The organism is Morganella psychrotolerans (assembly GCF_001676055.1).
Classification (GTDB): Bacteria; Pseudomonadota; Gammaproteobacteria; order Enterobacterales; family Enterobacteriaceae; genus Morganella; species Morganella psychrotolerans_B.
On the sequence record NZ_LZEX01000023.1, the window covers coordinates 288,357 to 346,027 of the forward strand.

General features: G+C 47.5%; 50 protein-coding genes, 1 tRNA gene and 5 pseudogenes (2 of these 56 cut by a window edge). 20 read left to right on the forward strand and 36 right to left on the reverse strand.

The genetic code is table 11. The features are described from left to right. The 3 genes from dtpB to AYY17_RS13270 form a co-directional block, all read right to left on the reverse strand. On the reverse strand, window positions 1-568 hold the 5' portion of the coding sequence (gene dtpB / locus AYY17_RS13260; RefSeq protein WP_067424336.1) for a dipeptide/tripeptide permease DtpB. 914 nt of this gene lie to the left of the window's left edge; 568 of the gene's 1,482 nt are visible here — the first part of the coding sequence; the start codon lies at window positions 566-568; the stop codon falls past the left edge of the window. 405 nt (window positions 569-973) lie between these two features. After that, window positions 974-1,498, reverse strand: coding sequence for a 4-hydroxyphenylacetate 3-monooxygenase, reductase component (gene hpaC / locus AYY17_RS13265; RefSeq protein WP_067424338.1), 525 nt, complete (start codon window positions 1,496-1,498; stop codon window positions 974-976). A gap of 148 nt (window positions 1,499-1,646) precedes the next feature. Next, entirely contained in the window at window positions 1,647-3,119 is a 1,473-nt protein-coding gene (locus AYY17_RS13270; RefSeq protein ID WP_067424340.1) for an NAD-dependent succinate-semialdehyde dehydrogenase, read from the reverse strand. Between the two features lie 240 nt (window positions 3,120-3,359). On the opposite strand from AYY17_RS13270, the gene hpaR reads away from it, so the two are divergent. Further along, the gene (gene hpaR / locus AYY17_RS13275; protein WP_067424342.1) at window positions 3,360-3,794 is read left to right on the forward strand and encodes a homoprotocatechuate degradation operon regulator HpaR; all 435 of its coding nucleotides are present in this window, start codon (window positions 3,360-3,362) and stop codon (window positions 3,792-3,794) included. Between the two features lie 47 nt (window positions 3,795-3,841). Here the strand turns inward: hpaR and AYY17_RS13280 are convergent, their stop codons facing one another. Together AYY17_RS13280 and AYY17_RS13290 are read right to left on the reverse strand one after the other, a co-directional pair. Further along, window positions 3,842-5,842: a BCCT family transporter gene (locus tag AYY17_RS13280; RefSeq protein WP_067424344.1), complete on the reverse strand. Its 2,001-nt coding sequence runs from the start codon at window positions 5,840-5,842 to the stop codon at window positions 3,842-3,844. A 407-nt stretch (window positions 5,843-6,249) separates the two neighbouring features. Then, window positions 6,250-6,732: a hypothetical protein gene (locus AYY17_RS13290; RefSeq protein ID WP_067424348.1), complete on the reverse strand. Its 483-nt coding sequence runs from the start codon at window positions 6,730-6,732 to the stop codon at window positions 6,250-6,252. A gap of 269 nt (window positions 6,733-7,001) precedes the next feature. Between AYY17_RS13290 and AYY17_RS13295 the strand changes: the two genes are divergently transcribed. Next, window positions 7,002-7,679 carry a DUF421 domain-containing protein gene (locus tag AYY17_RS13295; protein ID WP_067424351.1) on the forward strand — a complete coding sequence of 226 codons (678 nt, stop codon included), beginning with the start codon at window positions 7,002-7,004 and terminating at the stop codon, window positions 7,677-7,679. Window positions 7,680-7,691: 12 nt separating this feature from the next. On the opposite strand, the gene AYY17_RS13300 is transcribed toward AYY17_RS13295, so the two are convergent. The 10 genes and pseudogenes from AYY17_RS13300 to AYY17_RS13345 all read right to left on the reverse strand — a co-directional run bounded on the left by AYY17_RS13300 (window position 7,692) and on the right by AYY17_RS13345 (window position 18,605). Beyond that, the gene (locus AYY17_RS13300; RefSeq protein WP_235845383.1) at window positions 7,692-8,579 is read right to left on the reverse strand and encodes a DeoR/GlpR family DNA-binding transcription regulator; all 888 of its coding nucleotides are present in this window, start codon (window positions 8,577-8,579) and stop codon (window positions 7,692-7,694) included. Beyond that, a complete protein-coding gene (locus AYY17_RS13305; RefSeq protein WP_067424355.1) occupies window positions 8,491-9,309 on the reverse strand; it encodes a Cof-type HAD-IIB family hydrolase in 819 nt (272 codons plus the stop codon). The genes AYY17_RS13300 and AYY17_RS13305 overlap by 89 nt, the downstream gene beginning before the upstream one ends. A 42-nt stretch (window positions 9,310-9,351) precedes the next feature. Continuing rightward, window positions 9,352-10,194 carry a histidine biosynthesis protein gene (locus AYY17_RS13310; protein ID WP_067403974.1) on the reverse strand — a complete coding sequence of 281 codons (843 nt, stop codon included), beginning with the start codon at window positions 10,192-10,194 and terminating at the stop codon, window positions 9,352-9,354. A gap of 128 nt (window positions 10,195-10,322) precedes the next feature. Next, window positions 10,323-11,897: a PTS sugar transporter gene (locus tag AYY17_RS13315; protein ID WP_067424357.1), complete on the reverse strand. Its 1,575-nt coding sequence runs from the start codon at window positions 11,895-11,897 to the stop codon at window positions 10,323-10,325. Window positions 11,898-12,258: 361 nt separating this feature from the next. Next, window positions 12,259-13,401 (reverse strand): FMN-dependent L-lactate dehydrogenase LldD, encoded by a 1,143-nt coding sequence (lldD, locus tag AYY17_RS13320; RefSeq protein WP_067424359.1) that lies wholly within the window; start codon window positions 13,399-13,401, stop codon window positions 12,259-12,261. A 168-nt stretch (window positions 13,402-13,569) separates the two neighbouring features. Further along, window positions 13,570-15,149 (reverse strand): annotated as a pseudogene (locus AYY17_RS13325) (L-lactate permease). A gap of 523 nt (window positions 15,150-15,672) precedes the next feature. Then, the gene (locus AYY17_RS13330; RefSeq protein WP_067424360.1) at window positions 15,673-16,596 is read right to left on the reverse strand and encodes a LysR family transcriptional regulator; all 924 of its coding nucleotides are present in this window, start codon (window positions 16,594-16,596) and stop codon (window positions 15,673-15,675) included. Window positions 16,597-16,677: 81 nt separating this feature from the next. Beyond that, on the reverse strand, window positions 16,678-17,595 hold the full coding sequence (gene rnz, locus AYY17_RS13335) for a ribonuclease Z (protein ID WP_067424362.1): 918 nt from the start codon (window positions 17,593-17,595) through the stop codon (window positions 16,678-16,680). 42 nt (window positions 17,596-17,637) lie between these two features. Further along, window positions 17,638-18,204, reverse strand: coding sequence for a YiiX/YebB-like N1pC/P60 family cysteine hydrolase (locus tag AYY17_RS13340; protein WP_067424364.1), 567 nt, complete (start codon window positions 18,202-18,204; stop codon window positions 17,638-17,640). Further along, entirely contained in the window at window positions 18,204-18,605 is a 402-nt protein-coding gene (locus tag AYY17_RS13345) for a DUF4878 domain-containing protein (protein ID WP_067424366.1), read from the reverse strand. Before AYY17_RS13345 ends, AYY17_RS13340 begins: the two co-directional genes overlap by 1 nt. Window positions 18,606-18,678: 73 nt before the next feature. Between AYY17_RS13345 and AYY17_RS21605 the strand changes: the two genes are divergently transcribed. Next, entirely contained in the window at window positions 18,679-18,852 is a 174-nt protein-coding gene (locus tag AYY17_RS21605) for a hypothetical protein (protein WP_156656706.1), read from the forward strand. Window positions 18,853-18,883: 31 nt separating this feature from the next. Here the strand turns inward: AYY17_RS21605 and AYY17_RS13350 are convergent, their stop codons facing one another. Further along, entirely contained in the window at window positions 18,884-20,008 is a 1,125-nt protein-coding gene (locus AYY17_RS13350; protein WP_235845386.1) for an ROK family protein, read from the reverse strand. Between the two features lie 166 nt (window positions 20,009-20,174). On the opposite strand from AYY17_RS13350, the gene AYY17_RS13355 reads away from it, so the two are divergent. Together AYY17_RS13355 and AYY17_RS13360 are read left to right on the forward strand one after the other, a co-directional pair. Next, on the forward strand, window positions 20,175-20,993 hold the full coding sequence (locus AYY17_RS13355) for a purine-nucleoside phosphorylase (RefSeq protein ID WP_067424368.1): 819 nt from the start codon (window positions 20,175-20,177) through the stop codon (window positions 20,991-20,993). A gap of 74 nt (window positions 20,994-21,067) precedes the next feature. Further along, on the forward strand, window positions 21,068-22,312 hold the full coding sequence (locus AYY17_RS13360) for a nucleoside permease (protein WP_067424370.1): 1,245 nt from the start codon (window positions 21,068-21,070) through the stop codon (window positions 22,310-22,312). Between the two features lie 39 nt (window positions 22,313-22,351). Here AYY17_RS13360 and AYY17_RS13365 read toward each other — a convergent pair whose 3' ends face one another. Continuing rightward, entirely contained in the window at window positions 22,352-23,989 is a 1,638-nt protein-coding gene (locus AYY17_RS13365) for a Na+/H+ antiporter (protein WP_067424372.1), read from the reverse strand. Between the two features lie 902 nt (window positions 23,990-24,891). Between AYY17_RS13365 and AYY17_RS13370 the strand changes: the two genes are divergently transcribed. From AYY17_RS13370 to AYY17_RS13390, 5 genes are all read left to right on the forward strand, one after another. Further along, window positions 24,892-25,428 carry a fimbrial protein gene (locus AYY17_RS13370; RefSeq protein WP_067424373.1) on the forward strand — a complete coding sequence of 179 codons (537 nt, stop codon included), beginning with the start codon at window positions 24,892-24,894 and terminating at the stop codon, window positions 25,426-25,428. A gap of 126 nt (window positions 25,429-25,554) precedes the next feature. Further along, window positions 25,555-26,286 carry a fimbrial biogenesis chaperone gene (locus AYY17_RS13375; protein ID WP_162271117.1) on the forward strand — a complete coding sequence of 244 codons (732 nt, stop codon included), beginning with the start codon at window positions 25,555-25,557 and terminating at the stop codon, window positions 26,284-26,286. An 18-nt stretch (window positions 26,287-26,304) separates the two neighbouring features. Beyond that, the gene (locus AYY17_RS13380; RefSeq protein WP_067424378.1) at window positions 26,305-28,818 is read left to right on the forward strand and encodes a fimbria/pilus outer membrane usher protein; all 2,514 of its coding nucleotides are present in this window, start codon (window positions 26,305-26,307) and stop codon (window positions 28,816-28,818) included. Further along, on the forward strand, window positions 28,808-29,989 hold the full coding sequence (locus AYY17_RS13385) for a fimbrial protein (RefSeq protein WP_067424380.1): 1,182 nt from the start codon (window positions 28,808-28,810) through the stop codon (window positions 29,987-29,989). Before AYY17_RS13380 ends, AYY17_RS13385 begins: the two co-directional genes overlap by 11 nt. A gap of 108 nt (window positions 29,990-30,097) precedes the next feature. Further along, entirely contained in the window at window positions 30,098-30,637 is a 540-nt protein-coding gene (locus AYY17_RS13390; protein WP_067424382.1) for a DUF2058 domain-containing protein, read from the forward strand. A gap of 32 nt (window positions 30,638-30,669) precedes the next feature. Here the strand turns inward: AYY17_RS13390 and AYY17_RS13395 are convergent, their stop codons facing one another. Beyond that, entirely contained in the window at window positions 30,670-31,368 is a 699-nt protein-coding gene (locus AYY17_RS13395) for an RluA family pseudouridine synthase (protein WP_067424384.1), read from the reverse strand. Window positions 31,369-31,520: 152 nt separating this feature from the next. On the opposite strand from AYY17_RS13395, the pseudogene AYY17_RS13400 reads away from it, so the two are divergent. Then, window positions 31,521-32,004, forward strand: a pseudogene (locus AYY17_RS13400) (cold-shock protein). A 58-nt stretch (window positions 32,005-32,062) separates the two neighbouring features. Here the strand turns inward: AYY17_RS13400 and AYY17_RS13405 are convergent. From AYY17_RS13405 to AYY17_RS13425, 5 genes and pseudogenes are all read right to left on the reverse strand, one after another. Then, window positions 32,063-32,958, reverse strand: a pseudogene (locus AYY17_RS13405) (helix-turn-helix domain-containing protein). 107 nt (window positions 32,959-33,065) lie between these two features. Continuing rightward, a complete protein-coding gene (locus tag AYY17_RS13410) occupies window positions 33,066-37,220 on the reverse strand; it encodes an RHS repeat-associated core domain-containing protein (protein WP_067424386.1) in 4,155 nt (1,384 codons plus the stop codon). Next, complete coding sequence (locus AYY17_RS13415; protein ID WP_067424388.1) at window positions 37,213-37,575, reverse strand: DUF4150 domain-containing protein; 363 nt, start codon at window positions 37,573-37,575, stop codon at window positions 37,213-37,215. Before AYY17_RS13415 ends, AYY17_RS13410 begins: the two co-directional genes overlap by 8 nt. Beyond that, window positions 37,568-38,761, reverse strand: a complete 1,194-nt coding sequence (locus tag AYY17_RS13420; RefSeq protein WP_082981392.1) for a DUF2169 family type VI secretion system accessory protein — start codon at window positions 38,759-38,761, stop codon at window positions 37,568-37,570. Before AYY17_RS13420 ends, AYY17_RS13415 begins: the two co-directional genes overlap by 8 nt. Beyond that, a complete protein-coding gene (locus tag AYY17_RS13425; protein ID WP_067424390.1) occupies window positions 38,748-40,958 on the reverse strand; it encodes a type VI secretion system Vgr family protein in 2,211 nt (736 codons plus the stop codon). Before AYY17_RS13425 ends, AYY17_RS13420 begins: the two co-directional genes overlap by 14 nt. A gap of 399 nt (window positions 40,959-41,357) precedes the next feature. Between AYY17_RS13425 and AYY17_RS13430 the strand changes: the two are divergent. Continuing rightward, window positions 41,358-41,591 (forward strand): annotated as a pseudogene (locus tag AYY17_RS13430) (PAAR domain-containing protein). Window positions 41,592-41,824: 233 nt separating this feature from the next. Then, window positions 41,825-42,370, forward strand: coding sequence for a site-specific integrase (locus tag AYY17_RS13435; protein WP_082981393.1), 546 nt, complete (start codon window positions 41,825-41,827; stop codon window positions 42,368-42,370). 213 nt (window positions 42,371-42,583) lie between these two features. On the opposite strand, the gene AYY17_RS13440 is transcribed toward AYY17_RS13435, so the two are convergent. From AYY17_RS13440 to mutY, 4 genes are all read right to left on the reverse strand, one after another. After that, window positions 42,584-42,659: transfer RNA gene (locus AYY17_RS13440), tRNA-Phe, on the reverse strand. 151 nt (window positions 42,660-42,810) lie between these two features. Beyond that, complete coding sequence (gene mltC, locus AYY17_RS13445; protein WP_067424392.1) at window positions 42,811-43,887, reverse strand: membrane-bound lytic murein transglycosylase MltC; 1,077 nt, start codon at window positions 43,885-43,887, stop codon at window positions 42,811-42,813. Window positions 43,888-43,955: 68 nt separating this feature from the next. Beyond that, a complete protein-coding gene (locus AYY17_RS13450) occupies window positions 43,956-44,228 on the reverse strand; it encodes an oxidative damage protection protein (protein ID WP_067367570.1) in 273 nt (90 codons plus the stop codon). 24 nt (window positions 44,229-44,252) lie between these two features. Further along, window positions 44,253-45,290, reverse strand: a complete 1,038-nt coding sequence (gene mutY, locus AYY17_RS13455) for an A/G-specific adenine glycosylase (protein WP_067424498.1) — start codon at window positions 45,288-45,290, stop codon at window positions 44,253-44,255. Window positions 45,291-45,516: 226 nt separating this feature from the next. Here mutY and trmB point away from each other — a divergent pair, with 226 nt between their 5' ends. The 5 genes from trmB (at window position 45,517) to AYY17_RS13480 (ending at window position 49,486) form a co-directional block, all read left to right on the forward strand. Beyond that, window positions 45,517-46,236: a tRNA (guanosine(46)-N7)-methyltransferase TrmB gene (gene trmB, locus AYY17_RS13460; RefSeq protein ID WP_067424394.1), complete on the forward strand. Its 720-nt coding sequence runs from the start codon at window positions 45,517-45,519 to the stop codon at window positions 46,234-46,236. Further along, the gene (locus tag AYY17_RS13465) at window positions 46,236-46,562 is read left to right on the forward strand and encodes a YggL family protein (RefSeq protein WP_067367567.1); all 327 of its coding nucleotides are present in this window, start codon (window positions 46,236-46,238) and stop codon (window positions 46,560-46,562) included. Before trmB ends, AYY17_RS13465 begins: the two co-directional genes overlap by 1 nt. Before the next feature lie 106 nt (window positions 46,563-46,668). Further along, a complete protein-coding gene (glsB, locus tag AYY17_RS13470; RefSeq protein WP_067424396.1) occupies window positions 46,669-47,595 on the forward strand; it encodes a glutaminase B in 927 nt (308 codons plus the stop codon). 45 nt (window positions 47,596-47,640) lie between these two features. Then, the gene (locus tag AYY17_RS13475; protein WP_067424398.1) at window positions 47,641-48,369 is read left to right on the forward strand and encodes a DUF2884 family protein; all 729 of its coding nucleotides are present in this window, start codon (window positions 47,641-47,643) and stop codon (window positions 48,367-48,369) included. Window positions 48,370-48,529: 160 nt separating this feature from the next. Then, the gene (locus tag AYY17_RS13480) at window positions 48,530-49,486 is read left to right on the forward strand and encodes a siderophore ABC transporter substrate-binding protein (protein ID WP_067424400.1); all 957 of its coding nucleotides are present in this window, start codon (window positions 48,530-48,532) and stop codon (window positions 49,484-49,486) included. 197 nt (window positions 49,487-49,683) lie between these two features. Here AYY17_RS13480 and hemW read toward each other — a convergent pair whose 3' ends face one another. The 4 genes from hemW to AYY17_RS13500 form a co-directional block, all read right to left on the reverse strand. Next, window positions 49,684-50,814 carry a radical SAM family heme chaperone HemW gene (gene hemW, locus AYY17_RS13485; RefSeq protein WP_067424402.1) on the reverse strand — a complete coding sequence of 377 codons (1,131 nt, stop codon included), beginning with the start codon at window positions 50,812-50,814 and terminating at the stop codon, window positions 49,684-49,686. Next, window positions 50,807-51,403: an RdgB/HAM1 family non-canonical purine NTP pyrophosphatase gene (gene rdgB, locus AYY17_RS13490; RefSeq protein ID WP_067424404.1), complete on the reverse strand. Its 597-nt coding sequence runs from the start codon at window positions 51,401-51,403 to the stop codon at window positions 50,807-50,809. Before rdgB ends, hemW begins: the two co-directional genes overlap by 8 nt. 12 nt (window positions 51,404-51,415) lie before the next feature. Further along, the gene (locus AYY17_RS13495; RefSeq protein ID WP_067367549.1) at window positions 51,416-51,964 is read right to left on the reverse strand and encodes a YggT family protein; all 549 of its coding nucleotides are present in this window, start codon (window positions 51,962-51,964) and stop codon (window positions 51,416-51,418) included. 81 nt (window positions 51,965-52,045) lie between these two features. Next, a complete protein-coding gene (locus AYY17_RS13500; RefSeq protein ID WP_067424406.1) occupies window positions 52,046-52,744 on the reverse strand; it encodes a YggS family pyridoxal phosphate-dependent enzyme in 699 nt (232 codons plus the stop codon). 21 nt (window positions 52,745-52,765) lie between these two features. Between AYY17_RS13500 and AYY17_RS13505 the strand changes: the two genes are divergently transcribed. Next, window positions 52,766-53,797, forward strand: a complete 1,032-nt coding sequence (locus tag AYY17_RS13505) for a type IV pilus twitching motility protein PilT (protein WP_067424408.1) — start codon at window positions 52,766-52,768, stop codon at window positions 53,795-53,797. A gap of 13 nt (window positions 53,798-53,810) precedes the next feature. On the opposite strand, the gene ruvX is transcribed toward AYY17_RS13505, so the two are convergent. From ruvX to rsmE, 4 genes and pseudogenes are all read right to left on the reverse strand, one after another. Further along, a complete protein-coding gene (ruvX, locus tag AYY17_RS13510) occupies window positions 53,811-54,236 on the reverse strand; it encodes a Holliday junction resolvase RuvX (RefSeq protein ID WP_067424410.1) in 426 nt (141 codons plus the stop codon). Next, the gene (locus AYY17_RS13515) at window positions 54,236-54,799 is read right to left on the reverse strand and encodes a YqgE/AlgH family protein (protein WP_067424412.1); all 564 of its coding nucleotides are present in this window, start codon (window positions 54,797-54,799) and stop codon (window positions 54,236-54,238) included. The genes ruvX and AYY17_RS13515 overlap by 1 nt, the downstream gene beginning before the upstream one ends. A gap of 90 nt (window positions 54,800-54,889) precedes the next feature. Then, window positions 54,890-55,840: a glutathione synthase gene (gene gshB, locus AYY17_RS13520; protein WP_067424414.1), complete on the reverse strand. Its 951-nt coding sequence runs from the start codon at window positions 55,838-55,840 to the stop codon at window positions 54,890-54,892. Between the two features lie 9 nt (window positions 55,841-55,849). After that, window positions 55,850-56,582 (reverse strand): annotated as a pseudogene (gene rsmE / locus AYY17_RS13525) (16S rRNA (uracil(1498)-N(3))-methyltransferase). Window positions 56,583-56,833: 251 nt separating this feature from the next. Here rsmE and AYY17_RS13530 point away from each other — a divergent pair. Continuing rightward, window positions 56,834-57,484: a prepilin peptidase gene (locus AYY17_RS13530; RefSeq protein ID WP_067424416.1), complete on the forward strand. Its 651-nt coding sequence runs from the start codon at window positions 56,834-56,836 to the stop codon at window positions 57,482-57,484. Here AYY17_RS13530 and AYY17_RS13535 read toward each other — a convergent pair. Beyond that, on the reverse strand, window positions 57,467-57,671 hold the end of the coding sequence (locus AYY17_RS13535; protein WP_067424417.1) for a DsbA family protein. Its footprint extends 437 nt past the window's final position; 205 of the gene's 642 nt are visible here — the last part of the coding sequence; the start codon falls outside the window, past its right edge — the gene reads right to left on this strand; its stop codon occupies window positions 57,467-57,469. The genes AYY17_RS13530 and AYY17_RS13535 overlap by 18 nt on opposite strands.

Genomic DNA, 57,671 nt, shown 5'->3' on the forward strand with positions numbered 1-57,671 from the left:
AGACTGCCAGGGCGACCAGCAGGCCGATACCGCAGATATTATAAGTGACGGTATAGCTGTACTTGTCAGCGATAACCGGTGCCAGAGACAGGGAAATCAGGGAACCGATGTTGATCGACATATAAAACAGGGTAAATGCCCCGTCCAGACGCGGATCTTTCGGCGCGTAGCATTTTGACAGCAGGCTGGCCGGGTTGGCTTTAAATAAGCCGTTACCGACAGCGATTGTCCCCAGTGCATAGAAAATCAGATCCGGGTTCATGATAGAGAGGCCGGTCATAAAATAACCGACAGCCATCACGATGGCCCCTAAAATGATGGTTCGTTTGGTACCGAGGACATGATCCCCGACGTAACCCCCGATAGAGATCAGGCCGTATACCAGCGCGGCAAATGCCCCGAAGGTGATAAATGCCTGTTCCTGACTGAATCCCAGTTTTTGAACAAAGTAGACGGCCAGGATGCCTTGCACACCGTAATAGCCGAAGCGTTCCCACAGCTCCACGATAAAAATCATGAAGAATGGCTTAGGTTGGTTAAACAATCCAACCTGCGCGGGTTTACTCATGGTTAAATGCCTCTTATTAATAATTATTCATTACACTAAATTTTTTCCGGCATTGTGGAGGCAACGCTAAAGATAAACTGTTGTGTAAAGTTGAGTGTTTGCGTATTTGTCAGGGTATTTGCCAAAGGCGTTAGGCTAATATATTGCGGCCTGTGCATCTCAAAGGCAGATCACACTTACTGCAATAATTAATATCACAATTGAAATAAAATTCATTAGATTGACATCAATAATTACATTGAGATGGTTTTGTTGACGGGTTATTGACCAGATTGATGGTAAATTATTCTGCGGGAGATAACATTACGAAATTAAATATGGTTGAATGTAACAATCATTTTTCTGTTGTATAGCGATTCGTTAACACAAAAAGTGTTAACGAATACGGATCTTGATAAGGGAGGGTCAGGCAACGGCAGAAGAGAGGGTTTCGCTGGTTTCGATCACACGGAAGTCGCGTTTAAAATAAATCAGTCCGTGTCCCCGGTCACACACATCAACATTTTCAATCTCAACCATAAAAACGTTATGTGTGCCGATTTCCTGAACCTGTGTCACCGTACCTTCCAGGCTGGCAAGTGAGTTATTCAGACAGGGCTGTCCCAGCTGACCGGATTGCCAGTTATCACCTGAAAAGCGGGCATCCATACTCAGCCCGGTCATTCCGGCGAAATCACAGGCGAGTGCCTGATGGGTATGCGTGAGTACATTCACACAGAGGCGGCCGTTGGTTTTAAAAACCTCACTGAGTGCGCTGCTCCGGTTGATACACACCAGCAGGGTCGGTGGGTTATCGGTGACGGAACAGACAGCGGTTGCTGTCAGACCGGCGCGTCCGGCTTCGCCGTCTGTGGTGACAATATTGACGGCGGCGGAGAGATTCGCCATCGCGTCGCGGAACTGAAGACACCGGGAATTATCAAAAGACATGCCAACTCCTGAAGAGCAAAATAAAATGTGACACAATTGTTGCTATATTGCGAATGATACGCAGTCTAATGATAGCCGGGCAGAAAAACAAGGGAGAGTCAGAAAATGCGGCTGCATATTCAGGCAGCCGCGCCGGTTATATCAGGATTTAGTTGATCCCGCCGAAGCAGAGATATTTTATCTCCAGATAGTCGTCGATACCGTGACGGGAGCCTTCACGGCCCAGACCGGACTGTTTTATTCCCCCGAACGGAGCGACCTCAGTGGACAGAATACCTTCATTGATGCCGACCATCCCGGCTTCCAGCGCTTCAGCCACCCGGTACACACGCCCGATATCCCGCGAATAAAAATACGCGGCAAGCCCAAACTCGCTGTTATTCGCCGCCTGTATTACTTCGGCTTCATCAGTGAACCGCACAAGAGGTGCCAGCGGACCGAATGTTTCTTCGCGGGTGACTATCATATCTGCTGTTACATTTGCCAGCACGGTCGGTTCAAAAAATAATCCACCCTGTGGTGCAGATTTTCCGCCGGTCAGCACACTAGCACCCTTGCTGACCGCATCCAGGATATGCTCACGTACTTTGCGAACAGCCGCATCGTTAATCAGCGGTCCCTGTTGCGCCTTTTCATCTGTTGCGGGAGCAATATGCAGCGTTTTTACTGCAGCGGCAAATTTTGCGGCAAATGCATCATAAACCGTATCCTGAACATAGAACCGGTTAGCGCAGACGCAGGTTTGCCCGCTGTTACGAAATTTTGCAGCCATCGCACCTGTAACCGCAGCATCCAAATCCGCATCATCAAAGACAATAAACGGTGCATTTCCGCCAAGTTCAAGAGAGAGTTTTTTAACGGTTTCCGCACTCTGTGCCATCAGCAGTTTGCCGACGCGCGTTGAGCCGGTAAACGAAATTTTTCGCACCACCGGGTTTGCTGTCAGTTCGCCGCCGATAGCTGCGGCATCAAGGCCTGTGACAATATTAAACACGCCCGCCGGAATACCGGCCTGTTCACCAAGTGCGGCGAGCGCAAGAGCTGACAGCGGCGTTTCTGCCGCCGGTTTCAGCACGATGGTACAGCCTGCCGCCAGTGCCGGTCCCACTTTGCGGGTGATCATCGCATTGGGAAAATTCCACGGTGTGACAGCCCCGACCACACCTATCGGCTGCCTGATAGTGACTATCCGCTGACCGGCCTGAGTAGCCGGTATTGTCTCGCCGTAAATGCGTTTACCTTCCTCGGCAAACCATTCGATAAAACTGGCGCCGTAGGTGATTTCACCACGGGATTCTGTCAGGGGTTTTCCCTGCTCAAGGCTCAGGATCTGCGCCAGTTCTTCCCGGTTTTCAATAATTAAATCAAACCAGTTGCGTAAAATGCGTGCACGTTCTTTACCGGTCAGGCAGCGCCAGCCGGGCAGTGCTTTTTCTGCCGCATCAACAGCCATACGGGTTTCAGCGGCACCCAGGTCACTGACCCGGGCAATTGATACACCTGTGGCAGGGTTGGTGACATCAAATGTGGCGTTATTTTGTGCGTCAATCCACTGACCATTAATATAGCCTGCGTTGCGCAGCAGGGGGAAAGAAGGATCGGTTAACGATGAGGTGAACATAGGGAGCTCCGTTGCATTTTCTCAAAAAGATGATGAGGGCACAGGGATATCAGCAGAAGACCATTGATTTATTGTTAATATAGCGTTAATAAAAGGGGGTATCCTTTGAGTCTTTACGACCGATATACTTTTTATTCTAACAGAGGATAGGCTATTACGCAGTTTCCCGGTAAAATTGCGCCTTTTTTTTGATAACGCCGGTGTTTATTATGTGGATGCATCGCGGAGACATTTACTATCATGCATGAATCATTACTTATCGCCCTTTTGCAGGCACGTGAAGTGGCTCTCGGCTACTTCCGCCCGACACTGAAAGCCCATCAGCTGACGGAGCAGCAGTGGCGGATTATCCGCATACTGGCAAAAACGCCGTCTCTGGATTTTCATATACTGGCGCAGAAAAGCTGTATTTTACGCCCGAGTCTGACCGGTATTCTGACGCGGATGGAAAAGGCCGGTATTATTCACCGGATGAAACCGCTCAGTGATCAGCGCAAACTCTATCTTTCCCTGACGGAAGAGGGAATTGCACTCTATCACCGGGTGCAGGCAGAGGTGGAAATCGGCTATCAGGCACTGGAGCAGCAGTTTACGCCGGAAAAAGTACAGCAGCTTTATGCATTGCTGGACGATCTGATTGCATTGCCGCAGCGCAATGAAAACGGACAGCCGTAAAATACCTGCGCCGCGGCCCTTTGAGAGCCGCGGCGCGTCAGTTTTGTTTATTTCTTGCCGATTAAGTGCAGGAAATGGATATGCTTTTCATATTGGTCAAGGATATCGTGAATAATCTGCTCCTTGTTCCACCCCATAATATCGTAATCCTGCCCGCCTTCTTTGAGATGAATTTCGGCACGGTAGTAACGGTGCTCGTCATCTTTTTCTTCATCACTCAGACCGGATAAGGCAAAAGAGGGCTGATTGTAATAACGCAGACGAGCCTCATAGAGGAAGTTCATATCATCGCCCAGATCCACTTCAAAGGTCAGCCGGTTATCGTGGCTGTTATCAATGTGGCTTGGTGTTCCCTGTTTATCCAGTTCTGCGGCAACGGATGACATGGATTCTGACACCACTTCATCGATAAAGCGTTTGACGAGCGAACGTTTCGGGAAATAGCCGATATTACGCAAACGGCGCTGCCACGGGATCGGTGTCCGGCTTGCGGTTGGTGCAATGGTCGCTAACTGCTGGCTGTCACGCTTATGAACATCTATCCGCAGTGCTTTGATAAGCCCGTAAATGGAGATTAACAAAATAGCGGCAAACGGCAGGGCGCTGGCAATCGTCACTGTCTGCAGGGCTGATAATCCGCCCGCCAGCAGCAGGGTAATCGCGACCACACCCATCAGTCCGGCCCAGAAAATCCGCTGCCAGACAGGGGTATTTGAATCGCCACCGGATGCGAGGGTATCAACAACCATAGCGCCGGAATCCGCCGAGGTGACAAAGAAAACGATCACCATCAGCATGGCAAAGAAAGAGAGCACGGTAGAGAACGGGAAATACTCCAGAAACTGGAACAGTGCCAGAGAAACATCCTCTTTCACCACAGTGGCAAGTTTAGTGGCGCCCTGGTTTTTAATCAGATCAATCGCGGTATTGCCAAAGAATGTCATCCACAGCAGGGTAAAACCGGCCGGTACAAATAATACCCCGGTGACAAATTCGCGGATGGTGCGCCCGCGGGAGATTCGGGCAATAAACATGCCGACAAACGGTGACCAGGACAACCACCAGCCCCAGTAGAGAAGGGTCCAGCCGCCCAGCCAACCATCTGACTTAGGTTCATAAGCGAAGAGATTAAAGGTATTGCTGACAATCTCGGAGAGATATCCCCCGGTGTTTTCCACAAAGGATTTCAGCAGCAATACAGTCGGGCCTAAAATACCGACCATTGCCAGCAGCAGAACTGCCAGCCCTAAATTAAGCTCGGAGAGTATCCGGATCCCTTTATCCAGCCCGGAAACCACCGAAAGAGTTGCCAGCGCCGTAATAACAATAATCAGGATCACCTGCACGGTCTGCGTCTGAGGCAGTCCGAAAAGATGGTTCAGCCCGGCATTGACCTGTAAAACCCCGAAGCCGAGTGACGTCGCGACACCGAACACGGTACCGACTACCGCAAAAATATCGACCGCATGACCCATCGGGCCGTAAATCCGGTCACCAATCATAGGATAAAGTGCGGAGCGTAGTGTCAGCGGCAGCCCGTGGCGGTAACTGAAGAATGCCAGGATCAGTGCCACGATGGCGTAAATCGCCCAGGCGTGCAGCCCCCAGTGGAAGAAGGTCAGGCGCATAGCCTCTTTGGCGGCCTGAACGGTTTCCGGTGTACCGACCGGCGGCGACAGGTAATGCATCACAGGCTCTGCCACACCGAAAAACATCAGCCCGATCCCCATACCGGCGGAGAACAGCATGGCAAACCAGGAGATATAACTGTATCCCGGCCGGGCATGGTCAGGACCGAGTTTAATATCCCCGAAACGGGATAATCCCAGGTAAGTGACACTCATTAAAATAAGGGCGACAGCCAGGATATAGAACCAGCTCGCATTTTTAAACAGATTTGTCTGTAGTGCTTTCAGATGGGTTTCTGCCACCTGAGGAAATAACGCGGCAAAGCCGACGATCAGAAAAATAATAAGCGCGGATGTGAAAAAAACGGGCGGATTAATCTTGATATTTTTTTTAGGTTGTTCTGTGTCCTGATGACTCATGAATTATTCCTTTTATCAGTTGCAGATAACGCCGGCAGTAAAATGGGGAATGCACTGCACTAAAGCGTCGGACTTTCCTTCTGAAAACGGTACGCGTCAGCGTAGCGATAAATTAAAAACCCCGGCACAAAGGTGTGCGGGAATATCAGAAATGACGGATATGAAAATGTATAAAAACGGATAAAACGGGCGTGATATGTTGGATGAATTTCCCCTTAATGATAAAAAAAAGAGGGTAATAGTGCCAAAAATGTCACTCTGCGGCAAGTTATCCGGCTTTTTCAGGGAAGATGATGAAAAAATTTTATCTGAATTACAGTGACGGTATTGAGGGAAGCTGATGATATAAAGCAATAAAAAAGCCGGAAACATTATTTATTTCCGGCTCGTCTTTATTTTACGGATTATTACTGGTTCAGGGCTTTTTGTGCATCACCAAGTTTGTCAGACAGGTCTTGTTTCAACTCGTCTTTTTTCTCTGTGGCTTGTGCTTTCAGTTCATCCGCTTTTTTCTCTGCGGCCTCTGTTGCATCAACTGCCTCTTTTTTCAGCTCTGCTGCTTTTTCTTCAGCGGCTTTTTTAGCGTCTTCACCTTTGTCTTTGGCGTCACTGAGGATACTGTCCGCTTCTTTCTTCAGTTCATCGGCTTTTTTATCCGCCTCATTGCGAATATCAGCGGCTTTCTCTTTGGCATCATCGATGACCGCATCCGTTTTCTCTTTGGCGTCTTGTTTCAGTTCGCCTGCTTTCTGTTCCGCTGCATCCTTAATCTGTGCAGCACCTTCCTGCGCCTTTTGTGCAGCAGGATCGGTTTTGCTGCTGTCATCGCAGCCGGTTGCAAAAATAAACACACCCGCCAGGATCAGTGAACTTAATAATGTTTTTTTCATGATTAACCCTCTTCGGAAAACGTTGAGTAAAATAACCAAGACAGATCGATATCTGTGATATATCAGTATAAAACCAAATCAATGTATCTGCTAACCAATATAATGATACGATATCATTGTATTGGTTAGCATAGAAAACTAAATTCCGCTTGTATATGATTTTTCTTATTTAATTAATAATCCTGATAAATTATACCGTATATAATAGAAATAAGTGCTGCTATTGGTTTTATGATTATATCGGGTTGCGCAGTGATTAAGGAAAATCTATGACATATTATCTGTTTGTTATTGTTAAATTTATCATTGGTTTTGTTATCGTGATTACACACATGAATATTTCCGGAAAAACACAGTTATCACAAATGACACCGGTTGATTTTATTGGTAACTTTGTACTTGGTGGTATTATCGGCGGTGTGATATACAGTGACAGCATTCCATTAACACAATATATAATTTTATTACTGATTGGCGTTAGTTTTATCAGTGCGGTCAATTGGGTTAGCAAGCATATTAATTTCTTTCGTTCTGTTGCGATAGGCAACCCGATACCCATTATAAAAAACGGGTTATTTTTCATGGATAACATCCATGAAAAAAGAAATAAAATTGATATCCTGAATACTGCGTCAAGGATGCATTCTCAGGGGATTTATTCATTCAGTGACGTTTATTATGCGCAGATAGAGCCGGATGGTCAATTGACGGTAATTTGTGACAAAAAACAAATGCCTTCCGTTATTATTATGAAGGATGGTGTGCCGCGTAAAAATGAGCTGGAGCAGATTGGATATGATGAAGCCTGGCTGGAGAGCGGGCTGAAAAAGCTTGGCGTCGACAATCCCGAAGAGGTGTTTCTTGCCGAATTTTATGACGGCAACATTAACGTAGTCATGAAGGACGGACGCATGACCGGGCATCACAGTGAGCCATTACAGCCGTAAGGGGCTAGCCCCTTACGTCACGATCACGACCTTTTCGGGGTAAATATCCCGGAATTCGTGTGCTTTTTGCCATTTATCATCACAAATTATTTTATCGATACCGGCAATTTCCGCGATTTTTAAAATACCTTGCTGACCAAATTTGCTGGAGTCCGCCAGAATAATTTTCTGCTTACTTTTTTCCAGCATTTTCTGGGCGATCATACCTTCTTCCACACTTTTAACCAGGATCCCGTCTCCGCTTATCCCGCCTGCGCCGACAAAGGCAAAATCAGCATAAATATGGTCGATTTCATTCAGGGTTTTTGCACCGAGATTGGCGCGGAATTCATGGCTGTATTCGCCGCCCAGTACATAGACTTTCGCCAGCGCATTTTGTGAGGCAATTTTGTCAGCGATCAGGGCCGAGTTGGTAAAGACGGTGAAGGCAACCACCGGCAGCTGGCCTGAAAAAAGCAGCGTCGTGGAGCAGGAATCAATATAAAGAGTGTCGTGCTCAGAGATAAGCCCGGCGGCATAACGCGCGAGGATCATTTTTTCGTCACGGTTGAGTTCAAGGCGCTGTTCAAAGCTGCCTTCGCTGACACTTTTTTTCTTCATCGCACCGCCGTGGATTTTAATGATTTCTCCCTCTTTTTCCAGAATAGAGAGGTCGCGGCGGATAGTTTCCGAGGTGACATTCAGATCATCAGCAAGATCCTGAACACTGATTTCCCCCTTCAGACTCAGCTGACTGAGAATATATTGCTTTCTTTTAACCGGATTCATGGCTGTTCTCATCGCACCCTTAAACAGTAACAATATTAGCGCATTATCCGCCGTTGCGGAATGCTGAGATAAAATGGCGGAGTGCGGCGGCAACACCGTCATCCCGGCAGGTGCCGGTGATAAAGTCTGCATGTTGCTTCAGCGCGGGAACGGCATTACCCATCGCCACCCGGATATCGGCGGCGTCAAACAAAGAGAGATCGTTTTCCTGGTCACCGACAGCCATTACCGTTGCGTGCGGGATAATGCCTTTTGCTGTCAGTTCATGCACAACGGCGCCTTTGCTGACAGATAACGGTACCAGCTCAAAATAGTGCTGATCGGTAAAAAATGACCGCAGTGCTGACGGCAGTTCCGGGCGCAGAGTCTGTACCCGCAGAGCCAGTTCCTCTGCATCACCACACAAGGTAATTTTGAGAATATCAGTGCGGCTGAATAATTCATCTGCTGTCACTGTGTTGATCGGCAAACCAAACAGGGCGGCTTCGTGTGTTGTATAGTCGGCGCGTTCGCCGGGCAGACAGAGCAGGGCATCTGTGGTAAAGGCATGCCAGCCGCAGGGAATGGATTGCAGGACAGGCTGTAACTGAGATAACACCGCCGGACAAAGTGTGGTTTTGCTCAGTACCGAGTGTGTGTGGCAATCATAAATAACCGCGCCGTTAAATGCTCCGACAGCCCGGATAGCAGTGCGCAGGTCTGCATCATCAAGCAGAGAAAGAATAGGCTGAAGCGGGCGGGCAGAACAGATAACAATATTGGTTTCAGCCGGGAGCGCCAGTAAAGCCTGCCGGTTTGCCTCAGAGATATAATTATCAGGGTGAAGTAATGTGCCGTCGAGATCGATAGCCAGTGTTGTCATAAAAAACCTCAGCGGGAGCAGGCTCCCGCATTGGATAATCAATCAGTTGTGATGAATAAAGGATTGAGTGACCTGCGCTGCCGCCTGACACACCACATTATCAATCGCGGTACCGACCACTAAAATATGTACGCCGGTTTCTTTAAATGCTTTGGCATTGGCGACATTAATTCCGCCTTCCGCCAGTGTCGGCACACTCACCGCACCAACAAGTGCTTTCAGGCGGGCTTTGATTTGTTCCGGGATTTCACCGGCACCTACACCTTCGTAGCTCATACCGGTCATCAGACCAATCATATCCACGCCGATGGCTTCCATTTTTTTCGCGACTCTTGCGACATCTTCCGGGGTTTCAGCCGGGATACCAAAGGTGTGTAAATCATCCGGATGACCAATATAGGCATCAACGGTCAGACCAAAACGGTGCGCCAGATTGACAATATCCGCCAGGTCTTCAAAGGTGGATTTATGTGTGTGCAGCCCGTCAGCCCCTGCGCGGGCAATCTGTAAAATATCGTCTTCTGTGACCGGCACCGGGATAGTTTCAGTAAAGCCTCCGGCGATCCCGACAGTGATAAACACATCATCAGGAATGACATTGCGAATACCGTTCACCGCTTCTGCCATCTGCGTGGTGGAGATCTCATGGCGGATCTGCTCTGCGGCGTGCATGTTATTAACACCACGATGTCCGCGCGCCAGCGCCAGTGCCGGATGGTTCGGTTCAAGCATTTTCACCCCGGCATCACACACTGCTTTCGCCAGTCGCGCGTCATCACCGGTGATACCAGTACTGAGCAGTGTCTGCCCGTTGTGCAGCGCAATAGCATTTCTTACTTTTACCATTGCCTGTTCACGTTTTTTATTCATATCACCTATAAACATATAAACCTCTTACATTTTTTGTTTCATTATTTTTTTAGTTACCGGCACCCGGAGGTGCCGTTTTAATAAAGCCCTGGTGTTGGCGTGTGATATTTTTCACACTTATTTATTACTGTGTAGTCTTTGAATCAGCCCGCCGCTTTCGCGGATGTCACTGCACTGAAACGGTTGGCAATGACAGTGATGGTACAGGTTAAAATCAGAATAACGGTCATGGTCAGCGCCATGTATACCGCATTGTTGGATAAGAACGGGGAGGCAAATGCCGGAACATACGCCACGCCTTTAACATCAAACATACCGAGCATCATGCCGCCGATACCGGCAGAAAGAATGGCTCCGCCGAACACAATCTTATTGGCGAACATGAAGGGATAAGCGGATTCCACAAAGGTGCCGAATCCCATATTAATCAGCAGTCCCGGTGCGGCAACCGCTGCTTCACTGCGCTCGCGCGGTGCGATGACATTAGCAAGGTTAATTCCTGCTGCGACCATCACCAGCCCGACCATATCAACAGCACCCAGGAAGCTGACGCCCGATTTCTCCATCTCCAGTAATACCAGCGGGAGGATCACCGCGTGATAAACACCGCCGAGGATCGCCGGCCAGATAACTAATCCTGCCAGTAAACCCGCCAGTACCGGACTGAATGCCAGTGTGCTTTCCAGTGCCAGTTTGATGTAGTTACCGCCCATCAGCGCCAGCGGGCTGAGGAAGTAATACATAATCAGACCGGCTGCCAGCCCTGAAATTCCGCCTGCCACAATGTTGACGGTGGTCATCGGGAATTTCCAGTTCAGGCACAATGTAAACAGATAGCGGACAAACACACCGGCCATGATCCCGCCGGCGATCCCGCCGATCAGCCCGCCTTCAACAGAGAGCACCCCGGCAACCACACCGGCGACAATAGAGACTTCATCTAGCTCAGAAACCTGCTTGGCGGCGATCACGGCAACAATCACCGGCAGACCTTTAAGCAGCAGCTGGAAGATAGCATCCAGGCTTTCGAGTCCCGGAATGTGGCTCAGCGCCAGCACAATTGCCATGGCGATAAAGCCGGGCAGTGCGGGGATCATAATGCCGCGGATATTCATCCGTTTGAGCAAACTTTTATCAGAAGGACCGCCCGGTGTATTAGCCGCACCTAAAATCGGGCGGAATTTAATGCCCCAGTGTTTGCACAGGGAAGAGGCAAATGAGATGGCGCGGGTTCTGCTGGTGGTACCGGTAGTGCCGGAGGTCGCAATCACATTGGCGCCACTTGCCGCAATATGCGCCATGGATGTGCCGCCGGTGCCGACAACCGGGACTTTCTTTTCCGCTGCTGCCGCAAGTGCCAGCCGGTTAGCATTGTGCGGGTCACCGCTCATCACAATAATGCCGTCGATGTCACCTTGTTCTATCTGTTGTGCAATCCGCGCATCACTGTCACGCACGGCATCATTGACTTGCGCCAGTGTGCCGGAAAAGGTAACAGCAGGAACGGCATCTTCTTCTGTCAGGGTATAAACCGCGGCTGCGGTTGTGGGTTTGGCGACATCCATTGATGCTTGTGCCGCAATAAACTGAACGGCAGCAATACAGATATCAGCGGAATGGCATTGTGTGTAAATCTCGCTCAGAAGTTTTTCAGGATCTGCACCACCGAGGTTGTACAGATTCCCGCCACTACTGCCCAGTATTACAATCTTTTTCATAATCGGACCTCAGGGGTTCAGGGTAAGTAACGACTTATTGTTGTTTTTTGTTGATATTGCATGGCATAACAAAGCAAAGCAACACATCAAAATAAGGCATGTTGTTTATAAAGCGATCATTTACTGAGCCTTGATTAGATTTAATACCTTTATTTGTTTATTTTTATGGTTATATTTGCTGATATTTTAATATTTACTCGTATTAACGGCTTTTTTCTTATTATGTAATTATTTTGTTATATGTTGTTTTATGTGACAGTGATCTGATTAAAGAGTGGTAATGAGAATCAAAACAACATAAAACAAAAAAGCCACTCAGGAGAGTGGCTTCAGTAAAGATGCAAAGATAGAAAAGAGTAAATCAGCCCGGCAGATTAACCAGTGAGTCGCGGGAAATGTCGCGGATGGTTTTTGCGCCTGTCAGGGTCATTGCCACGCGCATTTCTTTATCAATCAGATCCAGCAGGTTTTCAACACCGGCCTGCCCGTGAGCCGCCAGTGCATAAACAAATGCACGACCGAGCAGAACCGAATCTGCCCCCAGGGCGATCATCCGCACTACATCCAGCCCGTTGCGAACGCCTGAATCACTCAGAATAGTAATATCCGATTTTACGGCGTCAGCAATAGCCGGCAGGGCGCGGGCGGTGGACAGCACACCGTCGAGCTGGCGTCCGCCGTGGTTTGAAACAATAATACCGTCTGCGCCAAACCGGACTGCGTCTTTTGCATCTTCTGCATCCAGAATGCCTTTGATGATCATCGGACCTTCCCAGAATTCGCGGATCCACTCCAGATCTTTCCAGGAAATGGACGGGTCGAAGTTCGCACCCAGCCAGCCGATATAATCTTCCAGTTTGGTCGGTTCGCCGCGATAGGCAGAAATATTGCCCAGATCATGCGGTTTACCCAGCAACCCGACATCCAGCGCCCAGCGCGGGTGTGTCATGGCCTGTAATACCCGGCGCATGGCGGCATTCGGACCGCTCATCCCGGAATGTGCATCGCGGTAACGCGCACCCGGCACCGGCATATCGACAGTGAACACCAGGGTTTTTACCCCGGCGGCTTTCGCGCGTTCCAGTGCATTTTTCATAAAGCCGCGATCACGCAGGACATAGAGCTGGAACCACATCGGGCGGTCAATCGCTGGTGCGACTTCTTCAATCGGACAAACAGAAACCGTGGAAAGGGTAAACGGAATGCCTTTATTGGCTGCCGCTTTTGCTGCCTGTACCTCGCCACGTCGCGCATACATCCCGGTCAGCCCGACGGGTGCAAGGGCGACCGGCATCGCCAGTTTCTCACCAAACAGCTCTGTTTCAAGGCTGAGAGAAGACATATCACGCAGCACACGCTGGCGCAGAGCGATATCGGCAAGATCTGACGTATTGCGTTTCAGGGTATGCTCTGCGTAAGCCCCGCCATCAATATAATGAAACAGAAAGGGTGGCAGTTTGGCTTTGGCAGCCGCCCGGTAATCCGTTGAAGCAGAAATAATCATCTTTAATACCTATATATGTCTGTAACAAAATCAGTACCGTGTATACCCAACGTCATTCAAGATGCAGGCAGGCGGCAAGCTCCGACCTATGGGGAGCATACATTAGTATGTGACCCGGAGGGCTGAGTGCGGCCAACGAACCTGCAGTTTGAATGAATAAGGGTATCTTTATAACGTCAGGATAAATGCCATCACGGCAGCTATCAGCCCGTAAATAAACATCGGAACCACAGTCTTTTTGATAATCGACCCTTCGGCATTACTGATCCCGAGGATAGTGCAGACGGCGATAATATTATTGAGGCACACCATGTTGCCCATTGCCCCGCCGACAGATTGCAGCGCCAGGGTTAAATTCACATTCAGCCCGGTGGTCTGCGCAATAGATTGCTGAATACCGCCGAAGGTCAGGTTTGATACGGTATTGGAGCCGGAGAAGAACGAGCCGAGTGCGCCCAGATAGGAGGCAAACCAGAGCCAGTTTTCACCAGTGGCACCTGCAAGGGAGCGCCCGATAATATAAACCGGTGCATTTTCGCCGCCCTGCATCATCAGATTGACCATAATCAGTGCACCAAACAGGGCAATAAATGGCTTGTTTGTCTGCTGTGCGGTCTGCACAAACATGGTTTTACCTGTGAGCGCGTCAGTCTGAACAGAAAAATGCCGATGATCACGACAAGGAAGAACGGGATCAGTGCCGGGACATACAGGGTTTTATAATCTGCCGCCGCCGGGGTGCCGAAGACATTACTCAGGCGGACAATCAATGCATCACTCAGCGTGATATGTCCCAGGAAACCAAGCGTACCTTCCCAGATAACATTGGTGCTGTTGAGCAGCCCTTTGATCCCGAGCTGGTGGATGCGGGTGACAATCAGGATGGCGATCAACAGTAATGTCGGCGCCATCGCTTTGATAACCTGACCAAACGGAATGACTTTTTTTTCTGATTTTTGCTCTGTTTTAGTCAGTCCGACTCCTGCACGGGCAATCATCACAGAAATCCCCAGACCAATCGCACCGCCCAGCAGTGCCGGGAATTCATAATTAACCTGCGCCAGCAGCAGATACGGCACAGTACAGGAGAGCACGCTGAGAAGAATAAACACGATATTGCGGCGGATCTCCTGCCAGCTGACAATAAAGCGCAGCGCCAGCAGCGGAATAAAAAATGCCGCCACAAAGTGAATAAGGGCAGAATAATGGCTTATCTGATACACACTCTCTTCTGACAAACCGAGATTGGCAAAACCAAACCAGGTCGGCGTACCGACCGCACCGAATGAAACCGGAACGGAGTTCATTACCAGTGTCAGTAATGCGACCCGCATTGCCGGAAAGCCCAGACCCACCAGGATCGGCGCGGCAATTGCCGCCGGTGTGCCGAATCCGCTGGCACCTTCAATCGTAAACGCAAATGCCCAGCCGATAATCATCAGTTGTGCGACGGGATTCGGGCTGATGTTCTCCAGCCAGTTGCGGACAACATTTTCCGCGCCACTTATCTGCATCAGTTTATTGAGCATAATGGCCCCGGCGATAATGGTTATCGGGGTCAGAACAGATATAAACGCAGTAATAATATTGGCACCGAGCAGTGTAAAATCGGTTTTAAACCAGAACAGCTGAATGCAGAGCACCACTGTCGCGGTGAACGGCAATGCGATATAGGAAGGGATACTGTGCCGTTTTGTCATCATCCAGATTAACAACACGATAGGTGCAAGACTGAAAAAGATAGCCATAAAGCCCTCAGATATTATTATTGTGGTATACCCTTATTCATTCAAACTGCAGGTGTGTTGGCTACGCTCAGCTAACCGGGTCACATACTGATGTATGCTCCCCGTTTATCTTCACTTGCCGCCTTCCTGCATCTTGAATGACGTTGGGTATATACCCTTATTCATTCAAACTGCAGGTCCGTCGGGTATATTGATTGCAGGGTTCGTTAAATTTTCTTTACGCAATTATTTTAATCACAACCAAAGTGAATTATCTATGCTGCATTTTTTTAACAATTACAAAACAGATAAAAATAGTGAAAAACAGGAATCAGTGAATATATTCCTGTAAATTTAAATTGTTTATTATCAACAAGGTATGGATTTTATTTGTATGATGAAAGGATGAGGTCACATTAATTAGGTGGTTCAGGGCGATAGAGAAATTCCAAAAAACGACTAATAGATTGCAGTGAATACATAAGTATCCCCAATGTCATTCAGGATGCAGTCAATAAACCTGCGGTTTGAATGAATAAGGGTATCAGCCGAAATAGGGACGTATAGCCTGATAAGATTGCTGAATATGATCAATCAACAGACGAATTTTCATCGGCAGGTGCCGGGTATAAGGATACACCGCGTAAACACCGAGTTTCTTTCCGCTGTAGCCGGGCAGCACTTCAGTTAATAATCCGGCGTCTAAATCTTCATGCACCATACAGCGCGGCACCATTGCAATACCGTGCCCGCCCAGCAGGGCTTTACGGATGGCGCGGGCATTGTTAAACGCAATATTGCCGCTCACCTGAAGCTCATAAATCTCCCCGGTATCCGGACGTCTCATCAGCCAGTTTGATGTGCCGCTTTGCTGATAGGTGTAAGTCAGGCAGTTATGTGTCAGCAGATCTTCCGGGTTTTGTGGTGCGGGGTGTTTTTCGAGATAGCGGGGCGAGGCGAGGATCACCCAGTGAGAATCGATAAGCGGGCGGGCTATCAGGCTGGAATCACTCATCATCCCGGTGCGGATAGCAAGATCAATACCTTCATTCACCAGGTCAACAAACCGGTTCTCCAGATGCATTTCCACTTTCACATTCGGGTATTGTTCACAAAATTCTGCCACGCTGTCACTGAGAACCAGTTCTCCGGAGATAGTGGGTACTGACATACGTATCAATCCGGTCAGCTCATCACTGTTTGCACTGACCGCCTGCAACGCGCTGTGAACCTGACCGGTGAGGGATTTCGCATGCTGATACAGCACCTGACCATTTTCTGTCACTGACAGGCTGCGGGTGGTGCGGTAAAGCAGGCGTGCGCCGAGGGCTTTTTCCAGCCGTCCGACCCGTTTACTGAGCACGGAGCCGGTAACACCTGCCATTTCGGCGGCTTTACTGAACGAGCCGCAATCCACAATAAGCGCGAACAAAATCAGGTCATTAGCGTAATCGTGGGCGGGCAGCATGATAAAATCTCCGGCGGTGATGTATTAAAGCCACTATATCAAAATAAGCATAACAGTGATAACGCCCCGCTATATCAGGGCTTAAATTGTGTATACCATATGGTCGTATGCGAAAATGGTTTCCGGGAAGATCGCCTGACACTCGCGAAGTAAACGCTCACAATCTTCTGCGCTATAGCGCCCGCTGAAGTGAGTGGCGATCAGCGTTTTAACCCCGGCATCGCGGGCAAGCGTGGCAGTCTGCACTGTGGAGGAGTGACCACGGCTGTTGGCTTTTTCTGTCATTGAGCTGTCCAGAGTCGCTTCCAGAACAATCACATCGGCGTTTTGTGCCAGTTTCAGGGCGTTTTCACACGGCGCGGTGTCTCCGAAAATCACCAGGTGCCGCCCGCGCTGTGGTGTGCCGAGATAATCCGCGCCATGAATAACCCGGCCATCATCCAGGGTTACATCATTACCCTGTTTCAGGGTCTGCATCCACGGGCCTGACGGAACACCATCATCTTTCAGGCGCTGAGCATCCAGCGCGCCCGGTTTATCAAATTCTTCGATGCGAAAACCATAGCTGACAACCGGGTGCTCAAGTGAGTAAGCGCTGACTTTCAATTGTCCGTCATCATAAATTACGCCTTCTTCCGCTATCTCAATAATCTCCAGCGGGAAGGTCAGATATGAACCGCTCAAACTCAGAGTCGTTTCCACAAACTGCGCCAGTCCCGCCGGGCCAAAAAGTGTGAGTGGCTCTTCACATCCTCCCATAGAGCGGCTGCATAAGAGTCCCGGCAGACCAAAAATATGGTCGCCGTGCAGATGGGTGATAAAGATTTTTTCCAGTTTCGGGATTTTTACCGGGCTTTTCAGTATTTGGTGTTGCGTGCCTTCGCCGCAGTCAAACATCCATAAACCGCGCTGTAATGATTTAAGATCCAGTACCAGGCTGCTGACGTTGCGGTTGTTTGACGGAACACCGGCACCGGTGCCCAGAAAAATTAACTCCATATTATTCCCCGTATTACGATTTTTCTGCCCGCCGGTGGCGGCTTACGGAATATGGCGCAGCAGCGGCGAGCGGGTAAGATTTTCCGGTAAGATTAGCGGTTCTTCGACCATCGGTAAACTCAGACGGGTTTTGCCGTTAATAATTGTCAGCCCGGCAGACTGCCAGGACTGTGCCACCAGTTGGGTACAATAAAGGCCTTCCTGCGGATTGATACTGAAAGGAATGCCGGTTTGTGACAGGGCATTGTCACGGGCGAGCCGGTGGTGAGCGTCATCTGCCAGTACGGCGTAATAACTGACCTGCCTGTTTTTGGCATGAAGGATAAAAAAATCCAGGGTGTCGCGGTTAACACCGGCTATTCCGTCCGGGTGCTCCTGCGGCGTGGCATGAATAACATAAACAACACCGTCCGGGGCAATATCAAGCATACCGACATGGCTGAACCCGCTGTTATCCACTGTTCTGACAATGTCGCTGATGGCTTCACCACCATCACGGAAGATAAGGTCGCCGCTCTGAATGCCGGGCGGCAAAGGGGATGCACTGAGTGGCAATGAGATAAAAAACAGTACCGGGAGCAGGCTCCCGGTGCACAGGCGGAGGATCATCAGCGCAGAATAACTTTCCAGTCGCCATTTTCCTGAGTCAGCAGGAAGCGCTCATCTTTCTGTTTGCCGTCATTGAAACGGACAGTCAGGATAACCGTGGCGCGATTTTTGGCTTCATCAATATCAACAGATTTTACTTCTGTGCTTTTTATGCCACCGCTTTTGGCGATGCGTCCGGCCATATCCCCGACAATCATCTGTACTTTGCCTTTGATTTCCATCTCATTTTTCTTTTTATCTTTTTCAGGGATGGCGAGCAGATCATAGGCTTTATCAGCATCTTTTTTCTCAACGGCACTGTAAAACTGCTGTGCCACAGCTTCCGGTGATTCACTGCCACAGGCGGTCAGCATAAAACTGCCGGTAATCAGCAGCAGGGAGAGCGCAATTTTTTTGAACATAGTTTTTCCTTAACAGCAGCAACGAAATTTTTATTATTTTTTAACAAGGCTAAAAGAAGTATACGGACATCAGATGGCTTATCAATCCCGGATGCTGTATCTGCCTGAGATTCAGAAAAAGATAGCGCAATGGGGGAGACACTGCGCAGGTCGTGATGGTAATACGCTGATTATGATGGCTATCGGCGTAATAAATCAGGGATTATCGCTGAGCAGGCTTTCCAGTACCATGGCTCCGGCGCCCTGAGAAACCACTTCATAGGAATCAAATGCGGCGACTATCTGTGTATCGATTTGCGGAAATCCGGCGAGTTTTTGCGCCACCGTTTTCTGAACCGTGGCAAAAAACGTGTGTTTTGGCGTGAGTGTTCCGCCGCAGACCACGACATCGGGCTGAAAAGAGAGAATGATATTGCTATCGCCTGCCCGTAATAGTAAGCCGCTTCTTCCAGTGCTTCAGTACAGAGCGGATCAGCCAGCTCAATCGCCTTAAAAATTACATGATAATCAATTTCCCGTTCATCACTGACCAATGTGGTAATGACTGATGGTTTACCGCGCCGCAGATGCTGAACCACTGTGTTGCGGATAGCTTCCATTGAGCCGTATTGGTTAAGACAACCAAAGGCGCCGCATTCACAGGCACGCCCGCGGAGATCGAGCGTCATATGACCAAACGCATTTTCCGTACCGGACGGCATAAAACGGATAGGTTCACTGAGAATGGTACTGCTGCGGATCTCCGCATCACAGGTGGTGAAAAACAGACGCCGGCTCTGTTTGTGGCGCAGGCGGTATTCTGCAAGTGCGGCAAAATTGACACCACTGCCGATAGTGACCGGACATCCGGTCCGGGTTTCTGCCATTTCTTTCAGGTGCGGGATCAGATATTCATTTACCGCCTGCCGGTCACTGCCCGCAGGCAGTGTATAGTCTGCGGCAATACCGATACCGGCCAAATCAGCGGTGGTGAGATTGTGTTCTTCCAGCAGAGTCTGCAACCGCGTGAGCAACTTATCCAGCAATACCTGCGGCGTTTCCTGTCCGGTTGCCTTGATTTTACAGGTCGCCAGCACATCCAGCCTGAAATTTTGCAGCACAATGGTGGAGTAAATATTACTGATTTCAATACCGGCGAGGCGGCCTTTGTCCGGGTTAGCACTGTAGAGGATAGGTTTGCGCCCGCCGGTAGATTGCCCGAGTTCATCGGCAGAGATAAGACCGAGCCTGATAAGTTCATCGAGCAGCCGGGCGCAGGTTGCCGCGTTCATATTGGCTTTTTCTGACAGCGTGTCAGCACGGACAGGCCCGTCATTGAGGATAATTTGCCAGAGTGCTTTCAGTTTGCGGGTTTTGGAATTTTTGGATGACCGAAACTCACTGAGTATACCGGATAGCGCCATAAGCCCGAATCTCCTTCTTTTACAGATCACACCAGTTTTATCATTGTAAGTGAAATCTTTTTCTCATATTGAGAAGAAGATCGTATTTCCGTGTTTACATCTGATCTACAATCGCGTCATATATTCCACCAACAGTTACATACCGGACTAATTCAGGAGATAAATAATGCATCTCACAGCCGATATTGCAGAGAGCAAGGCGTTCGTAGAAGCACAGATAACTATCAAACCGACTATCGGGATCATTTTAGGCTCCGGTCTGGGACCGTTTGCCGATACTCTCGAAAATGCAGTGCGTATCCCGTATAACGACATTCCGCATTTTGCCAGTTCTTCCGCTGTCGGTCATGCTAATGAGCTGGTTATCGGCACACTGGGTGGTCAGAATGTGGTGGCGATGAAAGGGCGCTTCCATTATTACGAAGGCGTATCACTTGATCAGGTGACTTTCCCGGTCCGCCTGATGAAAGCACTGGGCGTCGAAAAACTGATTATCACCAATGCCTGTGGTGCCATAAATACCGGTTTTCAGCCGGGCGACCTGATGCTGATTACGGATCATCTCAACCTGACGGCAAATAACCCGCTGATCGGGCCGAATAACCCGGATCTGGGTGTGCGTTTCCTGGATGTCAGTCAGGTATACAGCAAAAATCTGCGCGGGATTGCGAAAGACGTTGCCGCTGAGCAGGGTGTGACACTGCGCGAAGGGGTTTACGCCTGGTGGACGGGTCCGGTCTATGAAACACCGGCTGAAATCCGCATGATCCGCACGCTGGGCGCAGATGCGGTCGGAATGTCAACCGTGCCGGAAGCGCTGGTTGCGCGCCATGCCGGTATCGAAACCCTGGGTATTTCCTGCCTGACTAACATGGCGTGCGGCATTCTGGATCAGCCGCTGAGCCATGATGAAGTGATTGAAACCGCAGAACGGGTAAAAGGGACATTCCTGAAACTGGTCACAGAGATTATTTCCCGTTTCTGAATGGTGTTCACCGGCCGTGTTGACATCATGGGACGTCGGCGGCCTTTTCCCTCTTTATCTCAGCGGAGATACCCATGGATATCAGAATCAGACTGAAAGCGATGATGTTCCTCCAGTATTTTATCTGGGGCGCCTGGCTTATCACCCTCGGCGCATACATGATAAAAACGTTGAATTTTACCGGTGCAGATGTGGGCTGGATTTACAGCACCAAAGGGTTGGCGGCGATTATTATGCCCGGGCTGGTGGGCATTATTGCGGATAAATTTATTCCGGCAAACCGGCTCTATGGTTTATGCCACCTGATCTGTGCAGGGGCGCTTTTTTATGCCGCAACCGTCACCGATGTACACGTGTTGTTCTGGGTGATGCTGATTAATGCGATGGCATTTATGCCGACGATTGCGCTGTCAAATTCCGTCAGTTATGCCAGCCTGCAAAAATATAATCTGGATTCAGTGTCACATTTTCCGGCTATCCGTGTGTTCGGCACCATCGGTTTTATCGCGGCGATGTGGGCGGTCAGTCTGATGAAGTTTGAACTGAGTAATACTCAGCTTTATATCGCGGCAGGGGCATCGCTGCTGCTGGCGGTTTATTCACTGACTCTGCCGGCAATACCTGTGGTGAAACAGACCGGTAATACAACCTGGGCACAGCGTTACGGACTGGACGCTTTTGTTCTGTTTAAACAACCGACAATGGCAGTCTTTTTTCTGTTTGCCATGCTGCTGGGGGCGGTACTGCAAATCACTAATACATTCGGCAGTCCGTTCCTGCATGATTTTGCGCGTGTTCCGCAATATCAGGACTCGCTGGTGGTGCAGTATCCGTCCATTCTGCTTTCAGTCTCTCAGATGGCGGAAGTCGTTTTTATCCTTGCCATTCCATTCTTTCTTAAGCGCTACGGTATTAAAAAAGTCATGATGATCAGTATGGTCGCCTGGACATTGCGCTTCGGACTGTTTGCTTTTGGTGAACCGGTATCAATCGGTTTCTTCTTCCTTGTGCTGTCCATGATTGTGTATGGCTGCGCGTTTGATTTCTTCAATGTGTCCGGTTCTATTTTTATTGAACAGACCGTCAGCTCAAAAATCCGCGCCAGTGCACAGGGACTGTTTATGATGATGGTCAACGGTGTGGGGGCTTACGCGGGGGCGATTATCAGCGGTATGGTTGTCGATATGTTTACAGTTGATGGTGTGAAAGACTGGCAGTCCATCTGGCTGATTTTCTCTTCTTATACGGTTGTGCTGGCGATTATTTTCCAGTTTACGTTCCATTATGATCACCGCACTGAAAAACCGGCCTCTGTTTGAAAACATCAGCCGCGCACAAATAGCGCGGCCTGATATTGTTTAATGCAGTGCGAGTTTCAGCGCTTCTTCTTTCAGATCCAGCTCCTGTATCAGATGAACATAGGTATGCTCATTGATATTTTTACTTTTACGCAGCTGTTTCAGTGCTTCCCGCTCTGCGCGCAGGGCGGTCAGAGACATGCGCCGCTCCATGCGGATAACATTGTGCCAGTCAAAATTAGCGGTTTTTTCATCACCGTCACTGTCCAGGTGGCGACCGTAGATCTCCAGTAAGTGAGTCCCTACTTCAGTGCGCAGTGTCATTTCATCTATATCTTCCAGCGGCTCTGCCATCTGCAGCCGCAGGTTATTCATGGCCGCTTCATTCAGGGTAAAGCGGGCATTGAGCTCATCATTATTATGCGGTAAGTCTGTGCTCAGCCCTTTTGTCAGAATCGGCAGGGCGACGGCGGCTATCACCAGCGAGAACAAAATCACACCCATTGCGAGGAAGATGGCAAGGTCACGGTGCGGGAACGGCGTGCCGTCATTAAGCAGCAGCGGCAGCGTCAGAATACCGGCAAGTGTAATAGCACCACGGACACCGGCGGTTGCCATAATTGCCATCAGGCGCAGGTGCGGCATTGTCTGCTCGTTACCTTTACGGCGCTGATGGAAAACGGTCAGGGTCATGGAGATCCATACCCAGGAAAAACGCAGCAGCGCCAGCCCGACAGTAATAATCACCACATACGCCAGCAGCATCCACGGCTCTGCGGCACCGGCATCTGCCGCTACTTCAGGAATTGAGCGCCACATTGCCGGTAACTGTTCACCCAGCAGAATAAAAATCATCCCGTTCAGTGCGACCTGTACTGTATCCCAGACGGCTTTGCTCTGCATACGGGTGGCAGACTGCATACGTCCGACAATCCGCTCATAGTGCATGGCAATACCGGCTGCGACCGCCGCGAGGATCCCGGAGACTCCCAGGTGCTCTGCGGCCAGATAAGAAACAAAGGGGATCATCAGGCTGATCATTATCTGGATAGCAGGGTCTTCCCCCGTTCTTTTTACCAGGAATTGATTCACTTTGCCGACAATCAGGGCAATCAGCAGCCCGGCAATAATACCGCCGAGTGCAACAATAACAAATTGTCCGGTGGCTTGCGGCAGGGAAAATGTTCCGGTCAGTGCAGCGGCAACGGCAAAACTGAAACAGACCAGCCCGCTGGCATCATTAAACAGGGATTCCCCTTCAAGAATGTGCGCCATACGGGAAGGAAGCGGGGCATTAACGGTCATTGCCGCGACGGATACCGGGTCTGTCGGTGAGAGGATCGCCGCCAGTGCAAACGAAACCGCCAGGGAAATGGCCGGGATCAGCCAGTGAATAAATAATCCCATGCCGACGACGGTGACAAACACCAGTCCGATAGCCAGGGAGAAAATGGGTTTGATATCGCTGAACAGGGCTTCTTTCGGAATACGCCAGCCATCCAGAAACAGCAGCGGCGGAATAAACAGGAACAGGAACAGGTGCGGATCAAACGCCACATCAAAGCCGAACAATGATAACCCGGCACCAATTGCAATCTGAATAAAAGGTAACGGAATTTTATCACCCAGCAGTCGGGAGATAAAAACACTGGCAATAACCGCCAGCAAAAAAACGAGAATTAGTGTAACGACAGACATAGGCGGTTTTATCCTTACAGGATTTTGATACAGAGCCACACATTGCGGGCAGGCAGATTATACGATTGACAGTAGAAATAAAGCAGAGAAAGGCACAATTGTAAAATTATTGTGTATCAAAAGATTAACAGAAATTTCTGTTTCATCACGTTACATTAAAAAGTGACCAATATCTCATTTTTTGGTTTGAATCACTGTATGTTCATGAGTTAAACCATGGCAGGGTGCATGCAGCTTACCTTTTTCGTTTTTACTCCGTTTAAAAATACCATTTCTATGCATCTTTTCGTGGTTAATATGCATATTAAGACTACCCGGTAATAATGACATAGATTAGATAATATTAAGCAGGAATTAATAATAATAAAATAAGGTGATGCCTGTAATAGATATTATTGAATTCTATTTTTAGTGGAAATAATAAATTCTATATTTTATATAGTGTTATAAATTTAATATTCACAACCAATTAATTACATGTGTTAAATATTAGTTACTAATAGTGTATATTGTCAGATTAACGCATTTTTTAATAAGAATTAACGCATTATTTATTCATGCAACATATAAGAAATTGATTTAATTTGTTAAAAATCAATATGTTAATTTTTTATCCTTTTGTGTGAACATTAGACTTTCTCGCCGTTCAGAATCTAAATTTGTTTTGTAGCGCTTTGATTAGCTTAAACCAGTTATTAAAACCAATTGAAGCGATTCAGTCAGGGTTTTAAGCCTGATTGGTGTGTGTTTTTCAGATTAAAATTTTACTAATTAAAAACTTGCGCCAGATCAATTCTAAAGATGTGTCTGCATATGTTAGAGTATTTCCAAGTTAAGTTACTTACATCTAAATACATCCAAATATAACTAAATTCATTATTACGACGACGAGAATATATTCCATGAAAAAAATTAATGTAATTACCGCTATTGTTTTTGCTGCTATTTCTTCCGGCGCTGTAGCGGGTGATGGCAAAATTACGTTTAAAGGTGAAGTGGTAAAACAAAGCTGTGTAGTTGAAGGTTCTGATAAAAGTAAAACGGTTACATTACCGAAAGTCAGCTCTAATGCATTACAAACTGCCGGCGATACAACAGGCACAACACCTTTTACCATTCAATTATCAAAATGTGCTGCAGCCGAAACAATAACAGATGTTGGTTTAAGTTTTATCGGTCCGAACATTGACTTAGCAACGAGAACGCTGAATACCGCCGGTGTGGGGACAACAACCGCGAAAAACGTCAATATCGCCTTGTACAATCAGAATGATCAGCTTATTAAACTGGGTATGGATAAAGATAATCAGAATGTTGGCTTTACCAAATTATCGGAAGGTAATGTTCAGTTAAACTATATTGCTAAGTATTACGCTCTGGGTATTTCTGAGCCCGGTTTAGTTGAATCTAACGTCGATTTCGAAATTATTTATAAATAATATTTATTTATAAAATATAATGGAAATAGGCCGGTGAATTTGTTCTAATTACCCTGTTTCCATTTTCTGTTTTTTTGTCTTTAACTCATCATTTTCAGAGTATATAAAACACGTATGATTAAAAAGATGATAGCTGTCTTTCTGTCGTTGGTGGCTATTCCGGCGACAGCCAGTATTGTGATAACCGGTACCCGGTTTGTATATCCTTCAGATGATAAGGAAATATCCATTAATGTTGAAAACAGTGGTGAAAAAACAGCATTGAGTCAGGTATGGCTGACAACAGGATTTTCAGAAAAAAGAACAGATAAAGAAGTCACAAAGGCAGATATTGAAGACACTCCGTTTGTTGTGCTGCCGCCACTATTTAAAATTAAACCCGGTAATGTCCAGACTGTCCGTATTCTGTATACCGGTGAGCCACTTGCAACGGATCGTGAAAGTGTTTTCACACTGAATGTTCTTGATGTCCCACCAAAAAGCAAAAATATTGAAAATAGTCTGCAAATATCTGTTTTATCTAAATTTAAATTCTTTTACCGGCCTTCAGCTATTGCCGGTGATTATAATACAGCGGTTGATAAGATTGACTGGACAATAACAAAACAAGGTTCAGATATTTGGTTATCGGCAAAAAATAACAGTGCCTTCTATATTACCCTTGATAAGGCTATGGTTATTGCCGGCGGGCAGGAATATGACGTTCAGCCGGGCTTAGCCATGATGTCCCCTTTTGGCGGAATAACTAAGGCAAAGATTAGCCGGTTAAATTCCGTTCCGGGTCAGTCTGCGGAAATTAAATTTAGTTACATTAATGATTCAGGCGGCAGTTCAGATTCGGTTAAAATAGTAAATTAAGGTTATCTGGTTAATTGAATGAACGGGTTTATTTATCTGTCGGTTATTTTATTCTCAGTCATGCTGCCTTGCAGCATGGTATTTGCTGACGATAATGACGACGATGATTATGAATTTAACCCTGCATTTATTAAAAATTACGCAGTTAGTGACGATGTTGATTTACGTGTTCTGGCAACTGATAATGATCAGGTGCCGGGAACATACAGTACGGATGTTTATATTAATGAACAACATATCGGCCAGTTTCTTGTTAAACTGGAGAGTAAAGATGAAAAATTACAGCTTTGTTTAACACCTGAATTGGTTGATTCCATGGGGTTAACCGATTCATTTGTTCAGCTATATCATAAGAAATATGAAACACAGGATGAAAATACCTGCTCTTATTTATCCGACCTGATACCTGAATCATCTTTCGAATTTATTTTCAATAAACAGCAACTTTCTGTTTCTGTTCCGCAACGCGACTTACTTAAACCTGTTCCGCCGGAAAGTAACCCGAATAATTGGGATGAAGGTAATTCCGTCATATTCAGCAATTATTTTTATAACCGTTATACCACCCGTGCTGAAGGTTATGAAAATACTGCCGATTCATTAACATTAAATTCAGGTATTAATTTTTATAAATGGCGGCTGCGCCATGACAGTCAGATTAATGATGATAAATACTCAGCGGTAATGACTTGGCTCGAACGGGATATTGATAGTGTCAGAGGAAAGCTGACACTCGGTGATTTTTATTCCGGCTCTGTATTTTCTAATGGCAGTTCATTGCGTGGTGTCAGATTGCGCAATGATAACAGTATGTTATCCAGTCGTGAAACCGGGTTTGCGCCGGTTATTCAGGGGATAGCCAAAACACAGTCGCAGGTAAAAGTATATCTTGCGGACTCCGGCACAGAGATTTACAGCACGGTTGTTCCTGCCGGACCTTTTGAGATAAGCGATCTGCTGCCGCTTTATTATTCAGGCGATCTGCGCGTTGATATTATCGGTGCCGGTGGTGACATACAAAAAATGAACATCCCGGTTCAGAGCGGGCTGGCATTTACCCGTCCGGGAAAATTAGACTTTGATATTGGTGTGGGGAAATTACGCTACCGTAATAGTGTATTTGGTGATCCGGTGACAGATGCGTCGCTGCGCTACGGTATTAATAACCGGATATCGGCTTCTCTGGGAACTGTGGTCAGTAATGATTATTTATCCGGCGCGGCAGGTATGACGATAAATACCCCCGTCGGTGCATTTAACGGCGAAGTTATTCATGCAAAAGCCCAACTGAAAGATATGGATAAAACCCTTGAAGGGAGCGCCTATAAACTCAGTTACAGTAAATCATTTGCGGCAACAGAAACCTATATAAACCTGTCTTCTATACAGTTTGATTCTAAGAACTACATCAGCGTTTATAACGCGATGCAGATAAATGATGCGCATTATCAATATGATGACCAGCAGCAAAATAATTCGTATAAACTGAAAACTCAATACACGTTATCAATGAGTCAGCGCCTGCCGTATAACACCGGCAGCATCAGTATGAGTGGTTCAACGGCAGATTACTGGAACAGCAGCGCAAGCAGTAAACAATATACTCTCTCTTATTCAGCAACGGTTTTTGATGCCGGTGTTATTGCATCATTACAAAAAACAGATAATCAATATAATAAAGATACCCTTTTTTCACTTTCACTGAGTATTCCGCTTTCTGTCGGTGACAGCACCTATCTGACCAGTAATTACCTCTCTTCAGACAGCACCCGCAATATTGGTGCCGGTGTCAGCGGACGTCTGAATGAGAATTTAGATTATTCATTATCTGCGGGGCAGGACAGATATGACGGTGAAGAAAACCGGTATGCCACTGCCGGAGCGCGTTATAAAACATCATTTGCGGATTTTTCTTCAGATTACAGTCATTATCCTGACGCCAAAACATTGAGTCTGAGTGCTTCCGGAGCAATAGTAGGTCACAGCGGGGGACTTTTGTTCTCCAATACGCTGGGGAGTTCATTCGCTGTTATTAAGGCAGAAGGTGTTGAAAATGCGCAGGTTATTGGTTCAGATACAACAACTAACAGTGCCGGTTATGCTATCCAGCCGAATTTAGTGCCTTACCGCAAAAATTTAATCGGTGTTGAAACCAAAGATCTGGGACAGAATTACACCATTGAAGAATCAAAGCGCATGGTTATTCCACGTTCCGGCAGTGCGGTATTTGTGACACTGGATACACGAATTGGTGCGCCGGTCGTTCTGAAAGCCACGGATGAACAGGGACATGCCTTGTCTCTTGGCGCCACCGTCTATAGTAATGATAATACGCCACTTACGTTTGTCGGACAGGGCGGAAAAATCTTCCTGAATCTGAATGAGAAACTGACAAAAATTCTGGTGGATACCAATTCGGCTGATGGCGATCAGTGTGAGGTCGATCTGAATGCAATTAATCAGAAATACCTTATGAATGATAAAGTGTCAGTCATCACAGTAACCTGCGGGGTGATTAATCATGAGAATTAACTGTTTGTTTTCCCTGTTACTGATGATGACCAGCATGCAGGTATCGGCTTTCAGCACCATTACTGATATTAAAGGGCACGTCGCCCCGGTCTGGCGGGGAGCGACAAATATTCGTGCCACTATCGGTGTATTTAATTCAGGCAGTTACGGATTTGGTGAACCTATACGTGATACCAGCGGACGATTGATTGAAACTGAATATATCCCGCATTTCCACATGGGGTCTTCATCACCCCGGTTCAAATGTACAAAAGGTGAAACGTACCGCGCATCAGTGACTGCGGAAGGAATTGGCACTGTACTGGGTGAGAAAGACGGCTATGCCATTATTCAGTCAAATATTCCGGGAGTGGGTTACCGGCTGGATATTGGCGGCGCATTTTCAGGGACTTATGTTAATCCGGTTATCACCCGCTACAGTAAGATAAGCACAACCGGTGCATCAGATATTGATATCAGCTGTACCTCGACAGCTCAGTTTGCACTGGGCGTTAAAGTGACGCTGGTCAGAACCAATGAACAGCCTGATGACAATAACGGGCTTGCTTATCTGCCGGTGAATGTTAACTCACCTTATCCTGTTGCTATTTCAATATATAACCGCAGCGGGGCTATTGAGTTGGACGGGCGCTGGACTATTCCGCTGAAAAAAGTCAGTAATGTTTCTGTTAAATATATGAAAGAGTCCTGTCGTTACCGGTTTTCCAACCGTGAGCAACTTCTCAGTCTCGGCAAAGTCAGCTCTGCTCAGTTTTCCGGAACAGGCAGTACTGCCTATGGCGATAATGGTGCGCAGAGTGTGGATGTGTATATTGATTGCGCGGGTACAAATGTTATCCATAATATCCGCGCATCTGTTTTTGAAGCTATCGCCGGAAATGAAGCATCAGGTGCACTGCGGCGTCAGGGGGTTTTACTCAATAACCTGACCGGACAGGGGGCAGCAAAAGGCGTCGGCGTACAGGTATTAATTGATAATAATATAAAACCACTCGGTACGGATGCGCCGGTTTATATTGATGATGATACTCAGTGGGACGTGGTGAACGGCGGGGAGATAATCAGAGGTGTTTACCATTTCTCTGTCAGCGGGCGGTATTATCAGGTTGCACCTGAAATTCGTGAAGGTAAAATTCAGACTACCGCAGGATTTACGCTGATATACCGGTAAAACCATGGCTTTGTCAGGTTCGGCAGCGTGATACAGCGCTGAAAATTACAGGTATAATCCCACCTATTATTCAATCAGTTCAGAAACGAAAACGAAAAAGAAACGAATATGACAAAACTCACCTTACAAGAGCAGATGCTGAAAGCCGGGCTGGTAACCAGCAAAAAAGTGGCTAAAGTTCAGAGAACCGCTAAAAAATCACGGGTTCAGGCACGTGAAGCAAGAGAAGCGGTGGAAGAAAATAAAAAAGCACAATCTGAGCGCGATAAACAGCTGAGCGACCAGCAGAAACAAGCCGCATTATCTAAAGAATATAAAGCACAGGTAAAACAGCTTATTGAAATGAACAGAATCACTATTTCAAGAGGCGATATCAGTTTTAATTTCACAGACAGTAATGTGATTAAAAAAGTGGTTGTGGATAAAATTACTCAGGGGCAACTGATCAGCGGTCGTCTCGCCATTGCCCGCTTGGTTATTGATAACAGTGACGTGAGTGAATACGCAATTATCCCCGCAAGTGTCGCTGATAAAATTATGCAGCGGGATGCAGACAGTATTGTATTAAATAATGCCCTTAGTCAGGAAGCGGAAGATGAAGACGATCCGTATGCTGATTTTAAAGTACCTGATGATTTGATGTGGTAATTGGCGTGTCTTCATGACCGTATAATTACAGGTCAGAACGGGCTGGTACTCCGGGTGTTAATCTGCTCTCCGCTGACGGGATGAACAAAATTCAGTTCGCTGGCGTGCAGCATCAGCCGGGGTGTTTTTTCTGTCCCGGGCAGCAGGAGCCCGCCATAAAGGTCACAGCCCAAAATCGGATATCCCAGTAACTGACAGTGAATGCGCAGTTGATGGGTGCGCCCGGTTTCCGGGGTTAACTGTACCCGCGTCACCGGCAGTAATGTTCCGTCTTCTGACTTATGATAACAACGTTCAGTGACCCGGTAGTGCGAGCGGGCGGGCTTGCCGCTGATTGCACAGATGGACATCAGCGGAAACCGCGCCGGATCTTTGGCAATTGCGGCATCTATCACGCCTTCATTGTCGCTCAGGTGTCCGCAGAGCAGTGCGCTGTAAACCTTAGTCACTGTGCGCAGGCTGAATTGTTGGCAGAGGGCGGCGTTTATCGCTTTATTACGGGCAATCACCATCAGCCCGGAAGTACCGAAATCCAGACGGTGAACCAGGGTGCAGCCCGGAAATAGTTTTACCAGCCGGTGATGCACGGAATCCAGATTTTGCGGATTTTTTCCTGAGAGACTGAGCAGCCCGGCGGGTTTATTGATAAGTACCAGATGATCGTCTTGCAGAATTATCCCGATCTCGTCATGGCACGGCGGGGCAATAAAGGTATCAATAATTGCAGACATCAGGTTATCCGGATAAATAGCGGGAGTGGATGATAGCGAATTTTAAGCCGGCTGGCGACAGCGGTCATAAACCAAAGACATGGTTTGCACAGGCATTGTGCTTTATACTGCGCGCTGCAAAAACTGAGCATATAAATGATTAAGCAGGGGTAATGGCGATGAACGGAACAATCACAACGTGGTTTGAAGATAAAGGTTTTGGGTTTATCAAAGATGAAAATGGTGATAACCGTTATTTTCATGAGGTTAAGGTCGCCAACCCTGAGCTGATAAAAAAAAGATGCGGCAGTCACTTTTGAGCCTACAACCAATAACAAAGGCTTATCCGCCTATTCTGTAAAAGTGATACCGGAAAGCAAATATATCTATATTGCGGGCGAACGCATTAAACTTACGTCGATCAAATCCTATCTGATTTACAGCGAAGAAGTGCCGGTTGATTCCACGATTGATAAAGAGAAAACCGTACTGTCAGTAGGGGTTCTGATGAGCAGTATCAGACCTAAACTGACCAGCGCACCGGATGAAATGCGCTCACTGAAAAAACTGGCGATCACCACTTTCCAGGGAACAACACTGATCTTTTCGGAAGATGAGATAGATGTGGATGCTACCGTGAAACTGCTCGGCGTCTGATGTACTAGCTCAGACTTGATCTGACAGTTACCAGTTATTTATACAGGTGTCTGTCAGATTATATCTGGGTTAAATTCTTTTCAGCCCAAATACGTTTTCCATCCAATAAAGTGTCTATTGGGGTTCGCCCGCAACACATTTTTCCCTGGTGAGTTCGGGCATTATTATAATAATGCAACCAGTCATCAAGATCAGATTGTAATGTTTCAAGGTCGCCATACAGCTTCTTACGGAATGTAATTTGATAAAACTCCTGTAATATCGTTTTGTGAAAACGTTCACAGATACCGTTAGTTTGCGGTGACATCGCTTTGGTTTTCGTATGGTCAATATCATTAATCGCAAGATATAACTGATAATCGTGCTGATCTACCCGCCCGCAAAACTCAGTTCCACGGTCAGTTAATATTCTTAACATCGGTAAATAATGAGATTCATAAAACGGTAAAACACGGTCGTTCAGCAAGTCAGCCGCGGTAATTGGCGTTTTACTCACATATAATTTGCAGTGTGCAACTTTTGAGTAAGTATCAACAAAAGTCTGTTGATAAATTCGTCCAACGCCTTTTAAATTGCCCACATAAAACGTATCTTGAGAGCCTAAATAACCTGGGTGAGATGTTTCAATCTCGCTACATGCCTCATCATCATGGGCTTTCTTTTCCAGCGCAGCAATTTGGGCATCATTGAGAGCAATACCGTCTCTTGCAACTTTTTCCTCGAGTTCATTACTGGTTCGGTAGCGATGTCCGTTCTATTTTTGAGATTAGGGCTGCGTCGGCTTCGATTAATTAACGCATCAACGCCACCGTGCTCTGCAAGCTCCCGATATCGGTAAAATGTATCCCGGGACACGCCCATCACTTTACAGGCTCTTGATACATTGCCCAGCTCTTCCGCTAAATTAAGTAAACCGGCTTTGTGTTTAATGATTGGATTGTTAGTATGGATCATGAGAGTTACCTTTTTGTGTTTTGTATAAGGATTCGACACCCATATCAAAACGGGTAACTCTCAACTTTTCAAGTTGAACTGTCAGATCTCATCGAGACTAATACACTTTATGGTAAAAAATCAACAACCCGGAATGTAACCCTGTCACCATTAGGAATCGATTTCAGAGCCGAGCCTATGCTGCTACCTATACCACGGTTGCCGCTACTGGTTATGTTCCTCACACTTGCTCCCGCACCTCCTTCTTGTGTCATTGCCAGAGGATATTCATCTCTATCTATACCCTTACCGGGCATTCCCCTGGAGCGCTCGCCAGTGCTTGTATAGGTGTAACAGTCATACCCTGCAAGACTTTGTCTTCGATTATCGGCTGACCTCGTTCTATCAAGTGTCAAACGGTTTGGGTGTCCTTCTGCTTGCGCATCGCTGATATGATCTGCTCCCTCCGGATTGCGTGTACGAGAAATTTCGAGAAGATGTTCGTTTGGCGCCAAATTAGTTAACCTGATACTGCGTCCCAGATCAAGTTTTCCTGAGCTTCTGGTATTGACAAGTCCCAGCGGGTCAACCCATCCTGTGGGGTTTGGTGCATATAAATAGGCGTTATATCCGCCATAGAGGCCTATCGGATCCTGAGTAATAAACCGGCCAGTGTCAGGATCATAATAACGGTGCCGGTTGTAATGTAACCCGGTTTCCTCATCATAATACTGCCCCTGAAAGCGCAGTGGCTGAGATAGTTCTCCGCTTTGTTTAGCGGTATTTCCCCAGGCATAAAATGAACCCTGCCAGAGACATTCCCCGTTACTGGCAGTCATCTCCCGCGGTGTGCCTATCTGGTCGGTATGGTAATAGTACAGTGCTTCCTTTTGCCCGTTTTGTCTTTTTTCCCACCGGGCTACCGGTATAAACGTCTGCGGCAGATACAGATAAGTCGTCGTGGATTCGCCGCTGCTTTCGCCTAGTAAGTTGTGCTTATCCCATAAGAATATTGTTGTTTTTCCGCCCGATTTCTTATAAATCCGGCGGCCGAAAACATCATAGCCGTACTCTGTATTCTGCGATATGCCGGCGCTGATTTTTTCAGCCCTGAGGATACGGTGTTCCTGTGAGTATTGCAGCGTAAGGGATGTATTCTTTCCTGATTTTCTCTTTAAATTTCCATATATATCATATTGATATGAGTAATTACCGAACGTTCTAAGATGATTGTCGTGGACGGCCGTTTCACCTCTGATATTCTCAGGACTGACAAGATTACCGGCTGCATCATAATTAAAGCGTTCATGGCCGCCGGCAGTTAGCCTCCCCGATACATCATAATGATAATCTGTTTTAGCTCCGCTGAGCTCCAGAACCCGGTTTAAATATCCGTGTTCCCCATAGTCATAACGTCGTGAAATCAGAGGGGATAAGGTCATAGCAGAAGCAGGCATTACCTTCTGACTGAGGACTTTTCCTGTTTTATTATAGGTGAAAAAACTGGTCAGATCACCTTGTGTCCGGCTGATTTCCCGGTGCATGATGTCCCGTTCAATTTCACATAATACCTGAGCTCCGCAGTTTATCTGCATCAGATGACCTGAACCGTAATAGAGATAATCGAGGAGGCTTTTGTCCGGTAATACCATATTGATACAGTTGCCGTTATTGTCATACTTGTAGTGTAATGTTCGTTTTTGTCCGAGAACCTCACTAATTTCAGTAATACACTGTCCGGCTGCGTCATAGATATAATCATTTTTACTATCATTATTGCCGGCACTCAGAAGCAGACCGGCATCATCATAGTGATAATAATTCCGGATTTGACTTTTTTTATCGTCAGTCCTGATTATTTTTTCAGTGATCTGCCCGTTTTTATTACGCCGGCATACGGTCAGTATGCCGGTGTTTTCTTCAGTGCTGTTACCGGATTCATATTTTTTTGTCAGTTTATTTGTGGCGTTGTATTGATAGCGGATAACAATTCCGTCAAATTTTTGTTCATGAATAAGATTATCATTATCATCATAAATAAAGGTGTAACAAGCACCATTCTCATTTTTCAGTTTTGTCAGACGACGGGCAGAATCATATTCGCAAGAAAATATGCCGCCGGCCGGATCCGTTTTCGTCAGTGGTAATCCGTCAGGTGCGAGTTGCAGTACGGTTTGTTCACCGGCAGTATTACGAAAGCTCACCAGTTGCCGCTGAGAATTGTAATGGTAATAATCAGAGGTACCGTCCGGATGGGATACGGCAGATATCATACCATTCATAGCATAAGAGAACTGGGTGATCGCACCATCCGGCATTACCGTTTCCGTTATATTTCCGGTATGATTTCGAATATATCGGGTCTCCGCTCCTGAACAATCCCTGATTTTAGTCAATAATCCTGCAGAATTATAGATAAAAATATATACATTTCCGCAGGGATCTTTCACTTCCGTGATGAGCCCGTGCTTATCACGGATATATTCTGTGGTCTGGTTTAATGGGTTAGTAATACTTATCAGTCCGCCATGAGTATCATAGGTATAGCGGGTTATCTTTCCGGTCTCATTAATGACAGATACAGGATTATGTTTATTATCATAGTGAATATATATTTTTTTTCCGGCAGGGTTAGTAACCGATGTCATATTACCGAGTGAATCATATGTACAGCGGATTTCGGTTTTATCCGGCAATATAATGCTAGTTACCAGTCCGTTTTTATTCAGGCCATAATGTGTTGTACCATTTTTAGCATCGGTAAATGCTGTCGGTTCATTATCCGTATTAAACTGATAGCAGGTTTTCCTGTTCAGGGGATCGGTAACAACAGTGCTGCCTGTATGATATCCGAAGGACCAGGTTTGTCCGAGATTCGTATAATAACTCAGTACTTTTCCGGCAGGAGAATATTCAGTATAACGGTAACAGGATACCACGCCGCCCGGCACACCATGCTGTATCAGAATATGATTTTTATATTCAAACTGACGCTGCGTTTTTCCGCTGTTGTCACGTACTGCATAAAGGTCACCTTCAGCTGAATAACAATACGTCACCAGCGGGTATATTGTTTTTTTATCATTACGTAAAGAAACCCGCTGTAACCGCTGAAGCGTCTCTCCGCCGGGCTGAGTCAGTGTAATGAAAGTCAGTGTCAGCCATTGACCGGTTGCAGTACGTATTGCTGACGGTAGGCCAGCCTGATTATAAATTATACGGATGTGATTACCGTATTTATCTACCAGACCCGTCAGCGGAAAGCGGGATGAACTGAGCCCCTGCGGATCATGTTCGCTGATATCCAGCGGCGAAAATATCAGATCTGCCTGCCCGCCTGTGAATGCAATCCGGTAGCGGTTATTGGTTTCACGCGAAAAATATAACTGTGAACAGTTGTCGAATTTACACTGGCCGGGTCTCAGCCGGGGCACTTCGACTGAGATCCCCTGTTCATTAATAAAATACAGCCCGTCATCTCTTTTTATCAGGCACTGAGAAAAAGGCACGGTCCAGCCCTGTCCGAACCAGCCATCTTCAGCAATATCAGAAAAATAGCGGCGCTGCCAGATAAACGGAAAATAAGATGGCAGGATAAAATCTTGCTCTAATTTTCCGGAAAGAAATTTAATACCTAATACAGGGTTTACCGGATGCCCGACTGCCGGACATTCTTTATTATTTGTCTTTTTTTTCTTTCCGTCTTTAATTGCGATACCGTCTTCTTTTTTTTGACTATTTTTACCTTTAGATTTCAGCGAATTTCTATTAGTTTGCTGAAGTAATTTATTTCCTGCGTCAATACGAAGTAATCCACGAGCGGTGGCAGTTATAAGCGTAGCAGGTGAAGGTTCAATAAATGATATCAGATCACCAACATGTGTAATTGCTGATTCGATATAATCACTAGCTATATCAGTATTGCCTTCATTATAATAAAGGCGGGCGTTCAATAAATCAGCACCGAGCCCGAGCCCGGGAATTTCACCAGCTTTATCAAAAACACTATGGCCATATTCAGGATCCTGATAAAATATATAATCTCCGCTTCTGTTTAAAAACGAAAAAATATTGGTCTCCGGCTGGGTTTCCGGATTAGGTTTTCCGTCTATCAGCTGTGCTTTGCGCGCATCGTCAATAATCTTCTGCTCATCTTCCGGTGTTTTAATGTTTTCTATTCTGGTGTTCAGCTCATCCCTGCTTATCGGCGGGTTTGTATTACTACCGGCAGCAGCCGGTTTGGGTTCATTTATCAAAATCCCTTCTGTATTTCCTTCAGCCACCGTTAAAACTCCCGTTCATATGGAATTTATCGCCTTCGCGGATTGTTTTTTTCTTATTAATACTGACGGTATCACTTTTTTCTTTCGGCCAGCAGTCCGCACCAACTGTACCGCTTTTGATTCCCCCGCCGGTACCAGCTTCATCCCCCCGTGTTTTCGGGGCTTTGCTTTTATCAAACACAAATGCCGGATTATTATTCAGCCTGACAGTATCAATGGTGCCCTGAGCATCACCGAGGTCAGACGTCACCTGATAAGGCACAGGAATATTCAATGGCGGTGTTTTACACACATCCGGGGAGGTACTGACAATAATCCATTTACTGTCTTTTCGTGCACCGAGCTTTTTAGCCATAATAAATTCCTTTTTTAACCAAACTGGGTGGTACCGGAATAAATTCTGTCTTATCCGGACATGGCTTACCCGGTGTTTTACTCAGACTTTTCATGTTATCTTCAGAAATATATCTGAGCTGAATCTCTGCGGCTTTCACTGATTCAGGAACTGTTATACGGTAGGTACAAAATACTTTCCGGATTGTCATATCAATAACAATAGTATCCAGCTGCATATCTTTAGTTACTGATATACCCAGTTCTGAAACAATGAAAATAAACAGTGTTTCAGTGGGGATATAAAATAAAATTTTTTGCACTGCTATTTCGGATGACGGTATAAGACCGAATAGTTTAACTGGTAATTTATTCCCGACTTCGATATGAGGTATTTGTAATGACGGATGAGCTCCGCACCAGTAATTAAATTTAAAATCAACCGGCGGAAAGGGATGTTGCTTTTCCAACCAATTATCATCATAAGTACCTGCATATTTAATTCGATCCCGCCAGCTGCGACCGAAAAAACCAAATCCTTCCGGCCTTATAACCTGGCTGATATGTTTAACCGGTGATTCCGATGATTCTATTTGCGGGCCGGGCAGAGTGATTTCGCCACATTGTTTCAGGTATTCTTTCGGATACCAGCCCATACCCGATGGATTAGCCGGAGAAGCAAATATTTTATCATGGATATTAAGAGTGCCTCCGGTGGCATACTCATAACGGATATCCAGTGATTTTACCGGCTCCGCCGGAGATAACTCCCATCCGAACGAATCGTGTATCCAGCACCGGGGACCATGAATGCGTAGTGGTTTTATATATTTACCCAGTTGAACACCGACATCAAAAGCAGCTGTTGCACGATTACCCGGTGAAAATGCAGTGGCATTAATGATAACGTCAGTTTTGGGTTTATAAGGCGACAAGTCACTTTCATACCGGATACTTTTTTTTATATCATCATCAAAATGGACATCCGAATAATTTAATGGGTCCTGCTCCGGTGCAACAGTTAAGATACTTTTTCCGTCAGATGTCATTATTTTAATATCATATGTTATCCGTGCAGTAACAATATGAAATTCTGATTTGTGATTATCAGTACCTTTGAAACTGATTGCCGGGAAAATGCTGTAATTTATAAAGCCCATGATAACATCCATATTTTGCTGTATTCCGGAGGAATCAATTAAGATCAATAGTATTTCCGTTTATCTGCACAGCGCCGGAACTGCTGATATCAATATTTCCGGAAGAACTGATATCGATATTTCCGGATGCACTTACTTTTACCGGACCAGAACTGCTGAATGTAATATCGGAACCGTTCAGGGTGATTTTTCCGCTGCTTTCCATGACCAGGGATGATGAGCCGACAGTCAGTTCAATTTTATCAGTGGCAGTGAGGCTGTATTTTTTTCCGACCTGTTCCGTATGATCCCCGTCAACAGACTCTTTTAAATCCTGTTTTACCTGAATATCCTGATTTTGACCAAACGAACTTTTCTGGTCACCATCAACATTCAGTGTGTCATTCCCGCCGACTTTCCGGTCATGATCCTGCTGAACCTCATACTTCTGGTTACCTTTCACCGTGGTTTGCTGGTCCTGACCGATATCCAGTGTGTCATTCTGTTCCACTGAACGACTCCGGTTAGACATAATCTTAATCGTTTCATCACCCTGCACAGACTCATCCCGGGTTCCCTGAATATCGGTTGATTCATTACCGCCGACGGAGCGGTCCCGGTTCGCACCGACTTTATGAACTTCATTATTTTTTATTTCACTGAGCATATCCCGCTCGGCCTGTAACCAGACTTCCTCCATTCCGGCTTTATCTTCAAAGCGAAGTGCGTTGGCATTACTCAGCAGACCGCCGATTGAGCGGGAAATCATGCCGCTTTGTGTGGCATTCATCGGTAATCTCCAGGGCGGCATAGTGCCCGCGTTATAAACGCGCCCGGTCACAATGGGGTAATTAGGGTCGCCGTTTTCAAAATCAACAATGACTTCCTGCCCGATACGCGGAATATTAATCCCGCCAAAATTACCGCCCGCCCAGGGATATGAGACCCGTATCCAGCAGGATGAGTTATGGTCGCACACCGCAGAGTGATCCCAGTGAAATTTAAGCTTTATCCGTCCGTACTGATCAGTCCAGATTTCCTGTCCCGGCGGTCCGGCCACAATCGCCGTTTGCGGTCCGGTTGTTTTGGGGGCCTGAGTTATCCGCTGAGGACGGTAGGCAATTGTTACCGGTTGTGTATTAAAGTCGGAGAGAACACGAGTTTCACCGTAATGACTTTCCTCACCGGTTTCTTCAATATCAATATGTGAGCGGATAACCAGATACTGACCATTTGCAGTATACATAGGGTGCTTTTTTAATTCAAATACAGTACCGCAGACAATATTACGGATATACCCCCGGCCATAAGACGGATTACGCTGTGCAAATAGCGCTTCCATCCGGGTTTGTGAATAAGCAGCACCTTGTGCCGGGTCGGTATAATTCCCCGGCCACTCATATACAGATAATTTCTCTGATTCTTTTTCGTGCTTAATGGATTTGGCTGACTTTAAATCGGCCTTTGGTTTCGTGAAATCAAAATCATCAGTTCTCCAGATCCCCGACTGAAGGCGCTCCTGAGCCTCAAAATAAGACACGAACTCACGTTCTTTTCTGTTTTCAGAGCGTTCATAAGGCAGGCAATGATAGGCTTTACTCTTTACCGGGATATGGATATTAATATCATCAACGATAATCATCCGGTGAACCTTATCCTCATGCTCAAAGAACCAGTAAATTCCATATCGTTCCATCAGCCTCTGAATAAAATCAAAATCAGTTTCACCATACTGAACTTCATAATTAATTAACGGATATGCTTTTTTAATCCGTATTTCATGAGAGTAACTGTAATTACTGTTAAGGACTTCATTAACAATATCGATAACACTTTTATTCTGAAATATTTTGTAATCAGAACGTTTGGTTGCCAGCATGAGCCAGGGCTCAATGGTGAAACGGTAAAGACAATATGTATTAAACTGCTCAGTTAATTTAGCCGCCGTAACAATGCCACTGATCTCACGTATTCCTCTGCCAATATTATCACCGGAATACTCTGAATCAGATGTAATGACGTTTATTCCTTCCAGTTGAATACTGACGGTTAGCTCGCGCCCGACAGAAGTCAGCAAATTAATATTGGCCGCATCTTCAGGGCTGAGTACCTTTGCTGTTATTAACTCTATTTGATAAGAGTAAATTTTTGACAATTCCTCTTCACCATATATTTTTACTATTTTTAATTTTGAGTTTCCGTCAGGAAATGACGGAACAGCAGGGCCGCTGATAGTGGTAATTCTGTTAGATTTAAAAAGTGGCATCGTATTCTCTCACCCTGAATATATTTAATATCAAAAATACGTGTATGCTCAATAATACATATAAGAGTTTTCCAAATAAATGTTAATTCAGAATCAGATAGATGTATTTCCCCTTAGTCTCGGTATGAGTTATATTGGCTATTAGGTTTATCCGCACTGAATAATAGCCGCCTACGGCGGAGCTAAGACGCTGTAAGTCAATGGCTGTTTTCAGTAACTGTCTCCCGTTATAACCCGGTGCATGTATATTCCCCGACCTGCAAAACTTTTCTTTCAGATTGATGACGGCCGGAACCAGCGACTCATCAAACACGGCTCTGCTGTTCCCGAATGAACCAAACTGGTCATTGAGCGTATGCTCGCCTGTGCCATGGGGAACAGGTTATTTGTCTCGGTGATATGACTGACCACGGCGGCGTGGTCATTTCCGCCCTTGATAATTACAACATCAACGATCGCCCGGTGGCGACTGAAGGGGATTCAGTCTCCTGTCCGAAATGCTAAGGGGTCTTTCAGATTGTTTCAGGTTCTTCACTGATGGCCTTTCAGGGTAAAAAAATCGCCCTGGAGGGAATGAAAACCACCTGTGGTACCACACTGGTTGCATCGCAGTCTGTCATGACATCTGAGTAAATGACGGGATATTGAGACAGAAAAATGAATGGAATATTATTCGGAGGTCACCCGAATTTTGTTGAATGGCTATTTCAAATGTTATTTGACTTATTATGGTCTGGTTATAAAAAAACATAAATTTTCTGTTTCTGAAAAATATTTACCCGGAGATCCCTCGTTACTCTGTGTTCAGAATCCTTAAACACACAGGTCTTATTTAAAAGACCTGTCAATGTTCAGGGATATCCCCCATGTCAAAACTCACCAAACACCTCACCACTCTCGCCCGGCAGGGCGGCGGCAGTTTTAAAACAGTGGCTATCCGGATGAGTCAGTTATTACATATTCGTCTGTGTGATGTAAATCTGGAAGAGCGTTGGATCGATCTGAGTGCGGACGGGTCGAAAAATCACAATGAGCACCGGGTGCCGGTTGTTACGGCGCTGTATCCGTCACTGGAATATCTGCTGAAACGGGCAGAAGAAGAGGGCATGGAGCCGGAGCATCAGCTGTTTAATGTGGGTTGGTTCGACCCAAGACGTAAACGTAAGTATCCGGAGGTAATGGATGAGAGACCGCTGAGAGCGTTCTTCCGGCGTTTATCCCGTGAGTGCCGGTTTACCGTCACACCACACCGGTTCAGACACACCGTTGCCACTCATATGATGAAATCACCGGAGCGTAATCTGTACGTGGTGAAGCGCCTGCTGGGGCACGTCAGCCTGGCGTCTACGATGGAATATATTGATGAAAGTGTTGACGGACTACGGAATATATTGGAAACAGAGCTGATGTAGCCCTTAAAGGAGGAATGAACAGACTAAGTTTGACTTTAACGGAGAAGATCTGTAAATATCACACGCATAAAAAAACAGACTTGCTCGAACAAGTCTGTTTTCTTCGGAGCTTTTAAATAAACACAGGTAATAACTTATATCGTGCTTATCTGCTCTTTTTCGCACCTGTCAGGATAACATCATGTTTAACTGACAAGCCGGTTCTGAATTAATTGGTGCCCGGACGCGGAATCGAACCACGGACACGGGGATTTTCAATCCCCTGCTCTACCGACTGAGCTATCCGGGCAACGGGACGTATTAAACCTGATTCTGTTCCGGGCGTCAATCCTATTTCACTAAAACTGTGTCAAGTGACGGTTTTTTCTGCGATTTATTTAATTTTTAATCAAATACACCTGTTTTCTCTGCGGACAGGAAATTCCCGTCCGCAGAAATAATTAACGGCGATAACCTTTCTGCAGATCGTTTACTTTGCGCAGATAGTTACGGGACTCACCGGACGGGTGTTTTGTTGTCAGTGTTTCATACACTTTGCCCGGTTCCATGCCGCTGATGATGCGGGCAGCCTGTTTTTTATCACTGTGGAATACACGTAATACACTGCCCGCGCCGCCGTTGTAGGCGGTGATAACGGCATAACGTCGTGAGGTCGGGTTGCTTATCTCGCCAAGATACGTATTTTGCAGGATAGCCAGATAGGCAGTCCCGGTATCGATATTACTTGCCGGATCAAACAGATAGTTTCTGTTCGGTACACCGGAACGACCTTGTGATTTAAACACATCACGTCCGGCGGTATTCGGCATGATCTGCATCAGACCCAGCGCATCAGAACGGCTGACGGCATATGGGTTAAAACTGGATTCAGTCTGCATAATGGCGAGAATCAGTGATTCTTCCACACCATATTTAGCGGATGCCTGACGGATAAACGGCAGGTATTTGTGCGCGCGTTGATCCAGATGGTTTGGTACCAGTTTCAGTGTGATGTAGCTTATCATCTGCGAACCGGACTGGCGGCGCTGTAATTTGTTGGTGACAAGGTAATCGGCAAATTTGGTGGCACGCCATTCCCAGCGGACCGGCTGACCTTCATTGTCCAGTACCTGACCAAACAGGAATGGTTCTTTACTGATAGTGACGTCATTGGCATCGGAATAAAGGTCAACCGATCCCGGGTCTTCGCCCATCAGTAATGTGCTGATAATCGCCCGGCGAAGATGTGCTTCTGCCTCTGTCCCGGCAATAGTTTCAATGGTTACTGTACCCGCATCAAAGTTAATGTGGGAGCGGGTTTGATATTGGTCGGTATATTTGACGTAATCTTTTGGCCCGGCAATCAGAACCTCTTTCATTCCCCAGATATTTTCTATGTTATGGGCGAACTGCCCCATCAAAATATCAAATCCGTTTGTATCTTTAACATACTCCGGACGGTAATCCGTCTGGTCTTGCGAACCGGTGCAGGAAGCCAGCAGCGGTGCAATAATCATCAGCGTAACAATTTTTTTCATGGGTATAAATACGATGAAGTCCGGGTTCAGAAACAATATCAGAGCCGGCGGGGGCTCTGATATCAGGATTATTTTTCAGGCGGTGTGTAGCCTTCAATATGAATATCATGACCTTCAAACAGGAAATTGACCATTTCCTGTTCAAGCAGTTTGCGATCATCAGGATTCATGGTGCTGAGTTTTTTCTCATTGATAAGCATGGTCTGTTTTGACATCCACTGTTGCCAGGCTTCTTTGGAGATCTCATTGAAAATACGTTTGCCTAATTCTCCCGGATAAAGCTGAAAGTCCTGACCATCGGCATCGCGCTGAAGAAAGGTGCAAAAAATAGTTCGGCTCATGTAATGTCCTTAAAAATTGGGTATTTACCCGATTTGCTTTAGCAGGTTTTCCACCGGTGCGGCAAGGCCGATTGCCGGTGGATTTCGGCTGTTATACCAAATCCCGTCGCTGCCGTCCCGGATTGCTGTGCGATCAGTGATGCTTGTGGCAACGGGAACAATATCCAGATGAAAATGACTGAATGTATGGCGAAATGCAATCAGTTGCTGCAGCGGAGCATGGCGGATATGCTGCTGCGCCAGCCATTCATGCAGGGCATCTTCGGTTTCAAACTGCGGAAAACTGTATAACCCGCCCCAGATCCCTTTCGCAGGGCGTTTTTCCAGCCAAATCTCATTATCTTGTTGCATGATAAGAAAATAAGCTGTTTTTTCCGGAATGGATTTTTTCGGTTTTTTGCCCGGCCAGGCGGTCGGATTATGCTGTGCATAGGCGATACAGCCACTTTGCAGCGGACATAAATCACATTTTGGCTTGCTGCGGGTGCAGACCATTGCGCCCAAATCCATCATCGCCTGATTAAAATACTGCACACCGTCTGCCGGTGTGACACGGGTTGAAATATCCCACAGCCGGTTCTCGACGTCTTTTTTGCCCGGCCAGCCGTCAACGGCATAGCAACGCGCCAGCACCCGCTTGACATTGCCGTCCAGAATCGGGAAATGCTGGTTTTGTGATAATGATAAAATTGCACCCGCTGTTGAGCGTCCGACACCCGGGAGGGCAACAACATCCTCAAATGTGACCGGAAACTGCCCGCCAAACTCAGTGGCGATAGTTTGCGCTGCTTTATGTAAGTTGCGGGCGCGGGCATAATAACCCAGACCGGTCCACAGGTGCAGTACTTCATCAGTAGGTGCTGCGGCTAAATCTGTTATCGCCGGAAAGCGGGCAATAAAGCGGTTAAAATACGGGATAACCGTTGCAACCTGGGTCTGTTGCAGCATCACCTCAGAGAGCCAGACATGATAAGGACTTTTTTCCTGCTGCCAGGGCAGTGTTTTTCTGCCGTAGCGGTGATACCACGTCAGAACTGATTGCGAAAATTGCAGTGCATCCATTTGAATATAATTATTGAATAATTTTAATTGCTGGGATTCCAGCACACTGTTTTGCGACTGTAAACCAACTTTTACCGGAAATTGTGCAAAAGGCATGATTAACCGGTGCGAAGTGTGCTGTCTCTTGCTAAACTTGGCGCACTTTTCGCGTGTCTGCCGTACGGGAAATATCTCCCTGCCGGACACGTTATGATGTATTTTTGCCGGAACACTGACAGCAAACCTTATGATGAACAATGTAATTTCGCCTGAATTTGATGAAGACGGCAGAGCTATGCGCCGGGTCCGCAGCTTTGTGCGCCGTCAGGGGCGTCTGACTAAACGTCAGGAAGATGCAATGACTCAATTATGGCCTTCCGTGGGGGTGGATTTCACACCGGAACTGCTGGATTTCACTGTACTGTTCGGGCGCGATGCGCCGGTCACCCTTGAAATCGGCTTTGGCATGGGAACATCGCTGGTCGAAATGGCGAGACAAAATCCGGAAAAAAACTATCTGGGTATTGAAGTTCACAGGCCGGGTGTGGGGGCGTGTCTGGCTGATGCTCAGGACGCCGGTGTAACCAACCTGCGCGTTATGTGCCATGATGCCATCGAAGTCCTGGATAAAATGATCCCGGACAACAGCCTGCATATGGTGCAGCTGTTTTTCCCTGATCCATGGCATAAGTCCCGTCATAATAAACGACGTATTGTTCAGTTGCCGTTTGCGGAAAAACTGCGCGGAAAACTGGCTCAGGGTGGTATTTTTCATATGGCGACCGACTGGCAGCCGTATGCAAAACACATGCTTGAGGTAATGACTCAGGCGCCGGGCTATGGCAATATCTCGGCAACACAGGATTATGTACCGCGCCCGGATACCCGGCCGGTTACCAAGTTTGAAAAACGCGGCCATCGCTTAGGGCATGGTGTCTGGGATCTGATGTTTGAGAGGATGAAATAATGGCAATACAACGCAGTCGTCGTTTACGGAAAAAAATGCACATCGGTGAGTTCCGCGAACTGGGTTTCTCTTTTAAGTGGGATTTCCCGGAAGGAACAGATATCAATGTTGTCGACAGCACTGTTGATGCACTGATCGCTGAAGTGATTGAGCCGAATGGTCTGGCACTGGACGCAAGCGGTTATATGAGCTGGGAAGGTCTGGCTTGTCTGGAAAAAATTGGTGAATGTACCGATGAACACCGCAAAATGGTCGGTGACTGGCTGAAAAACAAAGGTATGCAGAACATTCAGATGTCTGAATTGTTCGATATCTGGTGGGATTGAGATTAATTATTTACCACGCTAATTATTATAAGGGCACCTAATTTGGTGCCCTTATCTCTCTTTGGCATCCGGCTTTACGGGGCGCCGTGCTTCTGGAGTAACAACCGTGACCACACACTTTAGCCATGAATTACTGGATGATATTTTACACCGTGTCCGTCCTCTTATCGGCACGGGAAAAGTGGCGGATTATATTCCTGCACTGGCAGAGGTATCACCTCTCCAGTTGGGAATCGCGGTCTGTACTGTGGGCGGTGAGATGTTTACTGCCGGTGATGCTTATCAGCGGTTTTCCATACAATCCATTTCTAAAGTGCTTAGTCTGACTCTGGCAATGACGCGCTATAACGAATCCGAAATCTGGACACGTGTCGGCAAAGAACCATCCGGTCTGCCGTTTAATTCGCTGGTTCTGCTTGAGATGGAAAAAGGGATCCCGCGTAATCCGTTTATTAATGCAGGCGCCATTATTGTCGCTGATATGCTTCAGTCACGATTGAGTGCACCGCGCCAGCGGATGCTGGACTTTGTCCGCAAACTGACCGGCAATGATGATATCTCTTATGACCTGCGGGTTGCCCGTTCAGAGCTGGAGCATGGCAGCCGCAATGCGGCAATTGCGTTTCTGATGAAGTCGTTCGGTAATTTTGAAAATAATGTACTGACCGTGCTGGAAAATTATTTTCACTATTGCGCACTGTCGATGAACTGTGCTGAACTGGCGACCTGTTTTGCGTATCTGGCGAATGGCGGTCATGCACCGGGTGTGAGTGACGCTATCATTACGCCGCTTCAGTCTCGCCAGATTAACGCGCTGATGCTGACCTGCGGCATGTATGACGGATCAGGTGAATTTGCCTTCCGCATCGGGATGCCGGGAAAATCCGGGGTTGGTGGCGGGATAGTGTGTGTGGTGCCGAATGAGTTTTCTGTGGTGGTCTGGTCACCGGAACTTGATGGCTCAGGGAACTCTTTGGCAGGTTGCGCTGCCTTAGAGATGTTATCTGCAAAAATCGGGCGTTCCATTTTCTGAACCCAGCCGGGTTCAGCGTCCGCCGTCTGAGAATCAGGAGTATTTATGTTACGCAAATGGATCGCTATTCTGAGCCTGGGGGCTGCTTCACTGGCTTCAGCGGAAGGTTATCAGTGCAGTGTTACCCCGAAAGATGATTTGGTTATCACGCCGTCTTATGTTCAGGTCACCGGAAAGAGCGGGGAGATGAAAATCACCCCTGACGGGCAAATTACCCGTGACGGAAAACCGCTGACACTGAGCAGTACACAAAGCCGTGATGCAAAGCGTTATCAGGCAGGCGTGCGTCAGGATGTGCCGTGGATAAAACAGCAGGCGGTCACCCGGATAGCAAAATCGGGCCAGGCACTGGATAAAGTATTAATTAAAGAAATGGGCTCTGACAGCCGGTTGCGCAGCCATCTGCCACAGCTGGAAAATGACCTGAATAAACAGATCAACCGGATAATTGAAACCCGCCCGGATGGGTATGCATTTCATCATCTGGCAATAAAAGAAGTTGAGCTGGAAGGACGTGCGGAGATCCAGCAGCGCATGGGCGGTATGTTGCAGGATGCGATTAACGAAATCGCCCGCAAACAGTTACTGGCAGGTCTGAGTGGAGGAAAACAGGGGGCTGGTGCGGCACTTTCCGGACTGGACGGATTACAGAAATCCTTACAGCAGGCAGTGCATGAACAGGAAGATGAGTTTAAACAGTTCAGCCGACAGGTGTGCGGAAAAGTGACCACCCTGGAGCAGCAACGTATTCAACTGATTAATTCCCTTAAATAAAATAAGGTTACCGGTGTGTTATGCACCGGTAACTCTTTTTTTAGCCGATCAGTATCAAATTAATGATAATTGTTATGATAATGATTCTTATTTGATTGACTTGTTTGTTCTTCTCCCTAGAATGAATTGCGACATTAAACGCATTTAATCAGGCAGGAACATGAAAAAAATCATTCCGTTAGTATTAATCCCTTTTCTGAGTTTTGTTTGTGCATCCGCACAGGCAGAGACTTCACCGCAGTATACGCCTAATCACATTACCGCCGTTGCGGGCAAAACGCCTCTGCTGACCATTGAACATCAGTCAGGAAAAACAGAGGTTGTACGCAAACCTGCGCGTGTGGTGCTGTTCGATTTTGGTGTGTATGACACCATGAAACAGCTTGGTCTGGCGGACAATGTTGCCGGGCTGCCGCTGAGTAATCTGCCTGAGTATCTGAAAGGGCAGGTAAACAGTAACGTGGTTGATGCGGGCGGAATGAAAACGCCGGATCTTGCTAAAATTGCAGAACTGAAGCCGGATCTGATTGTGATAACCGGGCGTCAGGGCAAATCGTTTGATGAGCTGAGTAAAATCGCACCAACAGTAAACCTGGGAACCGGTGGTGATGATTATCTGAAATCGGCGCAAGCGAATATTGCGTTGATCGGTCAGCTTTATGATATTGATAATAAAACCGCTGAAGCGCTGGCAGCACTGAACAAAACTGTTGTTCAGGCGCAGGAAAAAGCGGCAAAATCCGGTAAAAAAGTGCTGGTCATGCTGCACAATGACGGAAAATTATTCCCGAATAAACAACCGGTTGTCTATCAGGTTGTTAAAGCCGCAGGCGTAGAAATCCCGGTTGATGAAAATGCTGAAAAAGGTAAACGAGTGCTGCTGACGCCGGACGTGGTGGCAGAACTGAATCCGGATGTGATCCTTGTGATTGACCGCAGCGCGGCAATTGGGGCACAGGCGTGGGATAAAGCGGCATTTGAGACTGATGGCGTGAAAAAAACCAACGCGTATAAAGACGGAAAAATTATCGTGTTACAGCCGGACCTCTGGTATCTCTCCGGTGGCGGGCTGGACAGTCTGAACCGTCAGGTGCAGGAAGTGGCAGGCGCACTGTAATACCCTTATTCATTCAAACTGCAGGTGCGTTGGCCGCACTCAGCCAGCCGGGTCACATACTTGTGTATGCTCCCCGTCTGTCTTCCCTTGCCGCCTTCCTGCATCCTGAATGACGTTGGGTATAGTGACATAAAGCTGTGGTATAAAAAGCCCGGTGGTTATGTGAATAGCTACCGGGCTTTCTTTTTTATAAGCGGTTATAAAAAACGCTCAAGTAAGGTATTGAGGAATAACTTCCCGTGTTCGGTGATTTGCCAGTGGGTATCCGTTTCCAGGATCTCACCTGCCGCCAGCGCTGCATCAAGCTGCGGGCGGATCACGGATTCCGGCAGACCGGTGTAGTCTGTAAAATCACTGCGCGGCATTGTTTCCAGCAGCCGGAAGCGGTTCATAAAGAACTCAAACGGACGATCGTCCTGCTCCACGTCATGCTGTTTATCCATATAGCGCCCGCCCATATAACCGCGCGGGTGCTTGGTTTTCACTGTCCGCAGAATACGTCCGTCGTCAAATGAAACCTTACCGTGTGCGCCGCAGCCGATACCCAGATAATCCCCGAAACGCCAGTAATTGAGATTGTGCTGACACTGAAAGCCCGGCTTGGCATAAGCGGAGGTTTCATACTGCACATAGCCTGCCTGTGTCAGTAACTGATGTCCCTGAGAGAAAATATCCCACAGCAGATCGTCATCCGGCAGAACCGGCGGGCGCGAGCCGAAGCCGGTGTTCGGTTCAATCGTCAGCTGATACCAGGACAGGTGCGGCGGGGATAATTCAATTGCCTGGCGCAGGTCGTTCAGGGCTTCATCCAGAGTCTGATCCGGCAGACCGTGCATCAGATCGAGGTTAAAGCTGCGAAGCCCGAGTGTTTCTGCCAGCCGTGCCGCCCGTTTGGCTTCACCGGCATCATGAATACGACCGAGGCGGATAAGTTTGTCATCGCCGAAGCTCTGTACGCCAATCGAAATCCGGTTGATACCGGCACGCTGATAGCCACTGAAGCGATCCGCTTCCACCGTGCCCGGATTGGCTTCCATCGTCACTTCTGCATCTGCGGCAACAGGGATCCGCGCACGTACGCCGTCCATCAGGTTTTGCATTGCTTCTGCGCTCAGCAGGCTGGGTGTGCCGCCGCCGATAAAAATAGTGCGGATCTCCCGCTCCGGTACCAGAGGCAGGTCAGCATCTAAATCTGCCAGCAGGTGTGCCACATAATCATCATGCGGCACCTCGCCTTTGAGCGCGTGAGAGTTGAAATCGCAGTACGGACACTTCTGAACACACCACGGAATATGGATATACAGACTGAGCGGAGGGAGCTTATCCATTGCGCAGAGCTTCCAGAAGCAGTGTCAGCGCATGTCCGCGGTGAGATATTGCCTGTTTCTCTTCCGGGCGTAATTGTGCTGCTGTTTTGTTCAGTTCCGGTAACCAGAAAACCGGGTCATAACCAAAACCGCCGTCGCCCTGAGCCTGTTCCGCGATCATCCCGTGCCAGCGTCCGTGACAAATAATAGGTGTCGGGTCAGATTCATGGCGCATATATACCAGCACACAGTTAAACTGCGCCTGACGTTGCTCTGCAGGAACACCGTCAAGGGCATTCAGCAATTTCGCCATATTGGCACCGTCATTGCCATCTTGTCCGGCATAGCGGGCAGAGTAAATTCCCGGCGCACCGCCGAGATAATCCACCGAAATGCCGGAATCGTCGGCGATCGCCGGCAAACCTGTTACTTTTGCGGCATAACGGGCTTTGATAATGGCATTTTCAACAAAGGTCAGCCCGGTTTCTTCAACAGAGCCCACTCCCAGTTCAGTCTGCGCAACGACATCCATACCGACAGCCGCCAGTAATGACGCCATTTCGCGCACTTTTCCGGCATTTCCGGTCGCTAAAACAATTTTCCGGCTCATATCACAACCTGATCAGAGAAGTACCCACTGAACGATATCGCTGTAGAGATAGTTCAGTGCATAAAGAATAAAAATAACAATCATTGCGGAGAAATCAATGCCGCCCATCGGCGGGATAATACGGCGGAATGGTGCCATCAGCGGCTCTGTCAGTTGCATCAGAACATAATCCACCGGGTTGCGTCCCTGGCTGAACCAGCTTAATAATGCGCGTCCCAGAATGACCCAGAAGACCGTCATACCGGCAAGGTAGATAAGGTTAAAGAGAGCCAGCAGCAGCATCAGTGCGCCGAGCTGTCCCTGCATTCCCATCAGAAGCCACGGAAAGAGGGTTTTCAGCAAAATTGCGATGTAAGCAACCACCACGGAAGCCGTATCAATCGGCCCGACTGACGGGAGAATACGGCGCAGCGGACGGACAACCGGCTGGGTTGCTTTTACAACAAACTGGGCAAACGGGTTGTAGAAATCCGCTCTGACCCATTGCATCCAGACACGCAACAGTAAAATAGTGGCGTAAACGTGCAGGAACGTGGTAACAATAAAATTCAGCGTTTGCATCGGTGAAGTCCTTGGAAAAAACAAAATAACGGGTTCGTGATAAAACGGATCGGCAATAATCAGCGTCAGGATACAGGATGATTACGACACGGAATAGTTACGTGCACCGAAAATTGCAGTTCCGATGCGAACCATTGTGGATCCGCAGGTGATCGCGGCGTCCATATCATCCGTCATACCCATCGATAATGTATCAATCTGCGGATACTGCGCCTGTAATTCATGAAATGCCGCTTCCATCTGACGGAAGACCGCACATTGCCGTGCCGGGTCAGATTCCGGCGCCGGAATTGCCATCAATCCGCGCAGGCGGATGTTTGGCAGGGCGGAAACCTGTTCAGCCAGTGCCGGAAGCTCCGCTAAGGTTATTCCGGATTTGCTGTTTTCATCGCTGATATTTATCTGAATCAGTACATTCAGCGGCGCTTTGTCCGGCGGGCGCTGGTCACTCAGTCGCTGTGCGATTTTTAACCGGTCAACCGTGTGGCACCAGTCAAAATGCTCTGCGACCGAGCGACTTTTATTAGACTGCAACGGACCGATAAAGTGCCATTCAAGATCCGTATTTCCGGCGAAATATTCAATTTTTTCAACGCCTTCCTGCACATAATTCTCACCAAAGCATAATTGTCCTGCATTTATCGCTTCTTCGAGCGCGCTCACAGGTTTGGTTTTACTGACGGCAAGTAAGGTGATTGTCTGTGGATCACGCCCGCATTTTTGTGCTGTGGCGGTTATCCGTTCTCTGATTTCTGTCAGATTGTCTTTAATTAGTTTCATGATGATCCGGGAGATAACCTAATGAATATGGATAATTTAATCGGCCTTAGTGTAAAGCATAATGCATCCGATCTGCACCTTTGTGTGAATCAGGTGCCGGTTTTACGGGTTGATGGTCAGCTTTTTTCACAAACGCACTGTGCGGTTGTGACAGAAGATGCATTACATTGCTGGGTAAAGACCACCCTCGACGAGGCAAATTACCATAAATTGATGACAAATGGGCAGGCAGATCTTGCGTTGTGTATCCGTGATCAACCTTTACGGGCGAATATTTTTCAGGCGGGCGGGCATCTGAATGCCGCACTCCGACTGATTAGCCCCTGCGTTCCGACACTGGAAGATATCAGTGCGCCGCCGGTATTTTCTGACCTTATCACTAAGACAAACAGCGGGCTGATTTTAGTCACCGGTGCCACCGGCAGCGGAAAATCCAGCACGCTGGCGGCACTGATCAATCACCTTAACCAGCACTGCCGGCGGCATATTATTACCCTTGAGGATCCGGTTGAATTCCGCCATACCGGCAGGCAATCGCTTATCCGCCAGCGGGAGATCGGCCGCGACTGTGCGGATTATCAGCAGGCACTGAAAGCCGCACTGCGTCAGGACCCGGATGTGATTTTGCTGGGAGAACTGCGCGATGAAACCACTATCCGCCTGGCGCTGACAGCGGCGGAAACCGGACATCTGGTATTGAGCACATTGCATACCCGGGGTGCGATCGCGGCTGTTGAGCGGCTGACTGACGTTTTCAGCGGCACAGAGAAGGCGCGGGTATGCAGTCAACTGGCGGGCAGTCTGGTGGCGGTGCTGAGCCAGCATCTGACTGCAAAACAGGGCGGCGGGCGGTGTGCCTTGTTTGATGTACTGATTAATACCCCGGCGGTAGCCAGTCTGATCCGCGATGATAAATCATACCAGATAGCAACCCATCAGCAGACGGGCGCACAACTGGGGATGATGACAGAAGAGCAGTGTCTGCAATGGCGGCAGAGCCGGGGCGAGGTGCCCGGCGGAGCAGATTCAATACCGGCGTGGAGTGCGGGATAGCACCGGATAAATATTAATTACCGTAAAGCTGCTCAAACCAGCTTTCGAGGATAATGACTGCGGAGGCTGAGTCGACTTTGTCTTTTCCCAGGGCGCGGTAACCGCCGCCGGCAAACAGAGTTGCGCGGGCCTCGACAGTACTGAGCCGTTCATCATGCAGTTCAGCGCGGATCCCGAAACGCCCGTGCAGGCGGTTGGCAAATTTTTTCGCCTGATTAGTTACCAGTTGCGGGGTGCCATCCATATTCAGCGGCAGACCGACGACAACATAATCGGGCAGCCATTCGCGGAAAATAGCGCCAATCAGTTCCCAGTCAGGAATACCCTCACGGGCTTTCAGTGCGGTCAGCGGACGTGCGGTACCGGTGATCGTCTGACCGACGGCGACACCGATACTTTTGGTGCCGAAATCAAAGGAAATAACCGTATTATTACTCATTATGCATGTCCGGCCTGTGGTGCAATGGTATAGATATTAACGCCGATTGCGGAAGCGGCATCACGCCAGCGATCCGGCAACGGTGTACGGAAAATCAGGTTTTGAGTGGCATCAGCCACCAGCCAGCTGTTTTCCATGATTTCGCGCTCCAGCTGACCGGCTGTCCAGCTTGCGTATCCGAGTGTCATCAGATAGCGGGCGGGCTGGCGGGATGTTCCCAGCGCTTCAAGTACATCTTTTGAGGTGGTCAGAAACAAGTCATCAGCGAGGCGGGTGCTGGCCGCGTATTCCTGATCGCCGGAATGAAGCACAAAGCCGTGCTCTTCAGAAACCGGTCCGCCGATAAGAACAGGCTTTTCAAGTGACTGATTATCATCACGGGTTTCCGGAGAAATCTTCAGTTTCTGCAAAATTTTACCGACAGAAAGCTGCTCTATCGGTTTATTAATCACAAGTCCCATTGCCCCGTTTTCGTTGTGTTCACACAGATAGACAACTGAACGCCCGAAATAAGGGTCATCAAGTGAGGGCATTGCAATGAGCAAATGATGTTGTAAGTTCATAACCTTCTTTTCTGTGTCAGTTCCGCAGACCGGAAATCAGATACCGGACTGCGGGTATAAATGGAAGGATGGCGCAACGGTGTGTGTCAGTTACCGGCCGAGACGCTTTTCAATCGCATCCATCAGCATACCGGTAACAGAAACATCCGGATGTGCGGCTTCAATTTCACGGGCGCAGGTCGGGCTGGTGACGTTAATTTCTGTCAGACGGTCGCCAATGACATCCAGTCCGACAAAAATCAGTCCTTTTTCTTTCAGAACCGGTGCAACACTGCGGGCTATCGCCCAATCGCTCTCACTCAGCGGACGCACTTCACCGTGACCACCGGCCGCTAAGTTACCGCGGGTTTCACCTTTTGCCGGAATACGTGCCAGGCAGTAAGGAACCGGCTCGCCATCCACCATCAGAATGCGTTTGTCACCGTCTTTGATAGCCGGCAGAAAATTTTGTGCCATACAGAATGTGTGACCGTGATTGGTCAGGGTTTCAATAATCACGCCGACATTCGGATCATCCTGTTTCAGGCGGAAAATGGATGCGCCGCCCATGCCGTCCAGCGGTTTGAAAATTACATCACCATGTTTTTTATGGAAATCACGCAGACGCTGTTCACTGCGTGTCACCAGGGTGTCAGGCGTTAAATCAGCGAACCAGGCGGTGAACAGTTTTTCATTACAGTCACGCAGGCTCTGCGGTTTGTTGACTATCAGAGAGCCGGCGCTTTCTGCGCGCTCCAGGATATAGGTGGCGTAGATAAATTCAGTGTCAAAAGGCGGATCTTTGCGCATCAGAATAGTATTGAGTGTTCCCAGCGCGATATCCTGCTCTGTACCGAACTGATACCAGCCCGCCGGGTCTTCTTTGACCGTCAGTGTGCGGGTACGGGCACGGGCAACGCCCTGATGCAGATAAAGGTCATTCATCTCCATATAATGGATTTCATAACCACGGCGCTGTGCTTCAAGCAGCATCGCGAAACTGGTGTCTTTTTTGATTTTGATGGAATCTATAGGATCCATCACAATACCGAGCTTAATCATTTTATCTCCTTAACCCAGATCGCCGAAACGCACCTGCAATGCAGTGATTGCAGTGAGCGCGGTAGTTTCTGTACGTAACACGCGCGGACCCAATAAAATATCGGTGAACTGATGTCCGGCTGTCATTGCGATTTCTTCTGCGGACAGCCCGCCTTCAGGACCAATCAGAAGACGCACTTTAGCGGTTTCTGCCGGCAGCGTATTGATACTTTGTGAGGCGCGCGGATGTAAATTAATTTTCAGCGCGTCGTCGGTTTCTGCACACCAGTCCTTCAGGGACTGTACCGGGCGGATCACCGGGATAACATTACGTCCGCACTGCTCACAGGCGGCGATAGCAATTTTCTGCCACTGCTGCTGTTTTTTCTCCAGCCGTTCACCATCGAGTTTAACACCACAACGTTCAGAGATCAGGGGGGTAATAATCTGAACACCCAGTTCGACTGATTTCTGAATGGTAAATTCCATTTTCTCACCACGGGACATGACTTGTCCCAGATGAATATTCAGTGGTGATTCACGATTATCTTCCTGTTCATCCAGAATACGGACGGACACATTTTTTTTTACCCGTATCGGCAATTTCAGCATTAAAAATTTTGTCGGAGCCATTAAACAGGATCAGTGAATAACCGGTTTTCATCCGGAGAACACGGGAAACGTGGTTTGCGCCATCGTCAGTCAGATTTGTGACCATACCCGGCGTTAAGGGATCAGGGTGATAAATGCGCGGAATACGCATGAAAATATCCTTTACGTTCTGCCGGCGGCTGCCGGTTTATACACATAGCCCCATGATAATAGAGGGGGGATCCTCACTGCAAGCTTTTGACCGGGATCATAGCACGGATCTTAACGCTCATTATTGCGTGGCAGACCGAAAAAAAATGTAATTCAGATGAAAACAGGGAAAATCCCGGGCATTTTCAGCCGGTGTCGGGCAGGCTGAATGCTATGGAAAAAAGAAAAACGATATGGATGAAACAGGGATAAATGAACAAGATGATTATGATTAGCTGGGCATTATTATTGCCTTTACCCTTAAAAACGGGAACGGAATATATTCTGCGTCATTATTATCAGTATCCGCAAAAGCTGCATGGCGGATGGCTGTTTTTTCATTGTTTGCTTGCAGGTGGACTGATTGCGCTCTGGTCAGACAGTCAGGTTCTGTGTGTACTATTTTATTCACTGTTGTTTGTGTGTCTGATTATGCTGCTTCATATTGATAACGTGGTTTTTTACCTGCCGGACAAACTGGTTTTTCCGGTGCTGTGGGGCGGGTTATTGTTTCAGATAGAAATGCAGAAAATCCCCTTTTCAGATGCACTGTACGGGGTTATTGCCGGGTTTATTTTGTTATGGGCGGTGGCTGCGGGATACGCGTGGCGAAAAAAACAGAGCGGGCTGGGCGGCGGAGATATCAAACTGTTCTCTGCTATGGGTGCCTGGGTAGGGGCAGAAAAACTGGCAATACTGATGCTGTTTGCCTGCACATCAGCGCTGGTGATGTATCAGCTGCGTTATTTCCGTGCGCGGTATGATAACTCCCTGCACAGCGGCACGCACATTATCGCGTTCGGGCCGCATTTAATTGCAGGGATGATTATCGTGATGAGCGTTATGTCAGGCAGCTGGTTTTAATTGTGCGATCAGTTTATCCCAATGGGATTTTCCACCCAGCACAGCCTGGTTCGGGATGTGCTGAAAGACACCGTTCTCTTCAAGCAGCAGGGTCGGGAATCCGCCTGCCGGTTGATGAACAAATAACTGACGGCTCTCATTGATATGCTGTTCTGTCTGGTCGAACTGTATATCATCAATACTCAGG

What these genes read in the sequence shown, in the direction of transcription:
- hpaC (WP_067424338.1), bottom strand. Translation starts at nt 1,498, where the DNA reads ATGTCTTTTGATAATTCCCGGTGTCTTCAGTTCCGCGACGCGATGGCG.
- AYY17_RS13270 (WP_067424340.1), bottom strand. Translation starts at nt 3,119, where the DNA reads ATGTTCACCTCATCGTTAACCGATCCTTCTTTCCCCCTGCTGCGCAAC.
- hpaR (WP_067424342.1), top strand. Translation starts at nt 3,360, where the DNA reads ATGCATGAATCATTACTTATCGCCCTTTTGCAGGCACGTGAAGTGGCT.
- AYY17_RS13280 (WP_067424344.1), bottom strand. Translation starts at nt 5,842, where the DNA reads ATGAGTCATCAGGACACAGAACAACCTAAAAAAAATATCAAGATTAAT.
- AYY17_RS13290 (WP_067424348.1), bottom strand. Translation starts at nt 6,732, where the DNA reads ATGAAAAAAACATTATTAAGTTCACTGATCCTGGCGGGTGTGTTTATT.
- AYY17_RS13295 (WP_067424351.1), top strand. Translation starts at nt 7,002, where the DNA reads ATGACATATTATCTGTTTGTTATTGTTAAATTTATCATTGGTTTTGTT.
- AYY17_RS13300 (WP_235845383.1), bottom strand. Translation starts at nt 8,579, where the DNA reads ATGCAGACTTTATCACCGGCACCTGCCGGGATGACGGTGTTGCCGCCG.
- AYY17_RS13305 (WP_067424355.1), bottom strand. Translation starts at nt 9,309, where the DNA reads ATGACAACACTGGCTATCGATCTCGACGGCACATTACTTCACCCTGAT.
- AYY17_RS13310 (WP_067403974.1), bottom strand. Translation starts at nt 10,194, where the DNA reads ATGTTTATAGGTGATATGAATAAAAAACGTGAACAGGCAATGGTAAAA.
- AYY17_RS13315 (WP_067424357.1), bottom strand. Translation starts at nt 11,897, where the DNA reads ATGAAAAAGATTGTAATACTGGGCAGTAGTGGCGGGAATCTGTACAAC.
- lldD (WP_067424359.1), bottom strand. Translation starts at nt 13,401, where the DNA reads ATGATTATTTCTGCTTCAACGGATTACCGGGCGGCTGCCAAAGCCAAA.
- AYY17_RS13330 (WP_067424360.1), bottom strand. Translation starts at nt 16,596, where the DNA reads ATGCTGCCCGCCCACGATTACGCTAATGACCTGATTTTGTTCGCGCTT.
- rnz (WP_067424362.1), bottom strand. Translation starts at nt 17,595, where the DNA reads ATGGAGTTAATTTTTCTGGGCACCGGTGCCGGTGTTCCGTCAAACAAC.
- AYY17_RS13340 (WP_067424364.1), bottom strand. Translation starts at nt 18,204, where the DNA reads ATGATCCTCCGCCTGTGCACCGGGAGCCTGCTCCCGGTACTGTTTTTT.
- AYY17_RS13345 (WP_067424366.1), bottom strand. Translation starts at nt 18,605, where the DNA reads ATGTTCAAAAAAATTGCGCTCTCCCTGCTGCTGATTACCGGCAGTTTT.
- AYY17_RS21605 (WP_156656706.1), top strand. Translation starts at nt 18,679, where the DNA reads ATGGCTTATCAATCCCGGATGCTGTATCTGCCTGAGATTCAGAAAAAG.
- AYY17_RS13350 (WP_235845386.1), bottom strand. Translation starts at nt 20,008, where the DNA reads ATGGCGCTATCCGGTATACTCAGTGAGTTTCGGTCATCCAAAAATTCC.
- AYY17_RS13355 (WP_067424368.1), top strand. Translation starts at nt 20,175, where the DNA reads ATGCATCTCACAGCCGATATTGCAGAGAGCAAGGCGTTCGTAGAAGCA.
- AYY17_RS13360 (WP_067424370.1), top strand. Translation starts at nt 21,068, where the DNA reads ATGGATATCAGAATCAGACTGAAAGCGATGATGTTCCTCCAGTATTTT.
- AYY17_RS13365 (WP_067424372.1), bottom strand. Translation starts at nt 23,989, where the DNA reads ATGTCTGTCGTTACACTAATTCTCGTTTTTTTGCTGGCGGTTATTGCC.
- AYY17_RS13370 (WP_067424373.1), top strand. Translation starts at nt 24,892, where the DNA reads ATGAAAAAAATTAATGTAATTACCGCTATTGTTTTTGCTGCTATTTCT.
- AYY17_RS13375 (WP_162271117.1), top strand. Translation starts at nt 25,555, where the DNA reads ATGATAGCTGTCTTTCTGTCGTTGGTGGCTATTCCGGCGACAGCCAGT.
- AYY17_RS13380 (WP_067424378.1), top strand. Translation starts at nt 26,305, where the DNA reads ATGAACGGGTTTATTTATCTGTCGGTTATTTTATTCTCAGTCATGCTG.
- AYY17_RS13385 (WP_067424380.1), top strand. Translation starts at nt 28,808, where the DNA reads ATGAGAATTAACTGTTTGTTTTCCCTGTTACTGATGATGACCAGCATG.
- AYY17_RS13390 (WP_067424382.1), top strand. Translation starts at nt 30,098, where the DNA reads ATGACAAAACTCACCTTACAAGAGCAGATGCTGAAAGCCGGGCTGGTA.
- AYY17_RS13395 (WP_067424384.1), bottom strand. Translation starts at nt 31,368, where the DNA reads ATGTCTGCAATTATTGATACCTTTATTGCCCCGCCGTGCCATGACGAG.
- AYY17_RS13415 (WP_067424388.1), bottom strand. Translation starts at nt 37,575, where the DNA reads ATGGCTAAAAAGCTCGGTGCACGAAAAGACAGTAAATGGATTATTGTC.
- AYY17_RS13425 (WP_067424390.1), bottom strand. Translation starts at nt 40,958, where the DNA reads ATGCCACTTTTTAAATCTAACAGAATTACCACTATCAGCGGCCCTGCT.
- AYY17_RS13435 (WP_082981393.1), top strand. Translation starts at nt 41,825, where the DNA reads ATGTCAAAACTCACCAAACACCTCACCACTCTCGCCCGGCAGGGCGGC.
- mltC (WP_067424392.1), bottom strand. Translation starts at nt 43,887, where the DNA reads ATGAAAAAAATTGTTACGCTGATGATTATTGCACCGCTGCTGGCTTCC.
- AYY17_RS13450 (WP_067367570.1), bottom strand. Translation starts at nt 44,228, where the DNA reads ATGAGCCGAACTATTTTTTGCACCTTTCTTCAGCGCGATGCCGATGGT.
- mutY (WP_067424498.1), bottom strand. Translation starts at nt 45,290, where the DNA reads ATGGATGCACTGCAATTTTCGCAATCAGTTCTGACGTGGTATCACCGC.
- trmB (WP_067424394.1), top strand. Translation starts at nt 45,517, where the DNA reads ATGATGAACAATGTAATTTCGCCTGAATTTGATGAAGACGGCAGAGCT.
- AYY17_RS13465 (WP_067367567.1), top strand. Translation starts at nt 46,236, where the DNA reads ATGGCAATACAACGCAGTCGTCGTTTACGGAAAAAAATGCACATCGGT.
- AYY17_RS13475 (WP_067424398.1), top strand. Translation starts at nt 47,641, where the DNA reads ATGTTACGCAAATGGATCGCTATTCTGAGCCTGGGGGCTGCTTCACTG.
- AYY17_RS13480 (WP_067424400.1), top strand. Translation starts at nt 48,530, where the DNA reads ATGAAAAAAATCATTCCGTTAGTATTAATCCCTTTTCTGAGTTTTGTT.
- hemW (WP_067424402.1), bottom strand. Translation starts at nt 50,814, where the DNA reads ATGGATAAGCTCCCTCCGCTCAGTCTGTATATCCATATTCCGTGGTGT.
- rdgB (WP_067424404.1), bottom strand. Translation starts at nt 51,403, where the DNA reads ATGAGCCGGAAAATTGTTTTAGCGACCGGAAATGCCGGAAAAGTGCGC.
- AYY17_RS13495 (WP_067367549.1), bottom strand. Translation starts at nt 51,964, where the DNA reads ATGCAAACGCTGAATTTTATTGTTACCACGTTCCTGCACGTTTACGCC.
- AYY17_RS13500 (WP_067424406.1), bottom strand. Translation starts at nt 52,744, where the DNA reads ATGAAACTAATTAAAGACAATCTGACAGAAATCAGAGAACGGATAACC.
- AYY17_RS13505 (WP_067424408.1), top strand. Translation starts at nt 52,766, where the DNA reads ATGAATATGGATAATTTAATCGGCCTTAGTGTAAAGCATAATGCATCC.
- ruvX (WP_067424410.1), bottom strand. Translation starts at nt 54,236, where the DNA reads ATGAGTAATAATACGGTTATTTCCTTTGATTTCGGCACCAAAAGTATC.
- AYY17_RS13515 (WP_067424412.1), bottom strand. Translation starts at nt 54,799, where the DNA reads ATGAACTTACAACATCATTTGCTCATTGCAATGCCCTCACTTGATGAC.
- gshB (WP_067424414.1), bottom strand. Translation starts at nt 55,840, where the DNA reads ATGATTAAGCTCGGTATTGTGATGGATCCTATAGATTCCATCAAAATC.
- AYY17_RS13530 (WP_067424416.1), top strand. Translation starts at nt 56,834, where the DNA reads ATGAACAAGATGATTATGATTAGCTGGGCATTATTATTGCCTTTACCC.